This window comes from Rhodococcus sp. DMU2021, assembly GCF_019641445.1.
Taxonomy (GTDB): domain Bacteria; phylum Actinomycetota; class Actinomycetes; order Mycobacteriales; family Mycobacteriaceae; genus Rhodococcus; species Rhodococcus pyridinivorans.
The window spans coordinates 344794-402464 of the sequence record NZ_JAIFKB010000003.1; the positions used below are offsets into that span (position 1 = coordinate 344794).

54 protein-coding genes and 3 tRNA genes (2 of these 57 only partly in view) are annotated in these 57671 nt (G+C 68.6%); 18 read left to right on the plus strand and 39 right to left on the minus strand.

The annotated features are described in order from the left end of the window. Nucleotides 1–490: the 5' end (the start) of a radical SAM family heme chaperone HemW gene (gene hemW / locus K3M35_RS07625; RefSeq protein WP_208635833.1), read on the minus strand. The gene continues 734 nt to the left of window position 1, outside the view; the window shows 490 of its 1224 coding nt (coding positions 1–490); it begins with the start codon at nt 488–490; the stop codon falls past the left edge of the window. A 392-nt stretch (nt 491–882) separates the two neighbouring features. Between hemW and K3M35_RS07630 the strand changes: the two genes are divergently transcribed. The 7 genes from K3M35_RS07630 to K3M35_RS07660 all read left to right on the plus strand — a co-directional run bounded on the left by K3M35_RS07630 (nt 883) and on the right by K3M35_RS07660 (nt 8362). After that, a complete protein-coding gene (locus K3M35_RS07630; RefSeq protein WP_019288351.1) occupies nt 883–2598 on the plus strand; it encodes a nitrite/sulfite reductase in 1716 nt (571 codons plus the stop codon). Between the two features lie 49 nt (nt 2599–2647). Next, nucleotides 2648–3376 carry a phosphoadenylyl-sulfate reductase gene (locus K3M35_RS07635; RefSeq protein ID WP_006554488.1) on the plus strand — a complete coding sequence of 243 codons (729 nt, stop codon included), beginning with the start codon at nt 2648–2650 and terminating at the stop codon, nt 3374–3376. Then, entirely contained in the window at nt 3373–4317 is a 945-nt protein-coding gene (cysD, locus tag K3M35_RS07640; RefSeq protein WP_006554489.1) for a sulfate adenylyltransferase subunit CysD, read from the plus strand. The genes K3M35_RS07635 and cysD overlap by 4 nt, the downstream gene beginning before the upstream one ends. A 2-nt stretch (nt 4318–4319) precedes the next feature. After that, entirely contained in the window at nt 4320–5654 is a 1335-nt protein-coding gene (locus K3M35_RS07645; RefSeq protein ID WP_006554490.1) for a sulfate adenylyltransferase subunit 1, read from the plus strand. Further along, the gene (locus K3M35_RS07650) at nt 5651–6394 is read left to right on the plus strand and encodes a sirohydrochlorin chelatase (RefSeq protein ID WP_220666225.1); all 744 of its coding nucleotides are present in this window, start codon (nt 5651–5653) and stop codon (nt 6392–6394) included. Before K3M35_RS07645 ends, K3M35_RS07650 begins: the two co-directional genes overlap by 4 nt. A gap of 105 nt (nt 6395–6499) precedes the next feature. Next, nucleotides 6500–7390, plus strand: coding sequence for a polyphosphate kinase 2 (gene ppk2 / locus K3M35_RS07655; protein WP_006554492.1), 891 nt, complete (start codon nt 6500–6502; stop codon nt 7388–7390). Between the two features lie 96 nt (nt 7391–7486). Further along, nucleotides 7487–8362: a universal stress protein gene (locus tag K3M35_RS07660; RefSeq protein ID WP_019288353.1), complete on the plus strand. Its 876-nt coding sequence runs from the start codon at nt 7487–7489 to the stop codon at nt 8360–8362. Nucleotides 8363–8396: 34 nt separating this feature from the next. On the opposite strand, the gene K3M35_RS07665 is transcribed toward K3M35_RS07660, so the two are convergent. From K3M35_RS07665 to K3M35_RS07685, 6 genes are all read right to left on the minus strand, one after another. Continuing rightward, nucleotides 8397–9395: a sulfate/molybdate ABC transporter ATP-binding protein gene (locus K3M35_RS07665; RefSeq protein WP_033097758.1), complete on the minus strand. Its 999-nt coding sequence runs from the start codon at nt 9393–9395 to the stop codon at nt 8397–8399. Beyond that, nucleotides 9392–10198, minus strand: coding sequence for a sulfate ABC transporter permease subunit CysW (gene cysW / locus K3M35_RS07670; RefSeq protein WP_019288355.1), 807 nt, complete (start codon nt 10196–10198; stop codon nt 9392–9394). Before cysW ends, K3M35_RS07665 begins: the two co-directional genes overlap by 4 nt. Next, entirely contained in the window at nt 10195–10992 is a 798-nt protein-coding gene (gene cysT, locus K3M35_RS07675) for a sulfate ABC transporter permease subunit CysT (protein ID WP_220666267.1), read from the minus strand. The genes cysW and cysT overlap by 4 nt, the downstream gene beginning before the upstream one ends. 114 nt (nt 10993–11106) lie before the next feature. Beyond that, on the minus strand, nt 11107–12132 hold the full coding sequence (locus tag K3M35_RS07680) for a sulfate ABC transporter substrate-binding protein (protein ID WP_019288356.1): 1026 nt from the start codon (nt 12130–12132) through the stop codon (nt 11107–11109). 152 nt (nt 12133–12284) lie between these two features. Next, on the minus strand, nt 12285–12377 hold the full coding sequence (locus tag K3M35_RS26850) for an Ms4533A family Cys-rich leader peptide (RefSeq protein WP_309568822.1): 93 nt from the start codon (nt 12375–12377) through the stop codon (nt 12285–12287). A 171-nt stretch (nt 12378–12548) separates the two neighbouring features. After that, complete coding sequence (locus K3M35_RS07685) at nt 12549–12755, minus strand: hypothetical protein (RefSeq protein ID WP_019288357.1); 207 nt, start codon at nt 12753–12755, stop codon at nt 12549–12551. 66 nt (nt 12756–12821) lie between these two features. Between K3M35_RS07685 and K3M35_RS07690 the strand changes: the two genes are divergently transcribed. Then, nucleotides 12822–14768 (plus strand): glycoside hydrolase family 15 protein, encoded by a 1947-nt coding sequence (locus K3M35_RS07690; protein ID WP_220666226.1) that lies wholly within the window; start codon nt 12822–12824, stop codon nt 14766–14768. Between the two features lie 7 nt (nt 14769–14775). Here the strand turns inward: K3M35_RS07690 and K3M35_RS07695 are convergent, their stop codons facing one another. The 3 genes from K3M35_RS07695 to lepA form a co-directional block, all read right to left on the minus strand. Continuing rightward, complete coding sequence (locus K3M35_RS07695) at nt 14776–15348, minus strand: ABC transporter substrate-binding protein (RefSeq protein WP_259443694.1); 573 nt, start codon at nt 15346–15348, stop codon at nt 14776–14778. Between the two features lie 68 nt (nt 15349–15416). Beyond that, nucleotides 15417–16349, minus strand: coding sequence for a nitronate monooxygenase family protein (locus K3M35_RS07700; RefSeq protein ID WP_006554501.1), 933 nt, complete (start codon nt 16347–16349; stop codon nt 15417–15419). A gap of 35 nt (nt 16350–16384) precedes the next feature. After that, on the minus strand, nt 16385–18280 hold the full coding sequence (gene lepA, locus K3M35_RS07705) for a translation elongation factor 4 (RefSeq protein WP_259443777.1): 1896 nt from the start codon (nt 18278–18280) through the stop codon (nt 16385–16387). Between the two features lie 63 nt (nt 18281–18343). Here lepA and K3M35_RS07710 point away from each other — a divergent pair, with 63 nt between their 5' ends. Then, nucleotides 18344–19012 carry a type II toxin-antitoxin system PemK/MazF family toxin gene (locus tag K3M35_RS07710; protein WP_019288360.1) on the plus strand — a complete coding sequence of 223 codons (669 nt, stop codon included), beginning with the start codon at nt 18344–18346 and terminating at the stop codon, nt 19010–19012. A gap of 27 nt (nt 19013–19039) precedes the next feature. On the opposite strand, the gene K3M35_RS07715 is transcribed toward K3M35_RS07710, so the two are convergent. Continuing rightward, complete coding sequence (locus K3M35_RS07715; RefSeq protein ID WP_259443695.1) at nt 19040–19861, minus strand: aquaporin; 822 nt, start codon at nt 19859–19861, stop codon at nt 19040–19042. A gap of 363 nt (nt 19862–20224) precedes the next feature. Between K3M35_RS07715 and rpsT the strand changes: the two genes are divergently transcribed. After that, the gene (gene rpsT, locus K3M35_RS07720) at nt 20225–20485 is read left to right on the plus strand and encodes a 30S ribosomal protein S20 (RefSeq protein ID WP_006554505.1); all 261 of its coding nucleotides are present in this window, start codon (nt 20225–20227) and stop codon (nt 20483–20485) included. Between the two features lie 159 nt (nt 20486–20644). Here the strand turns inward: rpsT and holA are convergent, their stop codons facing one another. From holA to K3M35_RS07790, 14 genes are all read right to left on the minus strand, one after another. Beyond that, nucleotides 20645–21616, minus strand: a complete 972-nt coding sequence (gene holA / locus K3M35_RS07725) for a DNA polymerase III subunit delta (RefSeq protein WP_006554506.1) — start codon at nt 21614–21616, stop codon at nt 20645–20647. Beyond that, on the minus strand, nt 21613–23973 hold the full coding sequence (locus K3M35_RS07730; protein WP_220666227.1) for a DNA internalization-related competence protein ComEC/Rec2: 2361 nt from the start codon (nt 23971–23973) through the stop codon (nt 21613–21615). Before K3M35_RS07730 ends, holA begins: the two co-directional genes overlap by 4 nt. After that, a complete protein-coding gene (locus K3M35_RS07735; protein WP_006554507.1) occupies nt 23970–24809 on the minus strand; it encodes a ComEA family DNA-binding protein in 840 nt (279 codons plus the stop codon). The genes K3M35_RS07730 and K3M35_RS07735 overlap by 4 nt, the downstream gene beginning before the upstream one ends. A gap of 145 nt (nt 24810–24954) precedes the next feature. Beyond that, nucleotides 24955–25794: a DegV family protein gene (locus K3M35_RS07740; protein WP_006554508.1), complete on the minus strand. Its 840-nt coding sequence runs from the start codon at nt 25792–25794 to the stop codon at nt 24955–24957. A 5-nt stretch (nt 25795–25799) separates the two neighbouring features. Beyond that, nucleotides 25800–26582 (minus strand): diglucosylglycerate octanoyltransferase, encoded by a 783-nt coding sequence (octT, locus tag K3M35_RS07745; protein ID WP_006554509.1) that lies wholly within the window; start codon nt 26580–26582, stop codon nt 25800–25802. Continuing rightward, on the minus strand, nt 26569–27147 hold the full coding sequence (locus tag K3M35_RS07750) for a histidine phosphatase family protein (RefSeq protein WP_259443781.1): 579 nt from the start codon (nt 27145–27147) through the stop codon (nt 26569–26571). The genes octT and K3M35_RS07750 overlap by 14 nt, the downstream gene beginning before the upstream one ends. An 89-nt stretch (nt 27148–27236) precedes the next feature. Next, the gene (gene rsfS, locus K3M35_RS07755; protein WP_024101369.1) at nt 27237–27644 is read right to left on the minus strand and encodes a ribosome silencing factor; all 408 of its coding nucleotides are present in this window, start codon (nt 27642–27644) and stop codon (nt 27237–27239) included. Next, complete coding sequence (gene nadD / locus K3M35_RS07760) at nt 27641–28303, minus strand: nicotinate-nucleotide adenylyltransferase (RefSeq protein ID WP_019288365.1); 663 nt, start codon at nt 28301–28303, stop codon at nt 27641–27643. Before nadD ends, rsfS begins: the two co-directional genes overlap by 4 nt. A 70-nt stretch (nt 28304–28373) precedes the next feature. Further along, a complete protein-coding gene (locus K3M35_RS07765) occupies nt 28374–29819 on the minus strand; it encodes a VWA domain-containing protein (protein ID WP_024101370.1) in 1446 nt (481 codons plus the stop codon). A 1-nt stretch (nt 29820) separates the two neighbouring features. Beyond that, on the minus strand, nt 29821–30717 hold the full coding sequence (locus K3M35_RS07770; protein WP_006554514.1) for a MoxR family ATPase: 897 nt from the start codon (nt 30715–30717) through the stop codon (nt 29821–29823). A 29-nt stretch (nt 30718–30746) separates the two neighbouring features. After that, on the minus strand, nt 30747–32030 hold the full coding sequence (locus tag K3M35_RS07775) for a glutamate-5-semialdehyde dehydrogenase (protein ID WP_006554515.1): 1284 nt from the start codon (nt 32028–32030) through the stop codon (nt 30747–30749). 48 nt (nt 32031–32078) lie between these two features. Continuing rightward, on the minus strand, nt 32079–33185 hold the full coding sequence (locus K3M35_RS07780; RefSeq protein WP_039958672.1) for a D-alanine--D-alanine ligase family protein: 1107 nt from the start codon (nt 33183–33185) through the stop codon (nt 32079–32081). A 71-nt stretch (nt 33186–33256) separates the two neighbouring features. After that, entirely contained in the window at nt 33257–34417 is a 1161-nt protein-coding gene (locus tag K3M35_RS07785) for a cystathionine gamma-lyase (RefSeq protein WP_006554517.1), read from the minus strand. A gap of 5 nt (nt 34418–34422) precedes the next feature. Next, on the minus strand, nt 34423–35421 hold the full coding sequence (locus tag K3M35_RS07790; protein WP_121209069.1) for an NAD(P)H-dependent glycerol-3-phosphate dehydrogenase: 999 nt from the start codon (nt 35419–35421) through the stop codon (nt 34423–34425). A 239-nt stretch (nt 35422–35660) separates the two neighbouring features. Between K3M35_RS07790 and cofC the strand changes: the two genes are divergently transcribed. Genes cofC through K3M35_RS07805 form a run of 3 tightly spaced genes read left to right on the plus strand, consistent with a single transcriptional unit; the run spans nt 35661 to nt 39524 of the window. Beyond that, nucleotides 35661–36362: a 2-phospho-L-lactate guanylyltransferase gene (gene cofC / locus K3M35_RS07795; RefSeq protein ID WP_064061348.1), complete on the plus strand. Its 702-nt coding sequence runs from the start codon at nt 35661–35663 to the stop codon at nt 36360–36362. Beyond that, complete coding sequence (locus K3M35_RS07800; RefSeq protein ID WP_024101376.1) at nt 36359–38554, plus strand: RNA degradosome polyphosphate kinase; 2196 nt, start codon at nt 36359–36361, stop codon at nt 38552–38554. Before cofC ends, K3M35_RS07800 begins: the two co-directional genes overlap by 4 nt. 13 nt (nt 38555–38567) lie before the next feature. Next, on the plus strand, nt 38568–39524 hold the full coding sequence (locus tag K3M35_RS07805) for an NUDIX hydrolase (RefSeq protein WP_121209286.1): 957 nt from the start codon (nt 38568–38570) through the stop codon (nt 39522–39524). Between the two features lie 95 nt (nt 39525–39619). On the opposite strand, the gene K3M35_RS07810 is transcribed toward K3M35_RS07805, so the two are convergent. The 3 genes from K3M35_RS07810 to leuC all read right to left on the minus strand — a co-directional run bounded on the left by K3M35_RS07810 (nt 39620) and on the right by leuC (nt 42541). Further along, nucleotides 39620–40318 (minus strand): HU family DNA-binding protein, encoded by a 699-nt coding sequence (locus tag K3M35_RS07810; protein WP_220666229.1) that lies wholly within the window; start codon nt 40316–40318, stop codon nt 39620–39622. Nucleotides 40319–40488: 170 nt separating this feature from the next. Beyond that, the gene (gene leuD / locus K3M35_RS07815; protein ID WP_006554524.1) at nt 40489–41085 is read right to left on the minus strand and encodes a 3-isopropylmalate dehydratase small subunit; all 597 of its coding nucleotides are present in this window, start codon (nt 41083–41085) and stop codon (nt 40489–40491) included. Nucleotides 41086–41113: 28 nt separating this feature from the next. Further along, nucleotides 41114–42541 carry a 3-isopropylmalate dehydratase large subunit gene (gene leuC / locus K3M35_RS07820; RefSeq protein WP_019288377.1) on the minus strand — a complete coding sequence of 476 codons (1428 nt, stop codon included), beginning with the start codon at nt 42539–42541 and terminating at the stop codon, nt 41114–41116. Between the two features lie 116 nt (nt 42542–42657). Here leuC and K3M35_RS07825 point away from each other — a divergent pair, with 116 nt between their 5' ends. Then, nucleotides 42658–43359 carry an IclR family transcriptional regulator gene (locus tag K3M35_RS07825; RefSeq protein ID WP_006554526.1) on the plus strand — a complete coding sequence of 234 codons (702 nt, stop codon included), beginning with the start codon at nt 42658–42660 and terminating at the stop codon, nt 43357–43359. A gap of 105 nt (nt 43360–43464) precedes the next feature. Next, nucleotides 43465–43977 carry a pyridoxamine 5'-phosphate oxidase family protein gene (locus K3M35_RS07830; protein ID WP_121209066.1) on the plus strand — a complete coding sequence of 171 codons (513 nt, stop codon included), beginning with the start codon at nt 43465–43467 and terminating at the stop codon, nt 43975–43977. Between the two features lie 53 nt (nt 43978–44030). On the opposite strand, the gene K3M35_RS07835 is transcribed toward K3M35_RS07830, so the two are convergent. The 5 genes from K3M35_RS07835 to K3M35_RS07855 all read right to left on the minus strand — a co-directional run bounded on the left by K3M35_RS07835 (nt 44031) and on the right by K3M35_RS07855 (nt 46948). Continuing rightward, nucleotides 44031–44103, minus strand: a tRNA-Glu gene (locus K3M35_RS07835). Between the two features lie 83 nt (nt 44104–44186). Next, nucleotides 44187–44259 (minus strand) — tRNA-Glu (locus K3M35_RS07840). A gap of 86 nt (nt 44260–44345) precedes the next feature. Next, nucleotides 44346–44417, minus strand: a tRNA-Gln gene (locus tag K3M35_RS07845). Between the two features lie 215 nt (nt 44418–44632). Next, the gene (gene gltX / locus K3M35_RS07850; RefSeq protein WP_220666230.1) at nt 44633–46105 is read right to left on the minus strand and encodes a glutamate--tRNA ligase; all 1473 of its coding nucleotides are present in this window, start codon (nt 46103–46105) and stop codon (nt 44633–44635) included. Nucleotides 46106–46171: 66 nt separating this feature from the next. Beyond that, complete coding sequence (locus tag K3M35_RS07855) at nt 46172–46948, minus strand: fumarylacetoacetate hydrolase family protein (RefSeq protein ID WP_006554529.1); 777 nt, start codon at nt 46946–46948, stop codon at nt 46172–46174. Between the two features lie 110 nt (nt 46949–47058). Here K3M35_RS07855 and K3M35_RS07860 point away from each other — a divergent pair, with 110 nt between their 5' ends. Continuing rightward, a complete protein-coding gene (locus tag K3M35_RS07860) occupies nt 47059–48255 on the plus strand; it encodes an MFS transporter (protein WP_006554530.1) in 1197 nt (398 codons plus the stop codon). Nucleotides 48256–48354: 99 nt separating this feature from the next. On the opposite strand, the gene K3M35_RS07865 is transcribed toward K3M35_RS07860, so the two are convergent. The 6 genes from K3M35_RS07865 to K3M35_RS07890 all read right to left on the minus strand — a co-directional run bounded on the left by K3M35_RS07865 (nt 48355) and on the right by K3M35_RS07890 (nt 56550). Beyond that, the gene (locus tag K3M35_RS07865; protein WP_006554531.1) at nt 48355–49365 is read right to left on the minus strand and encodes a 3-isopropylmalate dehydrogenase; all 1011 of its coding nucleotides are present in this window, start codon (nt 49363–49365) and stop codon (nt 48355–48357) included. Nucleotides 49366–49445: 80 nt separating this feature from the next. After that, nucleotides 49446–51038: a phosphoglycerate dehydrogenase gene (gene serA / locus K3M35_RS07870; RefSeq protein ID WP_220666231.1), complete on the minus strand. Its 1593-nt coding sequence runs from the start codon at nt 51036–51038 to the stop codon at nt 49446–49448. Between the two features lie 128 nt (nt 51039–51166). Further along, entirely contained in the window at nt 51167–52939 is a 1773-nt protein-coding gene (locus tag K3M35_RS07875; RefSeq protein WP_220666269.1) for a SulP family inorganic anion transporter, read from the minus strand. Nucleotides 52940–53057: 118 nt separating this feature from the next. Beyond that, a complete protein-coding gene (ilvC, locus tag K3M35_RS07880; protein ID WP_170318577.1) occupies nt 53058–54059 on the minus strand; it encodes a ketol-acid reductoisomerase in 1002 nt (333 codons plus the stop codon). A 50-nt stretch (nt 54060–54109) separates the two neighbouring features. Beyond that, nucleotides 54110–54613, minus strand: coding sequence for an acetolactate synthase small subunit (gene ilvN, locus K3M35_RS07885; protein ID WP_006554535.1), 504 nt, complete (start codon nt 54611–54613; stop codon nt 54110–54112). Beyond that, nucleotides 54610–56550, minus strand: a complete 1941-nt coding sequence (locus K3M35_RS07890; protein ID WP_024101384.1) for an acetolactate synthase large subunit — start codon at nt 56548–56550, stop codon at nt 54610–54612. Before K3M35_RS07890 ends, ilvN begins: the two co-directional genes overlap by 4 nt. A gap of 266 nt (nt 56551–56816) precedes the next feature. Between K3M35_RS07890 and K3M35_RS07895 the strand changes: the two genes are divergently transcribed. Continuing rightward, nucleotides 56817–57338: a PH domain-containing protein gene (locus K3M35_RS07895; protein WP_006554537.1), complete on the plus strand. Its 522-nt coding sequence runs from the start codon at nt 56817–56819 to the stop codon at nt 57336–57338. A 139-nt stretch (nt 57339–57477) separates the two neighbouring features. Next, a protein-coding gene (ilvD, locus tag K3M35_RS07900) for a dihydroxy-acid dehydratase (RefSeq protein ID WP_024101385.1) crosses the window boundary here: on the plus strand, nt 57478–57671 show its beginning. 1648 nt of this gene lie beyond the right edge of the window; 194 of the gene's 1842 nt are visible here — the first part of the coding sequence; the start codon lies at nt 57478–57480; the stop codon falls past the right edge of the window.

Sequence of the window (57671 nt, forward strand, 5' to 3'; positions counted from 1 at the left end):
GGTCGAGGACCGCCAGCACGTGGGGCGCCGCGGACTGCATGCCGAGCGACACGCGGGTGTATCCGGCCTCGCGGATCGACGAGAAGAACTCCGTGGAGGTCGACTCCGGGTTCGATTCGGTGGTCACCTCGGCGCCGGGAGCGAGCCCGAACGAGTCGCGGATCGCGTCGAGCACCTGCGCGAGACCGTCCGCGCCGAGCAGCGAGGGTGTTCCGCCGCCGACGAAGACCGTCTCGGCAGCGGGAGTCCGTCGTCCGGATTCGGACAGCAGCCGGGCACCGGCGTCGAGTTCGCGGCGCAGACCCTCCAGCCAGGACTGCGGCGACGCCGCGCTGCCGAGTTCCCCGGCCGTGTAGGTGTTGAAGTCGCAGTAGCCGCAGCGGGTCGCGCAGAAGGGCACGTGCACGTACACACCGAACGGTCGCGTCCCCACTCCTGCGAGTGCCGAAGCGGGAAGTTCGAGACCGGCCGGACGACCCGCGATACCGATTTCCGTGCCGGTGCGTCGACCGATCTCAGTGCTGTTCACGCCCTCCAGTGTTCCAGAGACCTGAAGGGCGGCTCCGCGCGCGACGCCCCTACCTCGACATTTCCCGAAAATCGGGTGGAAATACCGCCCGCAATTCGGAATCGCCCCGGTGACATGGCACAATGGTCCGCATGACAGGACACGGAGTGCGACTCGTGGCGCGACGCCACGTCGACTTCAAGCGCGTCTGCGCATCCTGTTGTCTGCCTTGCGCCGCTTGTCTCTGCGCCGACTGTCTCTAGTCGGCACTCCCCGGCACATCCCAGATCCCGCCGGGTCGAAGCATGCGTGCACGAGGTCAGCTCCCTCCTGCGCTCGTCGATCCGGTTCCAGCGAGTATCAGGAGACCCTGTATGTCGTCGATCACCGACGTCACGCCCGCCGACGAGTCGGCCACTCCCGCCCGCCGCGCGCGTCCCGCCAAGCGTCGCGCCGAAGGCCAGTGGGCCCTCGGCTACCGGGAGCCGCTCAACGCCAACGAGCAGACGAAGAAGGACGACAACCCGCTCAACGTCCGCAAGCGTATCGAGAACATCTATGCGCAAACCGGTTTCGACGGAATCGACAAGAGCGATCTGCGCGGCCGCTTCCGCTGGTGGGGTCTGTACACCCAGCGCGAGCAGGGCTACGACGGCACCTACACCGGTGACGAGAACATCGACCTGCTCGAGGCGAAGTACTTCATGATGCGGGTGCGCTGCGACGCCGGCGCCCTGAATCTCGCGCAGCTGCGGACGATCGCCGGTATCTCCACCGAGTTCGGTCGCGACACCGCCGACCTGTCCGACCGCGAGAACGTCCAGTACCACTGGATCGAGGTCGAGAACGTCCCCGAGATCTGGCGTCGTCTCGAATCGGTCGGCCTGAAGACCACCGAGGCGTGCGGCGACTGCCCTCGCGTCGTGCTCGGTTCGCCGCTCGCCGGTGAGTCCCTCGACGAGATCATCGACGGCACCCCCGCGATCGACGAGATCGTGCGCCGCTACATCGGCAACCCCGAGTACTCGAACCTGCCGCGCAAGTTCAAGACCGCGATCTCCGGCCAGCAGGACGTCGTGCACGAGATCAACGACGTCGCCTTCATCGGCGTCGAGCATCCCGAGCACGGCCCCGGCTTCGACCTGTGGGTCGGCGGCGGCCTGTCCACCAACCCGATGCTCGCGCAGCGGGTCGGCGCCTGGGTGCCGCTCGAGGAGGTCGCCGATGTGTGGGAAGGCGTCGTCGCGATCTTCCGCGACTACGGCTACCGGCGGCTGCGGTCCAAGGCACGCCTGAAGTTCCTCATCAAGGACTGGGGCATCGAGAAGTTCCGCGAGGTGCTCGAGACCGAGTACCTGAAGCGTCCGCTCATCGACGGCCCGGCCCCGGCCGCACCGGAGCGTCCCATCGATCACGTCGGTATCCAGAAGCTACGCAACGGCCTCAACGCCGTGGGTGTCGCGCCGATCGCCGGTCGTGTCTCGGGCACGATCCTGTCGAAGGTCGCCGACGCCGCCGAACGTGCGGGTTCCGACCGGATCCGGTTCACCCCATACCAGAAGCTGATCGTGCTCGACGTGGCCGACGACAAGGTCGAGCAGCTCGTCACCGAGCTCGAGGCGCTGGGTCTGCCGGCCTCGCCGTCGCCGTGGCGCAAGAATCTCATGGCGTGCACGGGAATCGAGTTCTGCAAGCTGTCCTTCGTCGAGACGCGCAAGCGTTCGCAAGCCCTCGTGCCCGAGCTCGAGGAGCGTCTCGCCGACATCAACGCGCAGCTCGACGTCCCGGTGACGATCAACATCAACGGCTGCCCGAACTCGTGTGCGCGCTCCCAGATCGCCGACATCGGCTTCAAGGGTCAACTCGTCGACGACGGTGAGGGCAACCAGGTCGAAGGTTTCCAGGTGCACCTCGGCGGTGCGCTGGGCTTCGACGCGAAGTTCGGACGCAAGCTGCGCCAGCACAAGGTCACCAGTGCCGAGCTCGGCGACTACATCGAGCGGGTGGTGCGCACCTTCGTCAAGGAGCGCACGCCCGGCGAGCGCTTCGGCGAATGGGTCGTCCGCGCCGAGGAGGCAGACCTGCGATGACGGGCACTGCTGCAGCGGTCGACACGAAGACGGATCGGGAAGGGACGCGATGACGATCGATACGAACATCGACGAGCTCCGGAGTATTGCCGCGCAGGGGGCGGCAGAACTCGAAGGTGCGTCGGCGCAGGAACTCCTGCGGTGGACGGACGAGACCTTCGGTACCCCCACCACCGACGGTGGACGTAGCGGGTACATCGTCGCGTCCAACATGCAGGACGGTGTCCTGGTCCATCTGGCCGCGCAGCAGCGCCCCGGCGTGGACGTGCTGTTCCTCGACACCGGCTACCACTTCGCCGAGACGCTCGGCACGCGCGATGCGGTGGAGCAGGTGTACGGCGTGAACATCGTCAACGCCCGGGCGCAGCAGTCCGTCGCGGAGCAGGACGCCCTGCTCGGCAAGGATCTGTTCGCCCGCGACCCGAACGAGTGCTGCCGCCTGCGCAAGGTGGTGCCGCTGAAGGAGAGCCTGAAGGGCTACCGCGCCTGGGTGACCGGAATCCGCCGTGTCGAGGCGCCCACCCGCGCGAACTCACCGCTCATCTCGTTCGACGACGCGTTCGGACTGGTGAAGATCAATCCGATCGCGGCATGGTCCGACGAGGACATGCAGAACTACATCGACGAACACGGGATCCTCGTCAATCCGCTCGTCGACGAGGGCTACCCGTCCATCGGGTGCGCCCCGTGCACCACCAAACCACTTCCCGGAGCCGATCCGCGCAGCGGGCGCTGGGCCGGCCGAGCCAAGACCGAATGCGGGTTGCACGCCTCATGACACTCACCGATACGAATCCCACCGAGACCCGGACGCTGCTGGACGGCAACCGGTTCGACACCCTCGACGCCCTCGAGTCGGAAGCGATCCACGTCTTCCGCGAGGTCGCGGGCGAGTTCGAACGCCCCGTCATCCTGTTCTCGGGAGGCAAGGACTCCACCGTCCTGCTGCACCTCGCCATCAAAGCGTTCTGGCCCGCGCCGCTGCCCTTCGCGCTGTTGCACGTCGACACCGGCCACAACCTCCCCGAGGTCCTCGAGTTCCGCGACCACGTCGTCGAAAAGTACAACCTCCGACTGCACGTCGCGAGTGTCGAGGACTACCTCGCCGACGGCCGGCTCACCGAGCGTCCCGACGGCATCCGCAACCCGCTGCAGACCGTGCCGCTGCTCGACGCGATCTCGGAGAACCGGTTCGACGCCGTCTTCGGTGGCGGCCGCCGCGACGAGGAGCGTTCGCGCGCCAAGGAGCGGATCTTCTCGCTGCGCAACGCATTCGGCCAGTGGGATCCGAAGCGTCAGCGTCCGGAGTTGTGGAATCTGTACAACGGGCGGCACGCACCCGGGGAGCACGTGCGTGTCTTCCCGCTGAGCAACTTCACCGAGCTCGACATCTGGCGCTACATTGCCCGCGAGAACGTCGAACTGGCGAGCATCTACTACGCGCACGAGCGCCCCGTCTACCGCCGCGACGGCATGTGGATGACCCCGGGTGTCTGGGGCGGTCCGGCCGAGGGCGAAGAGCCCGAGACGCGTTCGGTGCGCTACCGCACCGTCGGCGACGGATCGACCACCGGCGCGATCCTGTCCGAGGCCTCCACGAACGAGGAGATCCTCGCCGAGGTCGCGGCATCACGACTGACCGAGCGCGGCGCCACCCGCGGCGACGACCGGGTTTCCGAAGCGGCGATGGAAGACCGCAAGCGAGAGGGCTATTTCTGATCATGAGCGACCTTCACGAGCAGAGCGTGCAGAGCGACACGCAGCTGCTGCGCCTCGCCACCGCCGGTTCGGTCGACGACGGCAAGTCCACCCTGGTGGGACGACTGCTCTACGACACCAAGTCCGTACTCGCCGACCAGATCGACGCCGTCACCCGCGCGTCGGTCGACCGCGGCCTCGACACCCCCGACCTCTCGCTGCTCGTCGACGGCCTTCGCGCCGAGCGTGAGCAGGGCATCACCATCGACGTGGCGTACCGCTACTTCGCGACGCCGAAGCGCAGCTTCGTCCTCGCGGACACCCCGGGTCACGTCCAGTACACCCGCAACACGGTGTCGGGTGCGTCCACCGCGCAGCTCGTCGTCCTGCTCGTCGACGCGCGCAAGGGTGTCGTCTCGCAGACCCGCAAGCACGCCGCCGTGCTGGCCCTGCTCGGTGTGCCGAAGCTCGTCCTCGCGGTCAACAAGATCGACCTCGTCGAGGATCCGGCCTCGGTGTTCGCGCAGATCTCCGCCGAGTTCGGGGAACTGACGAGTTCGCTCGGCTGGGCACCCGAGGACGTGCAGGAGATCCCGGTCTCCGCGCTGCACGGCGACAACGTGGCCGTGCGCAGCGAGAGCACCCCCTACTACGACGGCCCGACGCTCATCGAGCACCTCGAGTCGGTTCCCGTCGACGCCGATGTGCACGGCCGGCACGAGACCGGTCTGCGCTTCCCGGTGCAGTACGTGATCCGTCCCCGCACCGCCGAGTTCCCCGACTACCGCGGCTACGCCGGTCAGGTCGCGGCAGGGTCCGTGCGCCCCGGTGACGAGGTCGTCGTGCTGCCGTCCGGTGTCCGCACCACCGTCGAGCGCATCGACAGTGCCGACGGCGCATTCGATGTCGCGCACGCCGGCCGGTCGGTGACCCTCGTGCTCGCCGACGACGTCGACGTCTCCCGCGGCGACATCATCGCCACCCCGGAGGCGGCACCCGAGCCGCTGTCGGAGTTCGAGGCCACCGTGTGCTGGCTCGCCGAGAAGCCGTTGCGCCCGGGCGCCCGGTTGCTGCTCAAGCACGGCACCCGCATCACGCAGGCCATCGTCGGGACGATCGACGAGCGGTTCGACGAGCAGGATCTCTCCTCCGTCCCGAGCCCGGAGAGCATCGAGCTCAACGAGATCGCGCGCATCACGGTGCGTGTGGCCGAGCCGATCGCCGCGGACGACTACCGCATCAACCGCCGCAGCGGCAGCTTCCTGCTGATCGATCCGGCCGGGGGCAACACCCTCGCCGCGGGTCTCGTGGGCGACGGACTCGCCGACATCGAGCTCGGGGACCGCGTCCCGGCATGATGCCGCTCGTCGCCGTCGCGCACGGCAGTCGCGACCCGCGTTCGGCGCAGGCCGTGGCTGCCGCGCTCGACACCGTCCGGGCCGAGAACCCCGGTCTGGACGTGCGACTCGCGTTCCTCGACCTGAACACCCCGTCGGTCGGTCAGGCTCTCGACGCGCTCGCCGCGGACGGGCACCGGCAGGTCGCGGTGGTGCCGCTGCTGCTCGGCAGCGCCTTCCACGCGCGGGTCGATCTGCCGGCCCTGTTGCACGAAGCGCAGCAACGTCATCCGCTGCTCGAGGTGCTGTGCTCGCCGATCCTCGGCGACGACGATCTCCTCGTCGACGCGGCTCGCGATCTCATCACGGCCACGGGGGTGTCAGCCGACGATCCGTCCGTCGGTATCGCAGTGTGCGCGGTGGGATCGCGACGCCCCGAAGCGAACCGGGCGACCGGGCTGGTCGTGCCCCGCATTCTCGTCGGCACGGCGTGGACGCAGGCCGCGACGTGCTTCGCCACGACCGGTCCGTCCGTGGGGACGACCCTCGCCGACCTCACCTCCCGCGGTGCCCGCACCGTCGTGCTGACACCGTGGATCCTCGCCCCCGGGCTGCTGTGGGACCGTGCCTGCGCCGAGGCCGACAGCCTCGGGCACGTGCGGGTCGCGCAGACCCTCACCCGGCACGATGCCGTCGCGCGGGTGATCACCGAGCGCTACACCGAGGCCGTGCACCGGCGGCGCGGACTGGGCGTGGCCTGAGTCACTTCCGGATCTCCACCCGAGTTCACGCACGATTTGCATTCCTCCGCTACAACGGAGTCACGGTCGTCGTCCGACGACATCGGTGATCCGGGAGGGCCTCACGTGCAGAACGAACTTCGGCGCTACATCGATCGGCTCCGCACGGAGGGCTATTCGGTGCGCGACGACCACGGTGAGGACCCCGATCTGATCGACATCGAGGGCCGGGCCGTCGACACCTGGCGGGAGAACTATCCGTACGACACCCGGATGGACCGCGCCACCTACGAGGTCGAGAAGTATCTCCTGCAGATCGAACTGCTGAAGTTCCAGTCGTGGGCCAAGGACAACGGCTCCAAGCACATCATCGTGTTCGAAGGTCGCGACGCCGCCGGCAAGGGCGGCACGATCAAGCGGTTCCAGGAGTACATCAACGTCCGGCACGCCCGGACCGTCGCGCTGAACAAGCCGTCCGACCGTGAGCAGGGCCAGTGGTATATGCAGCGCTACATCCAGCACTTCCCCACCGCCGGTGAGCTCGTACTGTTCGACCGCTCCTGGTACAACCGAGCCGGCGTCGAACGGGTCATGGGTTTCTGCAGCGACGACGAGTACGAACGTTTCATGGAGCACGTCCCGTTGTTCGAGAAGCTCGTCGTGGACGCCGGCATCACCCTGACGAAGTTCTGGTTCTCCGTCACCCGGAGGGAGCAGCGCACGCGCTTCGCCATCCGCCAGCTCGATCCGGTGCGGCGGTGGAAGCTGTCGGAGATGGACCTCGAATCGCTCGACAAGTGGGACCAGTACACCGACGCGAAGGAAGAGATGTTCCGGCGCACCGACACCGACTGGGCGCCGTGGACGACCATCAAGTCCAACGACAAGAAGCGGGCCCGGGTCAACGCGATGCGGTTCTTCCTCAACCAGTTCGAGTACGACGACAAGGACCGTCAGATCGTCTTCCCGGCCGACCCGAGGATCGTGCAGCGCGGCAAGGACGCCGTCGGCGACTAGCTGCCGGGAGGTCGTGCTCCGGGCGTGCCGAGGTGCGCAGGACTGGCGCCCAGACTGCGATCCGTACCACACTGGATGGTGACGCGAGGAGGCAGCATGGGCACAGCCAATGTCGGTCACGGAATCGTCGTCGGCATCGACGGATCGGACAGCGCACTCGATGCGGCCCGGTGGGCCGCCTGCGTCGCCCGACGTCTCGGCGAACCGATCGACCTGGTCCACGTTCATCCCCCCACCTCCGGCGACGGGACCGACCCGTCGGAGGAAGCCGTTCTGACCGCCGCGGAAGCGGCAGTTCGGGGCGCGGTCGACCGGGTCGAGGTCCGGCGGTCCACTCCGTCGGGCAAGCCGGATCGAGTGCTCACCGACCTGTCGCGCGAGGCACGGATGATCGTCCTCGGCCACACGACCACCACGGAGTGGGAGTCGATGATCCGGCGCTCCGACGTCGTGTCGGTGGCCAACCACGCGGAATGCCCGGTGGTGACGTGGCGCAGCCGCGACGGATTCCAACCGCCCGACGGGCGCCCGGTCGTCGTCGGAGTGGACGGCACCGAGGTCAGCGAGTCCGCCGTCGAGCATGCGTTCGCGACCGCCGCGGCGCTCGAGGCACCCCTCGTCGCGATCCACACCTGGACGGAGCAGTCCACGCTCACCTACGGCGAGGGGTCACGGTTCACGGACTGGACGGCCTACGTCGAGCACCGGAGGGAGGAGATGAAGTCGCATACCTCCGGGCACACCGAACGGTTCCCCGACGTCGCGGTCTCCTACCGGGTCGAGCGGGGCAAGCCCGACATCGTCCTGCTCGAGGAATCCAAGAGTGCCCAGCTCGTGGTGGTCGGCAGCCACGGCCGGAGCCCGCTGGCCGCTGCGGTGGTCGGCTCGAGCAGTCAGGGACTCATCCATCACAGTTGCTGTCCGGTCATGATCTGCCGCGCCCACCACCGATCGGAAACCGAGGCCCACTGAGCCGACCCGCGTGACCCTCGAGTCCCCCGCTCGGTTACTGTGCGGCGGTACCGAGCGGGGCGGTCTCCGACGCGGCCGGAGCGTGCGCGTAGACGGTGTCGCCCGCGACGAGCCCCAGGTCGTGGGTTTCGCCGCGGGTGATCTGCGTCGTGAACTGCTCACCCGTCGCGTCGTTGCGCAGTTCGACGCGCACCTCGAAGCCCAGCCGGACCACACGCTCGACGGTCGCCCGCGTGACACCGACCGAGCCGCCGGAGGTGTCGGAGAGCGCAGGTTGCCGGGCGAGCCGGATGTCGTGCGGCCGCACCAGCACGCCGTTGAGCTTGGACACCGTCCCGAGGAACGACATCACGAAGCTGTTCGCCGGGCGATCGTAGAGTTCCTCCGGCGTTCCGACCTGTTCGATACGTCCGGCATTCATCACCGCGATGCGGTCGGCGACGTCGAGCGCCTCCTCCTGGTCGTGCGTGACGAGCACGGTGGTCACGTGCACCTCGTCGTGCAGGCGGCGCAGCCAGGTCCGCAGGTCGGCGCGCACCTTCGCGTCCAGGGCACCGAACGGCTCGTCGAGCAGCAGCACCTGCGGGTCGACGGCGAGAGCACGGGCGAGCGCCATGCGCTGACGCTGGCCACCGGACAACTGCGCCGGATAGCGTCGCTGGAACCCGCCGAGCCCGACGATATCGAGCAGGTCGTCGACCCGCTTCGTGATCTCGGCCTTGGGCCGCTTGCGGATCTTGAGTCCGAAGGCGACGTTCTCGCGCACGGTCATGTGCTTGAACGCGGCGTAGTGCTGGAAGACGAAACCGATGTCGCGCTTCTGCGGGGTGACGCCGGTGACGTCCTTACCGGCGATGTGGACGGTGCCCGCGTCGAGGGTCTCGAGGCCGGCGATCGAACGCAGCAGCGTCGACTTCCCCGAACCCGAGGGTCCGAGCAGGGCGGTGAGCGAGCCGGACGGGATGTCGATGTCGACGTCGGCGAGTGCGGCGAAATCTCCGTAGTTCTTGCGCGCCCCGGTAACAGTGATCATTCGGTGGTCCTCTTCCGGTCGAGCAGGGTCATCAGCAGCAGGACGATCACCGCGATGGCCATGAGCAGGGTCGCGGCGCTGTAGGCGCCGAAGGTGTTGTGGTCGTCGATGTACCGGGCGTGCACGAGCAGCGTCAGGGTCTGGGAGACGCCGGGGAAGCCGGACGAGACCATGATGACGGCGCCGAACTCGCCGAGGGCCCGCGCGACGGTGAGGACGATGCCGTAGGTCAGGCCCCAGCGGATCGCCGGCAACGTGATCCGCCAGAAGGTCTGCCAGGTGTTCGCGCCGAGGGTCGCGGCGGCCTGCTCCTGCTCCTCACCGATCTCGCGCAGCACCGGTTCGACCTCGCGCACGACGAACGGCAGCGTCACGAAGATCGTCGCGAGCACCATGCCCGGCAGGCCGAAGATCACCTTGAAGCCGAGATCCTCGACGGCACCGAACCAGCCGTTGGCGCCCCACAACATGATCAGGGCGACACCCACGACGATCGGCGAGACCGCGAAGGGCAGGTCGACGACGGCCTGCAACAGTCCCCTCCCCGGGAATCTGCCGCGGACGAGCGCCAGCGCGACGACGATGCCGAAGATCACGTTCACGGGCACGACGATCGCGACGATGAGCAGCGACAGGTTCAGAGCCGAGATCGCCGCCGGGGTGCTGATCGACTCGGCGAACGCCACGATGCCGTTCTCGAAGGTGCGGTAGAGGATCACCCCGATCGGGACGAGCAACAGTACGAACAGGTAGGCGAGCGCGACGAAGCGCAGCGACAGTCGGGATGCGAGGGACGGTTTCACCGGTCGTCCTCCTCTCGGCGCAGCCCCCGATTCGCGACCAGGCGCAGGACGAACAGCACGACGAAGGCGATCACCAGCAGCGCGACGGAGACCGCGGCGGCGTTGACCGGCCGGTCGATCTCGATCTGCTGCTGGATGTACTGCGACGCGACCTGGGTCTTGTACGGGATGTTGCCGCCGATGAGCACGATCGAGCCGTACTCGCCGATGGCGCGGGCGAATGCCAGGCCGGTGCCGCCGAGGACCGCCGGCGCGAGCACCGGCAGCACGACCGTGCGGAAGATCGTGAAGTTGCCGGCGCCGAGCGAGGCGGCGGCCTCCTCGACCTCACGGTCGGCCTCGATGAGCACCGGCTGCACCGAGCGCACCACGAACGGCAGCGTGACGAACGCCAGCGCCACCACCAGTCCCGGCTCGGTCGCGTTGAGCTGCACACCGATCGGGCTCTGCGGCCCGTACAGCGAGAGCAGCACGATGCTCGCGACGATCGTCGGTAGCGCGAAGGGCAGGTCGATCAGGGCATTGACGAACTTCCTGCCCGGGAACTCGTCGCGGACGAGCACCCAGGCGATCACCGTGCCCATCACCGCGTTGATCGCCGCGACGACCAGCGAGACGACGACGGTGATCCGTAGGGTCGCCAGGGCGGCCGGAGCGGTGATCGCATCGACGAACGTCCCGAGACCGTCCGAGACGGAGTGGAAGGCCAGGGCCGCGAGGGGAAGCAGGACGATCAGGCTCAACCACAGTGTGGCGATGCCGATACCGAGGGGCCCGACGGCGCCGGTGAACATCCGGCGTCGTGGTCGGGCGGGGGCCGTGGCGGACGGCCGGCGACGCGAACCCGCCGGGGCGGGAGACGAATCTCCCGACCCGGCGGTGTGTTCCGAAACGGTCACGCGCGTGCTCTACTTCGTTGCGTTGTCGTAGATCACCGCGATGGTGCCGGTGCTGTCGGCGAACAGCTCCTCGTTCACGGTCTCCCAGCCGCCGAGATCGGCGACGGTCCACAGCTTCTCCGGCTGCGGGAACTCATCGGCGAATTCCTCGGCGACGGTCGGATCGACGGGCCGGAAACCGGCTTCGGCCCACAGGCGCTGGGCCTCGGGGGTGTACAGGAAGTCGTTGAACGCCTGCGCGACCTCGACGTCCTTCGCGTTCTTCAGTACCGCCGCAGGGTTCTCGATCTTGAAAGTGACGGGCGGGGTGACGTGCTCGACGGGGTCGCCGTTGCGCTCGATGAACAGTGCCTCGTTCTCGTAGCTCAGCAGCACGTCGCCGGTGCCCTGCAGGAAGGTCTCGGTGGCCTCGCGACCGGACTTCGGCTGTACCTTCACATGGTCGGTGACCAGTGCGGTGACGTAGTCGATGCCGGCCTGCGGGTCGGCGCCGCCGTTGCTCTTCGCGGCGTACGGCGCAAGCAGGTTCCACTTCGCCGAACCCGAGCTGAACGGGTTGGGGGTGACGACCTCGACATCCGGCCGGAGCAGGTCGTCCCAGTCCCGAATGTTCTTCGGGTTGCCCTCACGGACGACGATGGTCACGACCGATCCGAACGGTATCCCGTTGTAGGCGTTGTCGTTCCAGTTCTCGTCGACGAGTCCCGCGTCGACGAGACGGGTGATGTCGGGCTCGACGGAGAAGTTCACGAAGTTCGCCTCGGCGCCGTCGCGCACCTTGCGGGACTGGTCTCCGGAGGCGCCGTAGGACTGCTGGAAGACGACGCCCTCGCCTTCCTCGGTCTCCTGGAAGGCGGGGATCAGCGAGTCGAATCCGACCTTGGGCACGGCGTAGGCGTAGAGGTTGACCGTGCCGCCGGATCCGTCGCCGCCGCTCTCGGCTCCGACGGTGTCGCTCGAACCACCGGAGCAGGCGGTGAGGGAGAGTGCGGTGACCGCGGCGAACGCCGCGACAACGAACCTGGAACGTTTCATGACGAGCCTCCTGAGGGGCTGTTTCGAGGGGGGATGAACGCGACCGGCACCGGACGAGGGGCTGCCGGAATCGGACCGGCCGGGATTCGCGAGGATGCGGCACCGACGGACGAGAGGATCCGGAAGACGGGGACCGCGGAGAGAAGGAGGATTCAGCGACAACAGTCGATGTCGGCGACCGATGGCATGCCCACAGCGATCAACGCCAACTCGTGGCGGAGGCGGGGCAGAGTGGTCGCGGACACGCGGCAGAGATTAGCAGAGGTCGAGGGTCGACCGAAATCGACGATTCGGACACCGGACGTCGAGCACCGAACCGGATGCGCGAGCGGCGTGCTCACATGGAGACGAGCCATGCGACGACGACGATGATCAGCAGCGCGATCAGCGCCAGGGTTACGCGCGAACGCGGCATGTCAGCAATCCTCCGTCGTCGTGGCGGGCGAGTCCGTCTCTCCGCGGCCGAGCAGTCCGAAGACACCGGCCATCGCCCGATCGAGCAGCCATGCGACCCCTGAGCAGGCCGGCACCAGCACTGCGAGCACCAGGGCCACCTGGGGGACGAAGGACAGGCCCGCGAGCCACAGCTCGAAGCCGTCCCACCACGAAGCCACCCGATCCATTGCCTACACCCTAGTAGGTTCGGCAACCGCGCTGCGATCCGCCCGGCCCGCGGTGATCATGGAGGGATGGACCACTACCACTCCTCCTCACCGCTGTCGGGGGCACCCTTCCAACGGAGTCCGTTCCCGCCGATCGACGACTACGCATTCCTCTCGGATTGCGAGAGCACCTGCCTGATCGCACGTGACGGCACCGTGGAGTGGATGTGCGTGCCCCGTCCGGACTCGCCGAGTGTGTTCGGGTCGCTGCTGGACCGCAGCGCGGGACATTTCCGGTTGTCGCCGCACGACCGCACCGTTCCTGCGGCACGCCGGTACCTGCCGGGCGGTCTGGTGCTCGAGACGACCTGGCAGACCGACACGGGTTGGATGATCGTGCGGGACGCGCTGGTCATGTCACCCTGGTACGACGTCGAGGAACGCTCCACCACGCATCGCCGGACCCCGTCCGACTGGGAGGCCGAGCACATGCTGTTGCGCACGGTGCGCTGCGTGAACGGGACGGTCGACCTGTACGTCAGCTGCGAACCCGCCTTCGACTACCACCGCGGCCGCACCGAATGGAGCTATACCGGCAAGGTCTACGAGGAGGCCACCGCGGTGTGCCAGAACGCGCCGGACGAACATCCGACGCTGCGCATGACGACGGATCTGCGCCTCGGAATCGAGGACCGCGAGGTCCGCGCGCGACGTCGACTCCACAAGGGCGACACGGCCTTCGTCGCATTGTCGTGGTCGGACTGCCCGATGCCGCACACCTTCGACGAGGCCGCCGTCAAGATGACCGCCACCCAGGACTACTGGCGCGAGTGGATCACGACGGGCCGCTTCCCGGATCACCCGTGGCGCACCTACCTGCAGAGCAGCGCTCTGACGCTCAAGGGACTGACCTACAGCCCGACCGGGGCGCTGCTCGCAGCGTCGACGACCTCACTCCCCGAAACACCTGGCGGAGAACGTAACTGGGACTACCGTTACGCGTGGGTACGCGATTCGACCTTCGCACTGTGGGGTCTGTACACCCTCGGGTTCGACCGGGAGGCCGACGACTTCTTCTCGTTCATCCTCGACGTCTCGCGCGACGCGGACGGCGTCCGCTATCCGCTCCAGGTGATGTACGGGGTAGGCGGTGAGCGCGAGTTGCCGGAGTCGACCCTCGATCATCTGAGCGGCTACGACGGCGCCACCCCGGTCCGCATCGGCAACGACGCCTATCACCAACAGCAACACGACATCTGGGGCACACTGCTCGACTCGGTGTACCTGCACGTCAAGTCCCGCGGGCACTTCCCCCAGACGCTGTTGCACACCCTGCGCCGGCAGGTCGAGGAGGCAGCGGCCAACTGGCGCAAGCCCGATCGCGGCATCTGGGAGGTGCGCGGCGAACCCCAGCACTTCGTGTCGTCGAAGGTCATGTGCTGGGTGGCACTCGATCGCGGCGCGAAACTCGCCGAACTGCAGGGTCGTCCCGACTACGCCCGGAAGTGGGCGGCGATGGCCGACGAGATCAAGGCCGACGTCCTCGAACACGGCGTCGACGAACGCGGCGTCTTCACCCAGCGGTACGGCCACCCGTCACTCGACGCGTCGGCTCTGCTGATCCCCTTGTTGCGCTTCCTGCCCGCAGACGACCCCCGGGTGCGGGCCACGGTGCTGGCGATCGCCGACGAACTCACCGAGGACGGGCTGGTGCTGCGCTACCGGGTGGAGACCACCGACGACGGGCTCGCGGGCAAGGAGGGCTCGTTCACCATCTGCTCGTTCTGGCTGGTCTCGGCGCTCGTCGAGATCGGCGAGGTCGAGCGGGCCGCCGCACTGTGCCAGCGCCTGCTCGACTACGCGAGCCCCCTGAAGCTCTATGCCGAGGAGATCGACACCGAGAGCGGACGTCATCTGGGGAACTTCCCGCAGGCGTTCACCCACCTGGCGCTCATCAATGCCGTCGTCCATGTCATCCGCGCAGAGCGGGAGATCGGAGCGGGCAACTTCCGGCCCGCGCATCTCGGACCGTGAGCCGGTCTCAGGCGTTCGCGACCGCCTCGATCTCGGCGTTGCGGTCGGCGATGATCCTCTCGGCGTCGTCGGTGCGGCCGAGGACCTCACCGAGCACCCGCACCTGTTCGTCCCAGCGGTCCACGCCGGTGTCGCCGAGAGGCCCGATCGTCGGCGACACCGCGGAGATCGTGTCGTAGTCGTTCTGCGAGGCGATCTGCCAGGCGCCGAGGATCAGGTCGGGTTCGAGAGCGGCCACCTCCTCGACGGGCACCGACGTCTCCGCCGCCGCACTCAGCGCCACCGCATCCGGGGAGACGTCGGTCTGCCACGGATAGAGGCCGCGCTCGTCGCCGTACGAGCCGGCGCTGTAGTACGCGATGGGCTGCACCCCGAGTTCGACGAGAGCGTCGAGCCATTGGCTGGAGGTCGCGACGATCCGCTCGGGTGTGCCCTCGATCGTCGTCGTGCCGTAGGAGTGCTCGACGGTGACGGTCTCGCCGCCGGCGGTCGCGGTGTCATCGGTGTCCGACGAACACGCCACGAGGGTCGGGGCGACGAACAGTACGAGCGCTACCGCGGAGAGAACGACTCGGCGCATGGGCGACCTCCACCTCAGGTGAGGCTCACCTCAGCTCGAATGTGGACGTCCGTGTGCCGGCGCAGTGCTCAACGGAAGCGGGACAGCAGGGTCTCCGCCTGTTCGGCGATACCCCGGATCACCTCGCCCGCGGGTCGCTCGGAGCGCACCAGACCGGCGGCCTCCCCCGCGTAGACCACCCCGATGTCGGGATCGTCACCGGTGTACGCCGCGGCGAGGGTGTCCTCGTCGGCGCCCCGGCCGTGCCACTCCTCGGTGAACGCATTGCGCAGGGCGCGTCCGCCCCAGCGCGCCGGCCACGGCTGGTGCCGGGCCTTGTCGAAGACGTCGGTGTAGACGGTGTCGGCGCTGCCGGCCTCCACGAGCCGGCCACGGGCGTAGTCGGGGCCGACGGTCTCCGGGCTGGCGAGCAGCGCCGTCCCGACCAGGGCGCCCTGCCCACCGGCTGCGAGCACCGCTGCCAGACCGCGACCCGTGGCGATGCCACCTGCGGCGAGCACGGGCAGCGACGTCGACTCGAGCACCTCCTGCAGCAACGGGAGGGTACCGATCCTGCCCGTGTGCCCACCGGCCTCATGGCCCTGCGCGATCACCGCGTCGACACCCGCTGCCTCGACCACGCGCAGATCGTCGACCGTGTTGATCTGCGAGAGGACGACGGCCCCGGCCTCGTGGACGCGCTCGATGTAGGGAGCGGGATCGCCGAACGAGAGCGTGACCAGTTGCGGGCGGTACTCGAGCACCGCGGTGAGGAGGCTGTCGTCGTCGGCAAGCGCCCAAGTCATCAGACCGAATCCCACGGCCCCACCACCGATCTCGCGGGCGGTGCGCACCTCGCCCTCGATCCACTCGGCGGTGTTGTACCGGGCGGCACCGATCAGGCCGAGTCCGCCGGCCCGCGTCACCTCGCCGGCGAGCCGCCCACCGGCCCGGCCACCCATGGGCGCACCCAGCAGAGGAACGGAGATTCCGAGTTCACGGGTGAGCCAGGTGTCGAGCACGCGAATCCTTCCGGTGGGCGTCGCAGCAGGAGCGACTACTTCTTCGGCTTGTCGGACGAGGCCTCGGACGACAACGCGGCGACGAACGCCTCCTGCGGAACGTCGACGCGGCCGATGGTCTTCATCCGCTTCTTGCCTTCCTTCTGCTTCTCGAGCAGCTTGCGCTTACGGCTGATGTCGCCGCCGTAGCACTTGGCGAGAACGTCCTTGCGGATCGCCCGGATGTTCTCGCGGGCGATGATCTTCGAGCCGATCGCGGCCTGGACGGGCACCTCGAACTGCTGCCGCGGGATGAGTTCCTTGAGCTTGGTCGTCATCTTGTTGCCGTAGGCGGCCGCGGCGTCCTTGTGGACGATCGCGCTGAATGCGTCGACGGCCTCGCCCTGCAACAGGATGTCGACCTTGACCAGCGCGGCCTCCTGCTCTCCGGCCTCCTCGTAGTCCATCGAGGCGTAGCCGCGGGTGCGCGACTTCAGCGAGTCGAAGAAGTCGAAGATGATCTCGGCCATCGGCAGCGTGTACCGCAGCTCGACGCGGGTCTCGGACAGGTAGTCCATACCGCCGAGCTCACCGCGCCGCGACTGGCACAGCTCCATGATCGAACCGATGAACTCGCTCGGCGCGATGATGGTGCACTTGACGATCGGTTCGTAGATCTCGCGAGCCTTGCCCTCGGGCCAGTCGGACGGGTTCGTCACGACGACTTCCTGGCCGCCTTCGAGCACGACGCGGTAGACGACGTTGGGAGCCGTGGAGATCAGGTCGAGGCCGAACTCGCGCTCGAGGCGCTCGCGGGTGATCTCCATGTGCAGCAGACCGAGGAAGCCGCAGCGGAAACCGAACCCGAGAGCGACGGACGTCTCGGGCTCGTAGGTGAGCGCGGCGTCGTTGAGCTGGAGCTTGTCGAGCGCGTCGCGCAGCACCGGGTAGTCGGAGCCGTCGACCGGGTACAGACCGGAGTAGACCATCGGGCGCGGTTCGCGGTAGCCGGTGAGCGGCTCCTCCGCACCGTGGCGGGCGGTGGTGACGGTGTCGCCGACCTTCGACTGGCGCACGTCCTTCACGCCGGTGATGAGATAGCCCACCTCGCCGACGCCGAGACCGGCGGTGGCCTTGGGTTCGGGCGAGACGATGCCGACCTCGAGCAGTTCGTGGGTCGTGCCCGTCGACATCATCTTGATCTTCTCGCGGGGCACGATCTTGCCGTCGACCACACGCACGTACGTCACGACGCCGCGGTAGGTGTCGTAGACGGAGTCGAAGATCATGGCGCGGGCGGGCGCGTCGGCGTCACCGACCGGCGGCGGCACCTGGCGGATCACGGCGTCGATGAGTTCGGGGACGCCCTCGCCGGTCTTGCCGGAGACCCGGAGCACGTCGGACGGCTCACAGCCGATGATGTTCGCGATCTCACCGGCATAGCGGTCGGGATCGGCCGCGGGCAGGTCGATCTTGTTGAGGACCGGGATGATCGTCAGGTCCTTGTCGAGCGCAAGGTAGAGATTGGCGAGGGTCTGCGCCTCGATGCCCTGCGCGGCGTCGACGAGCAGGACCGCGCCCTCGCACGCCTCGAGCGCGCGGGAGACCTCGTAGGTGAAGTCGACGTGGCCCGGGGTGTCGATCAGGTGCATCACATAGTCTTCGCCGTCGAGCTTCCACGGCAGACGTACGTTCTGCGCCTTGATCGTGATGCCACGCTCGCGCTCGATGTCCATGCGGTCGAGGTACTGGGCGCGCATCTGCCGCTCCTCGACCACCCCGGTGAGCTGCAGCATCCGGTCCGCGAGCGTCGACTTTCCGTGGTCGATGTGCGCGATGATGCAGAAGTTCCGGATCTTTGCGGGGTCCGTGAACGTGGTGTCGGCGAAGGTGCTGATGTCGTGCTCCTGACTCGGACTGGCAGCGGCCAGCAGACCGCGGTCACCCTGCAGAATATCCAAGTCGGGCGACGGCCGGGATTTCGCCCGGGTCAGGTCCGGTTAAGCTCGGTTCCCGTGGCCGGTACATGGAAGAAGTTGGGCAGGCAGCTGGGGCGTCTCGCCGTCGACCAGGGTCCGAAGATCTACCAGCAGTTGCAGCAGTCCGGGGCGCTCGACAAGGCGCGCGCCGCGTTGAACGCGGCCGGCCGGACCGGCGCAGCGAGCGGAACCTCGGGGAGCGGTACCACTGCGGCACCGAAGCCGGGCGCGTCCGGGACCACGGCGCCGAAGCCAGGTGCCGCGAAGACCCAGTCCGGCACGAAGCGTCCGGCCCCCGGTCGCCCGGTGGCGTCGCGCACCACGCCCACGGCGCAGCGTGCCCGCCGCCTCGAGTACTCCCCCGACCTCGACGGTCGCGCCGATCCGGGCGAGATCGTGTGGACCTGGGTGGCCTATGAAGAAGATCCGACGGAGGGCAAGGACCGCCCGGTGCTCGTCGTGGGCCGCGACGACAGGACGCTGCTCGGGCTGATGCTCTCGTCGAACTCCGACCGCGACGGTCACCGCGACTGGCTCGGAATCGGCTCCGGACCGTGGGACGCGGAGAACCGCCCGAGCTGGGTGCGCCTCGATCGCGTGCTCGACGTCCCCGAGGACGGCATCCGCCGCGAAGGCGCGATCCTCCCCCGCGCACGATTCGATCAGGTCGCGACCCGGCTCCGTACCGATTTCGGCTGGAGCTGAATCGGGCCGCGCCCTGACCGCAGGCCCTCAGGAGGCCTGGAGCCCGTACCGCCGCCCGAAGAGGAAGGTGTAGACGAGCGCTCCGAGCGCTCCGCCGATGAGCGGGAACACGATGAATGCCCACAGCTGCCCGAGCGCACCGTCCTGGTAGAAGGCGACGGCGAGGCTACGGGCGGGATTGACCGACGTGTTGTCGATCGGGATCGAGATCAGGTGGATCACCGCGAGAGTGAAGCCGATGGCGATGCCGGCGATCGGCGCGTCGGCCACCTGATCGGTCGCACCCAGCACCACGAAGACGAGCACGGCCGTGAGCAGGACCTCGACGACGATCATCGCGCCGATGCCGTAGCCGTTCTCGAGCACGCCGCCGAGCGGACCGTGCACCGCCGAGGGGCTGTGCGCGCCCCAGCCGTTCGCCCCGAGGCCGTCGGCGGCACGGTCGTAGCTCGGCAACGACGACGCCACCGCGTAGAGCGTCAGACCGGCGACCAGACCGCCGACGACCTGCGCGATCCAGTAACCCACGGCGCGCACCGGCGTCACGTGACCGACGATGAGCTGCCCGAGCGTCACCGCCGGGTTCACGTGACACCCGGAGATCGGGCCGATGGTGTACACGAGGAACAGCAGGGTCAGGCCGAACGCCAGTGCGACGCCGAGCTGACCGACATAGGTTCCGGCGAACACCGCGGTACCCACCGCGGAGAACACCAGGAGGAAGGTTCCGATCGCCTCCGCCACGTACTTCCGCAGGTCGGAGAACTCACCGGGGTCTCTGATTTCCAGGGAGGTCTGGCGTGCGAGATCTTCGTCGATTCGGGACTCGGGATCGCGTGGGGGTTCCATGGGTCACCTCGATGTTCGTGGTCCCGCTCGCAGGCGGAACCTGGTGGTAGAACACTTCGAGTCGATGCACCGCAGCCGCGAACTCGTCGTTCGCGCTGTGAGGGAGATTACGCATGCGCCGTGACCTCGACAACGACATCGTGCACCGTGGCGTGTCCGCCCATGTAGATGCCCTCCCGCGGCGGCACGCAACAACAACAGTCAGGTGCGCGTAGTCCTGGCCGAAACGATCAGGCCGGTGAGAAGGGTGATTCGACCGCCGGTTTGGGCTTTGCGATCCGTTCTTGGTAACCTTGTCCATCGGTGCTCAGATGCACCCAGAGCTTTCCTACCAGCTACCAGCAAGACGACAGGATTTTACGCGTGGCCAACATCAAGTCCCAGGTGAAGCGGATTCGCACCAACGAGCGCAACCGACTCCGGAATCAGTCGGTGAAGTCGTCGCTTCGTACGGCGATCCGTTCGTTCCGCGAGGCTGCGGCCGCTGGCGACAAGGACAAGGTCAACGAGCTCCTCGTCGCCACGAGCCGTCAGCTCGACAAGGCTGCCAGCAAGGGTGTCATCCACCCCAACCAGGCTGCCAACAAGAAGTCTGCTCTCGCGAAGCTTGCCAACAAGCTCTGAGTTCATCGCTCCGAGGTAGTAGACGCAGGCTCTGCTTCACGAAGGCCGTCCCCCGCCGGGGACGGCCTTCGTGGCGTTGAACGACAGAAATGATGCCGCCCGCCCGGAATCGGCCGCGGGCACGAGCACGGGCACGGGCACGGGCACGGCGGAGAAGCCTCAGGCCGCCAGCTCGGAGATGACCCGCACGGCGTGCTCGAGGGCGTAGTCCGGATCGGCCGCGGCTCCCTTGACGTCGGCGTTGAGCGCAGCGACCACCGTGAGTGCGGTCCCGATCGACGCCGGCGCCCACGTGCGCGCCTGCGCCTGCGCCTTCTTCACCTTCCACGGCGGCATACCCAGCGACGACGCGAGGGAGAACGGGTCGCCGCGACCGGCCGAGCCGACCCGGGCGATCGTGTGCACGGCGTCGGCGAGAGCATCGGCGAGCAGCACGTGGGCGACACCGCGGTGCATCGCCCACCGTAGCGCTTCGAGCGCACCGGCCGTATCGCCGGCCACGGCCTTCTCGGCTACGTCGAATCCCGACACCTCGGCCTTGCCCGAGTAGTAGCGTCGCACGGCCGCAGCATCGATCTTGCCGCCGGTGTCGGCCACGAGCTGGCTGCACGCCGCAGCGAGTTCGCGCAGGTCGGAACCCACCGCCTCGATGACGAGCTGTTCGACATCGCCCGAGACTCGCACCCCCGCAGCCTGGAACTCCTTGTGGACGAACGTCCGCACCCACGCCGCCTTCTCCCCCGCCTTCGCGGGAGCGGCACACATGTGCTCCTCGGCGCCGCGCTTGCGCAGCGCGGGCACCATCGCCTTGGTGCGTCCCCCGCCGCTGTGGAGGATCACCAGTGTCACGCCCGGAGGCGGATCGCCCGCGACATCGAGGATCAGCGCCGCGGCGTCCTTCCCGGCGTCGGCGGTGGATTCGAGGATCACGATGCGTTCTTCCGCGAACAGCGACGGACTCAGCAGCTCGGCGAGTTCGGGTACGCCCGCGTCGCCGGCGCGGAGCCTGGAGACGGGGAGATCGCCGGGAGTTTCGCTGCGCGTGCGGACATCGGACACGATCTTCGCGACGGCACGGTCGACGAGCAGTTCTTCCTCACCGAGGATCAGATGCAGGGACGCGTCGCTCACGGTTCGATCGTGCCACGCACGTCCGACACCACCGCGAGCGCCCCGGAGGCGGCACGGAGCACTGCAACGTCGCCGTGCAGGTCGGTCCGCAGGACCCGCGCCCCGATTCCGGTCAGGGTGGAGACGATCTCGGGATGGGGATGCCCGAACAGGTTGTCTCGCCCGGCGCTGACGAGGGCGACGCTCGGCCGCACAGCGGTGAGGAAGCGTGCGGGTGTGGTGCGCGAGCCGTGGTGCGGCACCTTCAACACGTCCGCACGCACGTCGGTGCCCGACCGCACGAGTGCGTCGAGCGCGGCCTCCTCCGCGTCTCCCGGCAACAGGACCCGGCCCACGACGGTGTCGACCGCCAGGACGAGCGAGTTGTCGTTCTCGGAACCGCCTGTCCGTCGCCCGGCCGGGCCCAGCACCCGGATGTCGAGATCGCCCGCACGCAGGGTCGCACCGGCACCCGCTTCCCGCACCACGACACCGGTCCCGGTCGCCGCGTCGAGCACACCCGCCGCGTCGTCACCGGCAGCACCCGGCCCGACCACGACCATCTCGACCGAGCGCCCGGTGAGGACACCGCGGATCCCACCCGCGTGGTCGGCGTGCAGGTGTGACACGACGAGCAGTGCGATACGGCGAATCCTCAACCGGCGCAGGCACCGATCGACGGGTTCCGGTTCGGGTCCGGTGTCGACGACGACCGCGCGCCCGTCCCCCGTCGCCAGCACCAGCGCATCGCCCTGACCGACATCGCATGCGACGAGTACCCATTCGGCTCCGGGCCAGCCCGGTCGCAGCATCCGCACCGGCAGCCACACCGCCGCGACGGCCACCGCAATCACGAGAGCCGTGATCCGCACCCGCCGGTGACGAGCCACCGACCACGCCACCGCGACCAGCACCGCCGCGACCACTGCCCCCACCGGCCCGTCCGGCACCTCGAGTTCGGCCGACGGCAACGATGCCGCCCGGTCGGCCACCGTGATCAGCCACCACAGGAACGGCCCGGTGCCGCGCGCGAGCACCTCCCCAACCCACGGGACGACGGAGGCGCCCAGCGCGACCAGCGAACCGAGGACCGTCAGCGGCGCAAGTACCGGGGCGACGAGGACATTGGCCGCGACCGACACGACACTCACGGTCCCGCTCACCGCCGCGACGAGAGGTGCGGTCGCTACGAACGCGACCAGCGACATTGCCGCGACCTCCGCGATGGGACGCGGCCACCCGCGATCCACGAGCCGGGTCACGACAGGTGGCGCGGCGACGATCAGTGCCGCCGTCGCGGACACCGACAGCGCGAACCCGACGTCGACGGCGAGGTCGGGCAGGAGTACGAGCAGTACGCCCACCGCGGTGCACAGGGCGGGAAGTGCCTGTCGCTCACGACCCGTCACGAATGCCAGCAACCCGATCGATCCCATCGCGGCCGCGCGCACCACACTCGCCGACGGACGGACCACGACGACGAAGGCGACGAGAGCCGTCGCGGCGAGGATGGTCCCGGAACGCGGTCCGAGTCCTACCGCGCGCACGAGGAGCAGTACCGCTCCGAGGACGATGCTGACGTTGGCTCCGGACACGGCCGTCAAATGCGTCAGTCCGGCCACCCGGAAGTCCTCCCGCACCTCGTCGGTCAGCGCCGTGGTGTCGCCCACCACGAGACCGGGCAGCAGGCCGGCCCGATCGGCGGGAAGCACCGCGGAACCCACCTGCGCGAGCCGGTCGCGTACCGTGCCAGCCCATCGCTGCCACACCGGGGGCGGGCCGACGACCGTGGGTGCGTTCTCCGCGTGGAGCACCGCCACCGTGGTGCCCGGCCCGGTGTGCGGCGCCGCCCGCACGCGTGCGGTGACGGACTGCCCGGGCAGGAGATCTCCCCACGAGTCGGCCGGTGCGAACACCACCACCGATCCCCCGGTGTCCATGGATCGCCCACCGACCATCACGTGCTCGAGCCGGGCCGGGATGCGTACCCGGGGTGTGTCGTCGAAGGCCGCAGCCCGGATGTGCCGCGGGTCGTCGGTGGGGAGGAGGACGACGCCGGCCCAGGATCCCTTCTCCGCTGCGGAGGCGATCGGGTGCTGGTCGGCGGCCCACATCCGGAGGCCGGCGGCCGGTCCGAATCCCGCGACGACGGCCAGTGCGGCGAGGAGGATCCGCGCACCTCCGCGTGGGATGCGACCGGTCGCGACGAGACGGACCGTCACGGAGCACCCGACGACGGCCGCGACCGCCACGACGATCACGATCCGCCATCCCGTGTACAACCCGAGAAGCGTCACGGCCCACGCGGCCAGCGCGCACGGCACCAACCGGGCATCGAGAACCGTTGCGGCGTCGGACCCGTCGTTCCGTCCGGTCACACCGTCACCAGTTCACGCAGCCTCGCGAGTCGCGCCGGTCCGATCCCGTCGACCTCACCGAGTTGTTCGACGTCCGTGAACGGTCCGTTGGTGTCGCGCCACGAGACGATCGCCGCTGCCGTGACGGGACCGACGCCCGGCAGCGCGTCGAGCGCGGTCTCGTCGGCGGTGTTGAGATCCACCGGTCCGCCTGCCTCCGGTGGAGCATCGCCCGGTGTCTGCGCCCCGACGATTCCACTGGCCTGCGGAACAGGTTGGGGCGGGGCGATTCCCACGACGATCTGGTCACCGTCGGCGACCCGCCGGGCCAGATTCAGGCCGATGAGGTCGGCGCCGTCGACGGCACCGCCGGCAGCGTCGAGCGCGTCGGCCACACGGGATCCCGCCGGCAGCCGCACGAGCCCGGGGCGTATCACCGCACCCACGACGCTGACGACGAAATCGGCGGAATCCGGTTGTGCCGTGTCCGTCTCCCTCGCGGCGGACGGCTCTGCAGTGTCCACGACTTCGACTCTCGGCAGCGGCGGTACCGGTTCGGGGACCGGCCGGTCGCGCCACACGACGACGAGTGCCACTGCGGCGGCGAGTACTCCGATCGCGGCGAGTGCAGCGGTTCCCCGTCGTCCGGTGTCCCATCGCGCTGCGGTCAGCCGATCGACGAATCGTTCCCGGCCGGGACCGCTGTGGAGGGGTTCGTCGCCGTCGTCCGGATCCGCCCAGGGGTGGTCGTTCGCCGACCTGTCGTCGGTCCAGGGCGGTTCCGCGGGCATCGCCGAGGAACGCGTGATCGCGCCGAGGCGGGTGCGCGCGAGATCACGGTGGTCACTGCTCGCCATGCCGCGACGCTAGCCGCGGCCGCGACCGCCGGATTCGGTGTCGGCGCCGATTCGGCCGGGGTTGTGGATGACCCGCACCCCTGTGGATGAATGCCCGGAGGGGGCCTCCACCGGCATCATCCGGGCCGGGAGGTGGTGTAGGTGGTCAGTCCTCGGAGACACCGGTCGCCGCGGAGGCGACGACCACACCGACCGCACCCGGCCCGACGTGCGCGCCGAGAACCGCGTCGAGTTCGGACACGACGATCTCGGTGCCTTCCGGAAGGCGCTGTGCGAGCTGATCGACGAGGCTGCGCGCCCGCTCGGGTGCCCCACGGTGGTGCACCGCGACGAGCGGTTCGTCGCCCACGTCGGTCGCGGCTCCGTCGACGAGCTTGGCCATCGCCTTGGTCATCGTGCGGGTCTTCTCCCGCAGGACGAGCTTGCCGTCGGAGATGTGCAGCACGGGCTTCATCGCGAGCGCGGTACCCAACAGCGCTGTGGCCGTGCCGATCCGGCCACCGCGACGGAGGTGGTCGAGCCGGTCGACGACGAGCAGGGTCCGGGCGGACGCCGCGACCTCCACGGCCCGCTCGTACACCCGGGCCAGGTCTTCTCCGGCCCGTGCGGCGCGCACCGCTTCGAGGACGGCGAAACCCGAACCCATGGCGGTGTTCCGCGAATCGACGAGCCGGATCCGGTCGCCCAGCGATTCGGCGGCGTGCCGGGCTGCGTCCCATGTCCCGGACAGCACCCGCGAGAGGTGCACGGCTACGACGCCGTCTCCTCCACTGTCCTCGAGCGCCTCGGTATAGGCGTCGGTCAGTTCTGCGGGAGACGGACCGGAGGTCGTCACGGTCGACAGGTCCTCCGGTAACTCGTCGACGCCCTCGCGGAGGTCGCGTCCGCCCGCGATGATGTGCAGTGGCACAACACGGATGTCGTACCGACGGACCAGTTCAGGGTCGATACAACTCGACGAATCTGTGACGACGACGACGGACACGACGCCTACCGTAGGCCCTCCACCGGGACTTCCGCATCCCGATGCACGATCCGGACCGCGTCGCCGACAGCGGCGGCGACACGGCGGTGTCCTTCCCAACCCCAGTGGATCCCGTCGGGATTGGCGTCGTCGGAGAAGACGTTCTCCCGCACCGCTTCGGCGAGATCGACGAGGGGAACCGACTTCTCGGCCGCCCAGCGGGTGATCGCGCGTGCCGCGGGGAGCCGGCCGGCATGCACCGACCGGTACTGCTCGCTGCGGTGCACCGACGGCATGGTGCCGATGACGGGCAGATCAGGGCGCATGTATGCCAATGCGTCCCTGATCGTTTCGAGGTACTCGACGCTGACCCGGGGTGGGAGCGCCACCGGTCGCCCGAGCGGTGACAGTCGCGGCTGCAACCACCCGTAGGCGTTACGCGCCGCGCGACGCAGGGCCGGCGGGCGGATGTAGCGCAGGCCCTCCCGCAGTGCGGTGGGCAGCGGGGACGGGAGGGTGTCCATCCCGCCCACGGCCAGGACGACGGCTCCGGCGTGCGGGATCGCGGCCCACACCCGCGGGTCCTGGGTCATGGCCCACCACGCGTCGCGTGTGGTCCACCCGATCCGGGCGACGAGTTCGACGTCCCATCCGAGTTCGGCCGCGACCAGGTTGGGCCAGATCTGCGGATGGTCGGCGGGCAGGCCGCCCTTCGGGCCGTAGTAGCTCAGGGAGTCACCGATCACCAGCAGGACCGGGCGCTGCGGGGCGGCGTCGGTTCCGATCGGCGTGGGTTCAGAGGACGTCATCGGGCGCCATTGTGGCCGACGCGTTCCAGACGTCGAGGCGCCAGGACGGCACCTCGCCGTATCCGCTGAGCTGCACCCAGCCGGTGTTCCCGAGACCGCCGAGGACGGACCACCGATCGACGGGCAGGTCGAGCAGGGCGGCGGTGAGCGCGGCGATCAGACCCCCGTGTGCGACCAGCACGATGGGCCGATCGCTCCAGTCCTCGTACTTGTCGAGCAGTTCGCCGACGACGGCCATGCTGCGCCGCGCGACGTCGATCCGGTTCTCGCCACCCGGCGGTGCCCAGGTCGCGTCGGCGCGCCACGCGCTGCGCGCGCCCGGGGCCACGGCGTCGACCTCGGTGTGGGTCAGGCCCTGCCATTCGCCGAGATGCGTCTCGCGCAGCCGCGTGTCGATCGCGACCGGCAGCCCGATGCGATCGCCGAGCGCGGTCGCCGTGTCGTAGGCGCGGCGCAGATCGGACGAGACGACGGCGAGCGGATCGAACCGGGCGATCGCGTCGGCGACGGCGAGCGCCTGCTGCCGGCCGAGCTCGGAGAGGTCGGTGTCGAGCTGGCCCTGCATCCGCCGCGTGGCGTTGTACTCGGTCTGGCCGTGGCGCAGCAGCACCAGCTGCCGCACCCGCGGGCTCTGCGAACCCTCCTCCGGACGACTCACACGTCCTCCGGCGAGTCGGCGGCGTCGATCGCCGAACGGGGGCCACCCACACCGTCGACCTCGATGGTCGGGCAGTCCTTCCACAGGCGGTCGAGGGCATAGAAGTTGCGCTCGTCCTCGTGCTGGATGTGCACCACAACGTCGACGTAGTCGAGCAACGTCCACCGTCCCTCGCGGGTGCCCTCGCGGCGGACGGGCTTGTGGCCGGCCTCGCGCAGCTTCTCCTCGACGTTGTCGACGATGGCGTTGACCTGACGCTCGTTGGGTGCGGACGCGATGACGAAGCAATCGGTGATCACCAGTTGCTCGGACACGTCGAGCACCACGACGTCGGTGGCGAGTTTCTCGTCGGCGGCCAGGGCTGCGATTCGGGCCATCTCCGTGGCTTCTGCCGTTGCGCTCACTGCGTGCTCTTTCTCTCGATGGTGCCGGGGGTGTTTCCGTCGAACACCGGGACGGGATCTCCGTCGGGGTGCGTATTCGTGCGGTAGAGCCGGCGTTTGCTGATGTACTGCACCACTCCGTCGGGGACCAGATACCAGACGGGACGGTTCTCGCGGGCCCTCCTGCGGCAGTCCGTGGAGGAGATCGCCAGTGCCGGGATCTCCACCAGGCTCACCGCCTCGGCCGGGAGTTCGTCCAGATGCGGTGCCAGGTGTTCGGCGTGAAGGTCGTATCCGGGCCGGGACACCCCGACGAAGCGGGCGAGGTCGAACAGGGTCTGCCAGTCCTGCCAGGACAGGATCGATCCCAGTGCGTCCGCGCCGGTGATGAAGTACAGATCCGCGTCGGGATACTGCTCGCTGAGATCGCGCAGGGTGTCGACGGTGTAGGTGGGTTTGCGTCGATCGATGTCGACGCGGCTGACGGAGAACCGCGGGTTGGATGCGGTCGCGATCACCGTCATCAGGTAACGGTCCTCGGCGGGGCTGACGTCGCGTCCGGTCTTCTGCCAGGGTTGCCCGGTGGGCACGAAGATCACTTCGTCCAGGTCGAAGCTCGCGGCGACCTCGCTGGCCGCCACGAGGTGTCCGTGGTGGATCGGGTCGAACGTTCCACCCATGACGCCCAGGCGGCGCCTGGGGGCCGAGGGCCGATCCGTTGGCTGATGCACGGTTGTCCAGCTTACGGGTTCACACGGGGAGCAGACTCGCCACCACCGTTGCGAGCTGCTGCGCCGACCGGCACTCGTGCATCGTGACGACCTCGCTGTAGACCCTGGCGGCCGAATCCCCCGAACCCCATTGTCCCTTCGGCTCGGGATTGAGCCAGTGCGCGTGCCGTGCGACGGACACGAGATGTTCGAGGACTTCGAGGTTCGGATTGCGGTAGTTCGTGCGGCCGTCGCCGAGGATCAGCAGCGAGCTGCGGCTGGTGAGGGCGTGGGCGTGGTTCTCGGCGAAGCCGCCGAGGGCGTGTCCGTAGTCGGAGTGACCGTCGTAGGTGATCAGCTCCGCTTCCTTCAGCATCCGCGACATGGACTCGCCCAGATCGGACCCTGCGGCGAAATGATGGGTGACCTCGTCGGCGGTGTCGATGAACGCGAACACGCGCACGCGGGAGAACTGTTCGCGCAGGGCGTGCACGAGCAGCAACGTGAAGTGCGAGAAGCCGGCGACGGAGCCGGAGACGTCGCAGAGCACGACGAGCTCGGGACGCGCCGGACGGGGCTTGCGGTTGACCAGGTCGATGGGCACGCCACCGGTCGACATGGACTTGCGCAGTGTGCGCCGCAGGTCGATGGCGCCGGCACGAGCGCGCCGGCGGCGCGCCGCGAGACGGCTCGCGAGCAGACGCGCGAGCGGCATGACGCTGCGGCGCAGGGCGACGAGTTCCGCGTCGGACGCGCGCAGGAAGTCGACCTCCTCGGCAAGCTTGGGCACCCCGTACTTCTCGACGCGTTCGCGGCCGAGCTGCTCGGCGGTGCGTCGCCGGGTCTCCCGTTCGACCATCGCCCGGAAATCGGCGATGCGCTGGGCGGCGGTGCGCCGCGCGACCTCGCTCTCGTAGGCGGCGTCGTCGCGTTCCTCGCGGGTGCTGTTGCCGAGCAGTCCCTCGAGGATCTTCGTGAGCAGGGTGTCCGGGGAGACGTCGCGAAGCGCCTGATAGGCCGAGAAGGACGGGCCGTTCGACGACGCATACTGGCCGAGTTCCTCGACGATGGCGGAGACGAGCATCTCGGAGGCCTCGAGTGCCTCCGGCGACTCGTCGGACAGCAGCTCGGCGATGAGATCGCGTAGGGCCTCGAAGTCGACCTCCCCCGTGGGGGTGCGTGGGATGCTCGCCTGAGGGTCGGTGGCCTCGCGGCGTCCGATCGCGGGCGGGAACCACAGGTCGAACAGGGCGTCGAAGGTCGGCCGGTGTGTGGACCGGCGGAGCAGGGTGCACGCGAGGCCTTCGCGGAGGGCCTCCCGATCGAGGAGATCGAGCACCGTCATGACCCGTCCGGCGTCGACCGTCTCGGACGGCCCGACCGCGATGCCGCGACGGCGCAGCGCCTCGACGAATCCGACCAGGTGCCCGGGCAGTCCGTGGGGTGCCGGGGGCGCCTCGGATCCGGGAAGGTGCGCGGCGGCCATGTCAGTTCAACCGGAGCTCGGCGGCAGCGCGGATCTGGTCGGACTGGTGCTTGAGGATCACGCCGAGCGTGCTGCGCAGCGCGGTGTCGTCGAGGGTGTCGAGTCCTAGTGCGAGCAGGGTGCGACCCCAGTCGATCGTCTCGGCCACCGACGGCACCTTCTTGAGCTGCATGCCGCGGAGCACGCGGACCGTGCGTACGAGTTGGTCGGCGAGCGCGTCGGGCAGATCGGGGACCCGGCTGGCGAGGATGCGTCGTTCGAGGTCGGCGTCGGGGAAGTCCAGGTGCAGGAACAGGCACCGGCGCTTGAGCGCTTCGGACAACTCGCGGGTGGCGTTCGAGGTGAGCACCGCGAACGGCTTGCGGGTGGCCCGGATGGTGCCGAGTTCGGGCACCGTGACCGCGAAGTCACTGAGCACCTCGAGCAGCAGGCCTTCGATCTCCACGTCGGCCTTGTCGACCTCGTCGACGAGCAGCACGGTCGGATCCTCGCGGCGGATCGCGGTGAGCAGCGGCCGCGACAGCAGGAACTCCTCGGAGAAGACGTCTTCCTTGGTGCGGTCCCACGACTCGCCCGCCGCGGCGGTCGCCCCTGCCGACTGGATGCGCAGGATCTGCTTGGCGTGGTTCCACTCGTACAGTGCGCGGGACTCGTCGACGCCCTCGTAGCACTGCAAGCGCACGAGTTCGGCCTCGGAGGTCTCGGCGACGGCGCGGGCAAGTTCGGTCTTGCCCACGCCCGCGGGTCCCTCGATCAGCAACGGCTTGCCGAGGCGATCGGCGAGGAACACCGCGGTCGCGGTGGACTTGTCGGCGAGATAACCGGTACCGGCCAGACGATCGACGACGTCCTGGACGTCCGCGAAGATCGGCGGGGTGGTGGGCAGCGCACGATCCACACTGGTTCCTTTCGTCGGGCCGGTCTCGATCAGGCGGGACGGGTGTGGCCGTCGCCCCACACCACCCACTTCGTCGACGTCAGTTCGGGCAGACCCATCGGGCCGCGAGCGTGCAGCTTCTGGGTGGAGATGCCGATCTCCGCGCCGAATCCGAACTGCTCGCCGTCCGTGAACGCCGTCGAAGCGTTGACCATAACGGCTGCGGCGTCCACGCGCGTCGTGAACTCCCGAGCAGCGGCGAGGTCCGAGGTGACGATCGCCTCGGTGTGGCCGGTGCCGTAACGGTCGATGTGGTCGACGGCCGCGTCGAGGTCGTCGACCACCGCGAGGGCGACGTCGAGCGAGAGGTACTCGTCGGACCAGTCCTGGTCGGTCGCGGGCACGAGGCCGGGCAGGTCGCCGTGGACCGTCACGCTGTGTTGCTGGAATGCCTGCAGGAGCTTCGGGACGGCGGTGTCGGCGATCGCCTTGTCGACGAGGATCGTCTCGGCGGTGTTGCACACGCTGGGCCGGCGGGTCTTCGCGTTGATCACGATCTTCTCCGCCATCTCCAGATCGGCCGCCGAGTGGACGTAGACGTGGCAGTTGCCGGTGCCCGTCTCGATCGTGGGGACGGTCGCGTCGCGCACCACCGCGGCGATCAGACCGGCGCCACCGCGCGGGATCACGACGTCGACCAGGCCTCGGGCCTGGATCAGATGCGTGACCGACGAGCGGTCGGCGCTCGGCAGCAGCTGCACGGCATCGGCGGGGATGCCCCGGCTCTCGAGCGAGGCGCGCAGCACCTCGACGAGCGCGGCGTTGGAGCGGGCCGCGGACGACGAGCCGCGCAGCAGCGCGGCGTTGCCGGACTTCAGAGCGAGACCGAATGCGTCGACCGTGACGTTGGGCCGTGCTTCGTAGACCATGCCGACCACGCCGAGCGGGACGCGCACCTGGCGCAGCTCGAGACCGTTCGGCAGCGTCGAGCCGCGGACGACGCCGCCGATCGGGTCGGGCAGTCCGGCCACCTGGCGCAGGCCGGCGGCGATCCCGTCGATCCGGGCAGAGGTCAGGCGCAGGCGGTCGAGGATGGCCTCTTCGGTGCCACCGGCGCGGGCGGCCTCGATGTCCTCCGCGTTCGCGGCGAGGACGGTGTCGGCGGCGGCGAGCAGAGCGTCGGCCGCGGCGTGCAGAGCCGCGTCCTTCTCGGTGGTGGTGAGCAACGCGAGACGACGGGAGGCCACGCGGGCGCGACGCGCAGCTTCGTGGACGGCCTCACGGGTGTCCGTGCCGGCGTCGGTCGCAGCTGAGTCGGGGGTCACGGCAGTCATGTATCCAGCCTAGTCGGGTCCTCGCGGAAGCCGACAGGCCGTGTGCCGTCAGCGCAGGCCGGTGCCCCGCGCCAGCGCCGTCTCCACCAGGATCGACAGCAGCTCGGCGTACTCCACTCCGGTGGCGTCCCACATCCTCGGATACATCGAGATGGAGGTGAATCCGGGCATCGTGTTGATCTCGTTGATCACCGGTCCGTCCTCGGTGACGAAGAAGTCGACGCGGGACAGGCCGTGGCAGTCGAGGGCGCGGAACGCCCGGACCGCGAGTTCGCGGATCCGGTCGGAGGTCTCCTCGTCGAGCTTGGCCGGGACGTCGAACTCGCAGACGTCGTCGAGGTACTTCGTGTCGAAGTCGTAGAACGCCTCGTGGTCGTCGGAGGTGTCGGGCATGCGGATCTCGGCGACGACACTCGCGCGGACGTCGCCGTCCGGGAACTCGAGCACGCCGCACTCCACCTCGCGGCCGATGATCGCGGACTCGACGATGACCTTGGGGTCGTGCTGCCGGGCCTTCGCGACGGCGTCGTCGAAGGCGGCCCAGTCGGCCACGCGACTGATGCCGATGGACGATCCGCCGCGGGCGGGCTTGACGAAGACGGGCAGGCCGAGGCGGGTCTTCTGCTCCTCGGTGAGGGTCGCGGTGCCGGGACGCAGGACGATCTGGAAGCCGACGGGCAGGCCTTCGGCCGCGAGCAGTTTCTTGGTGAACTCCTTGTCCATCCCGGCGGCGCTGGCAAGAACCCCGGGACCGACGTACGGGATGTCCGCGAGTTCGAGCAGACCCTGGATGGTGCCGTCCTCGCCGTAGGCGCCGTGCAGGACGGGGAACACCACGTCGACCGAGGCGAGCACCCGGCCGTAGGAGCCCTCGTCGAGGGCGACGATGTCGCCACCGCGGGTCGGATCCGCGGTGAGGACGAGATCGGAGCCGTCGCCTGCGACGACGGGCAGTTCGCGACCGGCCGCGGCGAGGCCGGCCGGGTCCGCGTCGCCGAGGACCCATGCGCCCTCGGGAGTGATGCCGATGGGCACGACCTCGTACTTCTCCGGATCCAGGTTGCGCAGGATGCTCCCTGCCGAGATGCAGGAGACGGAATGTTCGTTGCTGCGACCACCGAAGACGACGGCCACCCGGGTTCGGGGCATACTCACGTGTCGAACCGTACCGGGTGGCGATCTCCGCGTGTCGAGCGAGTCCTAGGCGGGTGGGGCCGGACACCCTGCTATGTCTCCGCGGGCTCCGGTCTCCCTCGGTGGAGGGTCGTCTCCTTCAGCGCCGCGTCGAGATCGGCGAGCAGATCCGCGGTGTCCTCGATTCCGCACGACAACCGGACGAATCCCTCCGGCACCGCATCGCCCCATCGTGCGCGACGATCCGCTGTCGTGTGGATACCGCCGAAGCTGGTGGCGGGTGCGACGAGCGTGGCCGCGCGGACGAAGCGGTGCACCTCGTCGCGGCCGGGTAGCCGGAAGGTGACGAGGGGGCCGAAGCGGCTCATCTGGCCGGCCGCCACGGCGTGGGCGGGGTCGCCGGCGAGTCCGGGATAGCGGACGTCCGTGACAGCGGCGTGCTCGAGCAGCATCCCGGCGACGGCGAGCGCGTTGGCGCACTGCCGTTCGAAGCGCAGTCCGGCGGTGCCGAGGCTGCGGTGCGCGAGCCAGGTCTCGAAGGGTCCCAGCACGGTTCCCGACAACAGTCGTTCCCGGTCGATCGCGGGCAGCAGTTCGGGATCGGCGACGGCGATGTATCCGAACAGCAGGTCACTGTGTCCGCTGAGCGATTTCGTCCCGCTGGCCACCACGACGTCGGCGCCGAGGTCGAGGGGCAGCTGGCCCAGGGGTGTGGCGGTGGTGTTGTCGACGAGCAGGAGCGCGTCGGAGACGTGGCACGCGGTCGCGATCGCGCGCAGGTCGACAGTGTCGAGGCCTGGATTCGACGGGGTCTCGACCAGTACGACGGAATTGTCGGGAGCGGTCACCAGAACGTCGGTCAGGGTGCCGTCACCGAACTCCGCGACCGACATCTCGACGACCTTCACTCCGTGCGGCGCCAGGAATTCCTGCGCGTACGCGCGCACCTGGTAGTAACCGTCGGAGGGGACGACGACCGTGCCGCCCGGGGCCACGAGGGATCGCAGGGCGACCGTGATCGCCGACATTCCCGAGCCGACGACGCGGGCGGCCGAGGCGTGCTCGAGGTCGGCGAGCGCTGATTCGAGTGCGCGCCAGCCGGGATTCGAGGCCCGCGCATAGGTGTCGACGTCGTCGCGCTCGTCCTCCCCGAGGAGATACGGCGCCGCGAAGACCGGTCCCGCCTGCAGCGGGGAGCCCGGAACACCCTCGTGTGCAACTGCCTTCACACAGCGAGTCGAATCGCCCGTCATGCCACTCATTCCGGCTTGATCCGGCGTCCGAGCAGCTGCCCGATCGCGTCCTGCACCGACATGCCTTCGTGGCACACGCGGTGCACGGCGTCGGTGAGCGGCATCTCGACGTCGTAACTCGCTGCGAGGGCGCGGACCGAGGTGCACGACTTGACCCCTTCGGCCACCTGACCGTGGGTGGCCTCCTGCGCGCTCTCGAGGGACTCACCGCGGCCGAGTCGTTCGCCGAACGAACGGTTGCGGGACAACGGGGACGTACATGTGGCGACGAGATCGCCGACACCGGCGAGACCGGCGAGCGTGGCCGGCTTGGCCCCGAGGGCGGTTCCGAGCCGGGTGATCTCGGCGAGACCGCGGGTGATAATGCTCGCGACGGTGTTCTCACCGAGCCCGACCCCGGCGGCCATGCCGCACGCGAGGGCAATGACGTTCTTGCAGGCGCCGCCGACCTCGCAGCCGATGACGTCGGAGTTCGTGTACGGACGGAAATATTTTGTGGCGCAGGATTTCTGGATCTCCATGGCGCGGGTGGAATCGGGGCACGCGATGACGGTCGCGGCCGGTTGCCCCTCGGCGATCTCACGGGCGAGGTTGGGGCCGGACAGCACGGCGATGCGATTCTGCTCGGCGCCGGTGACCTGACCGATCACCTGACTCATGCGCATCAGGGTGCCGCTCTCGATTCCCTTGGCGAGACTGAGAAGTGTCGCGTCCGGTCCGATATCTGCCTTCCACTCCTCGAGATTGGTACGCAGGGTCTGACTCGGGACGGCGAGGACCACGAAATCGGCGCCCTCGAGGGCCACCCGATGATCGGCCGTCGCCTTCAGCGAGTGCGGCAGTTTCACACCGGGTAGATAGTCGGAGTTCTCGTGCCGCTCGGCGATGCCACGCGCCACCTCCTCGCGCCGCGCCCAGATCGTCACGTCCGTTCCGGCGTCGGCCAGCACCTTGGCGTACGCCGTCCCCCACGAACCCGCGCCCAGAACTGCTGCTGTGGTCACGCCATCCTCACTCTCATCCGATGCCCGGCACTCACGCTCGCGATCGGCCTGGAGCGGGCGGTCGCGACCGGTTCGGTCCGGGCGGTCACCACCCACGGTCGCACCCAGTATCGCGCAGGCTCCACCGACACCGCGCCGGGTCGGAGGACGGACCGCACACGACCCGGTCGCACCGGGCGGTCGTGCGGTTCGTCACCTGGCGCGACCGTGCGATTCGATACTGATGGCACAATCGGGCAATGCCCGCGACGCACGTGCTCGTTCCCGTCAAGGCCCTCGGCCTGGCGAAGTCGCGGCTCTCGCACGTCCTCGACCCGGCAGCACGGGAATCACTGGTGCTTGCGATGCTGCAGGACACCGTGACGGCGGCGCTGTCCGCCGGAGACGTGACGGTCACCGTCGTCACCGCCGACGAGCGGGTCGCGGCCGCGGCGCTGGACTGCGGCGCGGACGTCCTCCCCGATCCGGTGCGTCCCGACTCCCCCGACCCACTGAACTCCGCACTGCTCGCAGCGGCCCGCCGGGCGCGGGAGCACGCACCCGGCGCCGAACTCGTGGCGTTGCAGGCCGACCTTCCGTCCCTGCGGCCCGAGGATTTCGTGCTCGCACGCGAGACTGCGCGGCGGACCGGAACGGCCGTGGTCGTCGACCACACGGCGAGCGGTACGACGGCGTTGCTGCACTGCGTGAGCGGCACCCTGCCGCCACTGTCGTTCGGTCCGGGATCGGCCGGTCGCCACATCGATGCCGGTGCGTACCCGGTACCGGACGCCCTCCCCGGACTGCGACTCGATGTGGACACACCGGACGATCTTGCCGCCGCACTGCAACTCGGCGTCGGACCGGCCACCGCGGCCGTGCTCGACACGGTCGAGTTCCCCCTGTGCCACCCGTGCGACAGCGCTGCAGGGAGCCGTCGCTCTGCAACAATGAACTCGTGACCAACGGCGATTCCCCCGATCCCACGAGTTCCGAGCACGCGGCACCATCCGGTGCCGCACGACCCGCCGGTCGCGTAGCGACCGCCACCAGCGCCCCTCCGGCCGCGACGGGACTGCAGTCGAGGACCGATCACGACAACACGCTTCCCGTCGACCGCTATCTCAACCGCGAACAGAGCTGGCTCGATTTCAACGCCCGCGTTCTCGCGCTCGCGGAGGACACCTCGCAGCCGTTGCTCGAACGCGCCAAGTTCCTCGCGATCTTCGCGTCGAATCTCGACGAGTTCTACATGGTGCGGGTCGCCGGGCTGAAACGTCGCGCCGAGACGGGGTTGTCGGTCCGGTCCGCGGACGGACTGACCCCGCGCGCCCAGCTCGCGCTCATCGCGTCGAGCACGCGCGAACTCGCCGGTCGCCAGGCGCAGGTCTTCCTCGACTCGGTCATGCCCGCCCTGGCGGCCGAAGGCATCTCGATCATCCGATGGGCGGATCTGACGGAGGACGAACGCCGACGACTGACACAGTATTTCGCCGACCAGGTCTTCCCGGTCCTGACGCCGCTCGCGGTCGATCCCGCACACCCCTTCCCGTACATCAGCGGCCTGTCCCTGAACCTCGCTGTCACGGTCAAGGATTCGCAGTCGTCCGGTGAACACTTCGCGCGCGTGAAGGTGCCCGACAACGTCGATCGGTTCGTCCGGGTCGATCGCGCGGGTTCGTCGCACGGACTGCCGGCCTTCCTCCCGCTCGAGGAGCTGATCGCCGCCCATCTCGACGTGTTGTTCCCGGGCATGGAGATCGTCGAGCACCACGCATTCCGCGTCACCCGCAACGCCGACTTCGAGGTCGAGGAGGACCGCGACGAGGATCTCCTTCAAGCCCTCGAACGCGAACTCGCCCGGCGGCGCTTCGGATCTCCCGTGCGGCTCGAGGTGTCGGACGACATGACCGAGCACATGCTCGACCTCCTGTTGCGCGAACTCGACGTCGATCGGGTGGACGTCGTCCAGTTGCCCGGGCTGCTCGATCTGTCGTCGCTGTGGCAGGTGCACGCCGTCGACCGACCGGATCTGAAGGACGCCCCCTTCGTGCCGGCGACCCATCCCGCCTTCGGCGAGCGAGAGACACCGAAGAGCGTGTTTTCCACCCTGCGCGAGGGCGACATCCTCGTCCACCACCCGTACGACTCGTTCTCCACGAGCGTGCAACGGTTCATCGAACAGGCCGCCGCCGACAGCCAGGTCCTCGCGATCAAGCAGACGCTGTACCGGACGTCGGGCGACTCCCCCATCGTCAACGCCCTGATCGCCGCTGCCGAAGCGGGCAAGCAGGTCGTCGCGCTCGTGGAGATCAAGGCACGCTTCGACGAGCAGGCCAACATCAAGTGGGCGCGCAAGCTCGAACAGGCCGGTGTCCACGTCGTATACGGACTCGTAGGTCTGAAGACACACTGCAAGACCTGTCTGGTCGTGCGGCGCGAGGGTTCGACGATCCGCCGCTACTGCCACATCGGCACCGGCAACTACAACCCGAAGACCGCTCGTCTCTACGAGGACGTCGGCCTGCTCACGTCGTCACCCGAGATCGGCGCCGACCTCACCGACCTGTTCAACACCCTCACCGGATACTCCCGGAAGGCGCAGTACCGCAATCTGCTCGTCGCACCGCACGGAGTCCGCAAGGGCATCATCGAACGCGTCGAGCGTGAGATCGAGCACCACGCGGCCGGTCGCCCCAGCGGGATCCGGCTCAAGGCCAACGCCCTCGTCGACGAGCAGGTGATCGACGCGCTCTACCGCGCGTCGCGGGCGGGGGTGCGGACCGAGGTGGTCGTGCGCGGGATCTGTGCCCTCAAGCCGGGCGTGCCCGGCCTGAGCGAGAACATCACGGTGCGCTCGATTCTGGGGCGGTTCCTCGAACATTCGCGGTTGTTCCATTTCCGGGGCAGCGACGAGTACTGGATCGGTAGCGCCGACATGATGCACCGGAACCTCGACCGTCGCGTCGAGGTGATGGTGCAGGTGAAGAACACCCGGCTCGCAGCGCAGTTGGACGGCATCTTCGATTCCGCGCTCGACCCGGTCACCCGCTGCTGGATTCTCGAGGGCGACGGCACCTGGACGGCGTCCCCCGAGCCGGGAACCGCTGCCCGCGACCACCAGGTCGAACTCATGCGTAGTCGTGCGTCCTGAGGTGGAGGGAACGTTGACCGAATCACGCGACAAGCCCGTGAAGGCCAACATCTTCGCGGCGGGCGCGGTCCTGTGGCGTCCTGTCGACGAGAACGCTCCGGACGATGTGCAGGTCGCGCTCGTGCATCGCCCGCGCTACAACGACTGGTCCTTTCCGAAGGGCAAGCTCGACGCGGGTGAGACGGCCGTGGTTGCCGCGGTGCGGGAGATCGAGGAGGAGACCGGATTCCGCTCCGCGCTCGGCATTAGTCTCGGGAAGGTCGTCTACCCCGTTCCGGGTCACCGCAAGCTCAAGCGGGTGGACTACTGGGCTGCGCGGTGCCTCGACGGGCAGTTCGCGCCCAATGACGAGGTTGACGAATTGCGTTGGGTGTCCCCCGAAGAGGCATTCGATCTGTTGTCCTATCCGATGGACCGCAGTGTCCTGCGCCGGTTCCGCCGGGTGCCGTTGGACACGACCATGGCGCTGATCGTGCGGCACGCCAAGGCGGGTAGTCGGAAGAAGTACAAGGGCGACGACCGTTACCGGCCCCTCGATGCGTCCGGACGGGCGCAGGCCGAGGCTCTCGTTCCGCAGTTGACGGCATTCGGCGGCGACAGCGTGGTGTCCGCCGACCGCACGCGGTGCATCGCGACGGTCGAACCCTTCGCCTCCCGGCACGGACTCGAGATCGCGATCGAGCCGTCCCTGTCGGAGGAGGAGTACCGCGCCGATCCGGACCGCGGCCGCAAGCGGGCGCTGGAGATCGCGTCCGGTCCCGGCACTCCCGTGATCTGCAGTCAGGGCAAGGTGATCCCGCCGCTGCTGGAGTGGTGGGCCGAGCGCGACGGTCTCGCGCTGCCTCCGGCGCGGAACCGGAAGGCGAGCATGTGGGTGTTGTCGCTGCGCGGCGATCGTCTCGTCGCAGCCGACCACCTCGACAGCCCTCTTCCCACGGGCCGTCCACCGGCGGACGACGAGAGCATCTGACCGAGTACACACGACGGCGGCCACCGGATGTCCGGTGGCCGCCGTCGTCTCACCTGTGCGGCTCGCACGTGTGCGAGCCGCATCGCGGGTGGGTGTTACTTCTTGGTGCTCTTGCGGGCCGTGGTCTTCTTGGCCGGGCTCTTCTTGGCCGCGGTCGACTTGGTGGCGGTGGTCTTCTTCGCCGGAGTCGACTTGGCCGCCGTGGTCTTCTTCGCCGCGGTGGTCTTCTTCGCCGCGGTCGACTTGGTGGCGGTGGTCTTCTTCGCCGGAGTCGACTTGGTGGCGGTGGTCTTCTTCGCCGCGGTGGTCTTCTTCGCCGGAGTCGACTTGGTGGCGGTGGTCTTCTTCGCCGCCGTGGTCTTCTTCGCTGCGGTGGTCTTCTTCGCCGCGGTCGACTTGGTCGCCGTGGTCTTCTTCGCCGCCGTGGTCTTCTTCGCCGCCTTCTTCGCTGCCGCGGTCTTCTTGGCCGCTGCAGCTGCACCGCGCTTCACGGCCGGACCCGAAGCCGGGAGCTTCTGGGTGCCCGCGATGATGTTCTTGAAGGACTGGCCGGGACGGAAGGCCGGCACCGAGGTCGGCTTGACCTTGACCGTCTCACCCGTGCGCGGGTTCCGCGCGACACGCGCGGCCCGACGACGCTTCTCGAAGACACCGAATCCGGTGATGGTGACGCTCTTACCGTCGTGCACGGCGCGAACGATCGCGTCCACGATGTGCTCGACGGCCGCGGTGGCGGTGCGCCTGTCCGAACCGAGTTTCTCGGTCAGAACGTCGATCAGTTCTGCCTTGTTCATTGATTTCCTCCGCACATACACGGTCCACCGTCAGACCGACTCCAGTCCACGGTAGACCCGCAAACGGGCAAGAGTCTATGTGCCACGCGGATTCTCATGCAAATAACCTCCGGGCCCGGCCCGACGGGAGCGTCGGACCGGACCCGGAGAAGGCGCGTTCGGGGGTGTTTTCAGGGCGCCGGAAGGGTACTCGGTTTCCATGACGGCCTTGACTTTTCGTACTCGGAAATCGCGTCTACCTGGCGCAATGTCAATCCGATGTCGTCGAGACCCTCCAGCAGACGCCACCGCGTGTAGTCGTCAATGGTGAACGGCACCACGGTGGTTCCGGCGGTCACCGTCCGGTTCTCGAGATCCACTTCCAGTTCGAGTCCGGGCTGCTGCTCGATGAGCTTCCACAGCAGTTCGACGTCGTCCTGCGAGACCTGAGCGGCGAGCAGACCGGCCTTTCCGGCGTTGCCCCGGAAGATGTCGGCGAAGCGGGACGAGATCACGACCCGGAATCCGTAATCCGACAACGCCCACACGGCATGCTCACGCGAGGAGCCGGTGCCGAAATCCGGTCCGGCGACGAGAACGCTGCCGCGGTCGAAGGGCGGGGTGTTGAGGACGAAGGACGGGTCGTTGCGCCATGCGGCGAACAGACCGTCCTCGAATCCCGTACGGGTGACGCGCTTCAGGTACACGGCCGGGATGATCTGATCCGTGTCGACATTGGAGCGGCGCAGCGGGACGCCGATGCCCCTGTGGGTGGTGAAGGCTTCCATCGAAAATTCTCCTCGTCGGTCCTGTGGTCTAGTCCAGATCCGCCGGTGCGGAAAGCGTTCCCCGCACCGCGGTTGCGGCGGCCACGGCCGGCGAGACGAGATGCGTCCGTCCGCCCTTGCCCTGCCGTCCTTCGAAATTCCGGTTCGAGGTCGACGCGGAACGCTCGCCCGGCGCCAACTGGTCGGGGTTCATGCCCAGGCACATCGAGCACCCGGCCTGACGCCACTCGGCCCCTGCGGCGGTGAAGATCTCGCCGAGACCCTCCTCCTCCGCCTGCGCGCGCACCCGCATCGAACCCGGCACGACGAGCATCCGGACGCCGTCGGCGACCTTGCGGCCCTGCAGGACATCCGCCACGGCACGCAGATCCTCGATGCGGCCGTTGGTGCACGAGCCGACGAAGACGGTGTCGATCTTCACGTCGCGCAGCGGCATGCCCGGTTCGAGATCCATGTAGCGCAACGCCTTTTCCGCTGCAGACCGCTCGGTTTCGTCGGCGATCTCCTCGGGTACCGGAACGCTGGACCCGAGCGCAGCGCCCTGGCCCGGGTTGGTGCCCCACGTGACGAAGGGGGTCAGAGCGCTGCCGTCGATGTGGACCTCGGCGTCGAAAACCGCGTCGTCGTCGGTCTTCAGCTGCTCCCACGCCTCCACGGCAGCATCCCAGTCGGCGCCCTTCGGGGCGTGCGGGCGGCCCTTGATGAACTCGTAGGTGGTCTCGTCGGGGGCGATCATGCCGGCGCGGGCGCCCGCCTCGATCGACATGTTGCAGATGGTCATCCGCGCTTCCATCGACAGTGCGCGGATCGCCTCGCCGCGGTACTCGAGGACGTAGCCCTGTCCGCCGCCGGTGCCGATCTTCGCGATGATCGCGAGGATGAGGTCCTTGCTCGTCACTCCCGGCGCGAGGGTGCCGCCGACGTTGATGGCCATCGTCTTGAACGGCCGCAGCGACAACGTCTGTGTCGCCATGACGTGTTCGACCTCACTGGTGCCGATGCCCATCGCCAGTGCGCCGAAGGCGCCGTGGGTGGAGGTGTGGCTGTCGCCGCACACCACCGTCATGCCGGGCTGCGTGAGACCGAGCTGCGGGCCGACCACGTGGACGATGCCCTGATCGAGGTCGCCCATGGGGTGCAGACGGACACCGAACTCCTCGCAGTTGCGGCGCAGGGTCTCGACCTGTGTGCGCGAGACCGGGTCGGCGATCGGCTTGTCGATGTCCACCGTGGGGACGTTGTGGTCCTCGGTGGCGATCGTGAGGTCGGGACGCCGCAGCGGGCGTCCTGCCAGCCGCAGACCGTCGAAGGCCTGCGGGCTGGTCACCTCGTGTACGAGATGCAGGTCGATGTAGATCAGGTCCGGCTGTCGCGCCGATCCCTCTCCTTCACCGCGCACGACCACGTGCTGGTCCCACACCTTTTCCGCCAGAGTCTTTCCAGCCATCTTCTCCACCTTGTCGTACGTGACGAACGCGGGATCCCGGGGGCTGTCCGGCCGCGTATGGTGTCGTCCCCACCGTTCTCGGCATGCGATATGCTTCCCATTATGCGAGACGGAGGTATCGACCTATGAGACAGCATAGCGGGATCGGAGTGCTGGACAAAGCGATGACAGTCCTCCATGCGGTTGCCGAACAGCCGTGCAACCTCAACGAGTTGTGCGCGCGGACCGGCCTGCCCCGTGCCACGGCGCACCGTCTCGCCGTGGGCCTCGAGGTCCACCGCCTCCTCATGCGCGACAGCGACGGACAGTGGCGTCCCGGCCCCGGACTGGCCGAATTGTCCGCGGGCGCAGGCGACACGCTCGTCGAGGCCGCCTCGCTCGTCCTCCCCCGTCTGCGCGAGATCACCGGCGAGAGCGTGCAGTTGTACCGCCGCGAGGGCACCCAGCGGGTCTGCGTCGCCGCTCTCGAACCGCCGACCGGTCTGCGCGACACGGTCCTCGTCGGCGCACGCCTTCCGATGACGGCCGGCTCCGGCGCGAAAGTTCTGCTCGCGTGGGCCGATACGGCGACCCAGCGCGCCATCCTCCCCGACGCGGCCTTCGGTGAACGCGTGCTCGTCGAGGTCCGCCGCCGCGGCTGGGCGCAGAGCGCCGCCGAACGCGAACCCGGTGTGGCGTCGGTCGCCGCACCCGTGCGCGACAGCAGCGGTGGCGTGATCGCCGCGATCTCCGTATCGGGCCCCATCGACCGCATGGGCCGCCGACCGGGCGCCCGCTGGGCCGCCGACCTCCTCGCCGCCGCAGAAGCGCTCCAGAAGCGTCTCTGAGGCCGACCGCATGCCCGTGTCCCTCCCGGGTGGAGCCCAGGAGGGACACGGGCGGGGCGGGAGGAAGACAGCCGTGCGGCCCCACGCTCTGCCAGAGTGCTTCGCATGGGAACCAACCGCCGCGCAGGCATCACGATGACGGAGTCGGAGATCGACGAGTTCCTCCACCGCAGCCGGGTCGCGAACCTGGCGACCCTCGGACCGACGGGCACCCCGCACCTCGTCGCCATGTGGTACGCGGTGCTCGACGGGGAGATCTGGTTCGAGACGAAGGTGAAATCGCAGAAGGTGGTCAACCTCCGGCGCGACGATCGCGTGACCGTCCTCGTCGAGGCCGGCGACACCTACGACCAGTTGCGTGGCGTCTCGATCGAGGGGCGGGCGGAGATCGTGGACGACCACGACCGCCTGTTCGAGGTCTGCCGCGACGTGTGGGAGCGGTACACCGCCCCGTACACGGAGGAGGCGCGCCCCGCGGTGGAGCAGATGATGCACAAACGGGTGGCCGTCCGTGTGGTGCCCGCGCGGGTGCGTTCGTGGGATCACTGCAAGCTCGGGATGCCTGCCATGGAGATCGGCGGCACGACGGCCGCCTATCTTCCGTCCGCCGCGCACTGACCGCCCATACGCGAAAGGCTCTCCGATCGATGATCGGAGAGCCTTCGTGGTTGTACCCCCGATGGGATTCGAACCCACGCTACCGCCGTGAGAGGGCGGCGTCCTAGGCCGCTAGACGACGGGGGCCTGGAACTTTCCGAGGAATCGACGAGTCGACGCCTCCGAGAGAAGAACACCCACCGACCCGGAGATCGGTGGGTAGTCCGTTGTACCCCCGATGGGATTCGAACCCACGCTACCGCCGTGAGAGGGCGGCGTCCTAGGCCGCTAGACGACGGGGGCCTATGGAACTTCTTCTCTTCGCTTCCCGAAGGAAGCTCAGCCAGCATAGCTGGCTGAGACGTTGCGGGCAAACCGCCGCGTCTCAGCTGGGGTACCAGGACTCGAACCTAGAATGGCTGAACCAGAATCAGCTGTGTTGCCAATTACACCATACCCCAATGGTTTGTTCCTTCGGCCTGCCCTGCGGGCGTTGTGGCCTCCGTTCCGAACCGAGAAGAAGATTAGCACCAACCCCGCCACCAACTACAAATCGGCTGGTCAGAGGAGTGCAATCGAGCTCAGGACGAGCTCGGTGGCATGAAATCGAGCCCGGAGGGAGTTCGGCCCGTCGCCGGCGGGTGCCGACGACGGGCCGAGAGCGACCATGCAGGGGTCAGGCGATGCGCGCCCGCCCGGCACGCAGTCGTGCAAGGGTGCGCTCACGGCCGAGCAGTTCCATCGACTCGTAGAGCGGCGGGCTGACGTGCGAGCCCGTCACCGCGACCCGCACGGGAGCGAAGGCCTTCCTCGGCTTCAGTTCGAGCCCCTCGATCAGTGCGCTCTTGAGCGCCTCCTCGATCGCCGGCGTGGTCCACTCGGTCAGGCCCTCGAGGGCGGCGACGGAGGCGTCGAGCACGGGCGCGGCATCCTCCTTGAGATTCTTCGCCGCGGAGACCTCGTCGAGCGTGAAGTCGGCGTCGTCGACGAACAGGAACTTCAGCAGGTCCCACGCGTCCCCGAGAACGACGATACGGGTCTGTACGAGGTCGGCGGCCGTCCGGAAGAGCGCGTCGTCGACGTCGGCCCCGATCCGGCCGTGCTCGACGAGGTACGCCTTCAGCCGGATCGCGAACTCCTCCGGCTCGAGCAGGCGGATGTGCTCGGCGTTGATGGCGTCGGCCTTCTTCTGGTCGAACCGGGCGGGGTTCGAGTTGACCTTGGAGATCTCGAAGGCCGCGACCATCTCGTCGAGGGAGAACACGTCGCGGTCGTCGGCGAGACCCCAGCCGAGCAGAGCGAGGTAGTTGAGCAGGCCCTCGGGGATGAACCCGCGATCGCGGTGCAGGAAGAGGTTGGACTCCGGGTCGCGCTTGGAGAGCTTCTTGTTGCCCTGCCCCATCACGAACGGCAGGTGGCCGAACTCGGGCATGAAATCGGTGACGCCGATGCGCTGCAGCGCCGCGTACAGCGCAAGCTGACGCGGGGTGGACGACAGCAGGTCCTCGCCGCGCAGGACGTGTGTGATCTTCATCAGCGCGTCGTCGACGGGATTGACGAGCGTGTAGAGCGGGATGCCGTTGCCGCGGGTCAGCGCGAAGTCGGGCACCGAGCCCGCCTTGAAAGTGGTCTCGCCGCGGACCAGGTCGTTCCACGTGAGGTCCTCTTCGGGCATGCGCAGTCGCACGACCGGCTTGCGCCCCTCGTCGAGGAATGCCTGCCGCTGCTCCGGGGTGAGGTCGCGGTCGAAGTTGTCGTAGCCGAGCTTCGGGTCGCGGCCGGCGGCCTTGTGCCGCTCCTCGACCTCTTCCGGCGTCGAGAACGACTCGTAGGCCTCACCGGAGTCGACGAGCTTCCGCACGATCTCGAGGTGAAGGTCGCGTCGCTGCGACTGCCGGTACGGCTCGTACGGTCCGCCGACCTCCGGACCCTCGTCCCATTCGAGACCAAGCCACCGGAGGGCGTCGAGGATCGCCTGGTACGACTCCTCGGTGTCGCGTGCGGCGTCGGTGTCTTCGATGCGGAACACGAAGGTGCCGCCGTGATGACGCGCGAAAGCCCAATTGAACAGGGCGGTGCGCACCAGACCCACATGCGGGGTTCCGGTCGGTGACGGGCAGAAACGTACGCGTACTTCGCTGGTGGTCATGACTCGCTCAGGGTTGAGGATCGACGGGAGACCTTCCCAGGCTATCCGCCCCGCAGCGAGCTCCGGTCAGGATCCCTTGGCGACGACCGGATTCGTGAGCGTTCCGATGCCCTCGACGGTGATCGAGACTGTGTTGCCCGGCTCGATCGGTCCGACACCTTCGGGAGTGCCGGTGAGGATGACGTCGCCCGGCAGCAGGGTCATGACACCGGAGATCCATTCGATGAGCTTCGGGATGTCGTGCACCATCTTCGAGGTGCGGCTGCGTTGGCGGATCTGCCCGTCGACCTCCGCCGAGATCTCGAGATCGGAAGGGTCGATGTCGGTTTCGATCCACGGACCGAGCGGGCAGAAGGTGTCGTGGCCCTTGGCTCGGCCCCACTGGCCGTCCTTGCGCTGATGGTCGCGCGCGGACACGTCGTTGGCGATCGTGTAGCCGAGGATCGCCTCCCGGGCCTTCGCGGCGGGGACGTCCTTGCAGGGACGCCCGATGACCACGGCGAGTTCGGCCTCGTGATGGACGAGCGAGGTGGTGGGCGGAATCACGATGGGCGCGCCCGGGCCCACGATCGACGTGTTGGGCTTGAGGAAGATCATCGGCTCGTCGGGGACCTCGTTGCCCGACTCGGCGGCGTGGGCGGCGTAGTTGCGACCGACCGCGATCACCTTGGTGGCGAGGATCGGGGCGAGAATCCGCACGTCGGCGAGGGGCCAGCTCCGGCCCGTGAAGGTGGGGTTCCCGAAAGGATGCTCGGCGATCTCCTTCGCCGTCGCGGACTTCCCCTCCCCTTCGATGCTCACGAACGCGACACCATCCGGGCTGGCAATTCGACCAAGGCGCATGTCCGGAGTCTAACGGTGCGCGCACACTGCGATCGACGCCCGGGTGCCGCGGGTATAGAGTCCGACCAAGATTTCATATAACGGTACGACTTTCTCGGATAGTGGGACTCATGGACACTCCGGACATCGGTCGGCGCCGATGGCTGATCCTGGCCCTCGGCGTCCTCGCCCAGGCCTCCCAGGCCACCGTCATCAACGGCGTCGCCTTCCTCATCCCAATCCTGAACCAGGAGGGTGGCTTCACCCTCGCCCAGGCCGGAACCCTCGCCGGCGCACCGATCCTCGGCGGCGTGTTCACGCTCGTCGTGTGGGGCGCGATCGCCGACCGGTTCGGCGAACGTCTCGCGCTGGCCGCCGGACTCGGGATCGCGGCCGTCTCGATGGGACTCGCGAGCGCGACCACCTCACTGGACCTGTCCCGCACCACCTCCGCAGCACTGCTCGGCCTATTGCTGATGTGTGCGGGAGCCGGCGCCGTGAGCGCCAATTCGGCGAGCGGTCGCGTGGTGGTCGGATGGTTCCCGCCGCACCAGCGCGGCCTCGCGATGGGCATCCGGCAGATGTCGGTGCCGCTGGGTGTCGCCGCGGGCGCACTCGTCATCCCCACTCTCGCGGGCGACCACGGGATCGCCTGGGCGCTCTCGTTTCCCATGCTCGCGTGCGGGCTCGCAGCCGTCGTCTGCGCGGTCGGCGTGGTGGATCCGCCCCGACCCGGACGGGTGGAGGCCGAGCGCGCAGGCGTGCTCGGCAATCCCTACCGGAGTTCCATGTCCCTCACGCGGATCCATCTCGCGTCGATCCTGCTCGTCGTTCCGCAGTACGTCGTGTGGACCTACGCCCTGGTCTGGCTCATCGCCGACCGCGGCTGGGACGAGGTCGGCGCCGGTCTCGTCATCACCGCCGCCCAGATCCTCGGCGCCCTCGGACGTGTCGTCACCGGGGCCTGGTCCGATCGGGTGGGCAGCAGGCTGGGACCGATGCGCCTCGTCGCCGCATCGGTCGTCGTGTCGATGGTCGCGCTCTCCGTCACGGCGTGGACGGATTCGGCGATCGCGGTGGGCGTCCTGCTCGTCGCGTCGATCCTGACCTCGGCGCCGAACGGGTTGGCATTCACTGCCGTCGCGGAGATCGCCGGCCCGTTCTGGGGCGGCCGCGCACTCGGGATCCAGAACACCGGGCAGTTCGTGTTCGCCGCGGCCGTCGGACCGGTCTTCGGTGGGCTCATTGCCGCGGTCGGATTCCCCGCGGCCTTCGCCCTGGCCGCCATCGCTCCCGCAGCGGCGGTCCCGGTGATACCGAAGGACTGATACGCGAAACGCGCGTGGCGCCGGACGGGACGTACCCGCCGGCGCCACGCGCGTTTGTGCCGAAGAACTCGGTGCCCGGAGAGAATCCGCGCTCAGAGATCAAAGAGAAGCAGCGATCCGATCGCCGATCTCGGTGGTCACGATCGGACCGGTGCCACGATTCGCGAGGTCGGCCTCGACGGCCCGCTCGACGCGTGCAGCATCCTCCTCGCGCCCGAGATGGCGCAGCAGCAAGGCGGTGGACAGGATCGCCGCGGTGGGATCGGCGATGCCCTTGCCGGCGATGTCCGGTGCCGAGCCGTGGACCGGTTCGAACATCGACGGGTTGGTGCCCGAGGCGTCGATGTTGCCGCTCGCGGCAAGGCCGATACCGCCGGTTACGGCGCCGGCGAGGTCGGTGATGATGTCGCCGAACAGGTTGTCGGTGACGATGACGTCGAAGCGCGACGGGTCGTCGACCATGTAGATGGTCGCGGCGTCGATGTGACAGTAGGCCGTGGTGACCTCAGGGAACTCCTTGCCGACGGTCTCGACGGCGCGGGTCCAGATGGCGCCGGCGTTCGACAGCACGTTCGTCTTGTGGATGAGCGTGACGTGCTTGCGGCGGGTCTGCGCGAGCTCGAAGGCGTAGCGGACCACGCGCTCGGCTCCGAACCAGGTGTTCACCGAGACCTCGGTGGCGATCTCGTGCGGGGTGCCGACGCGGATCGCTCCCCCGTTGCCGGTGTACGGGCCCTCGGTGCCCTCGCGGACGACGACGAAGTCGATCTCGTGGTCGGCGGCGAGCGGCGACTTCGAACCCGGGTACAGGCGCGACGGCCGCAGGTTGACGTGGTGGTCGAGTGCGAACCGCATGTTCAGGAGGAGACCGCGTTCGAGGATGCCCGGCGTGACCGACGGATCGCCGATGGCACCGAGGAGGATCGCGTCGTGCTCGCGGATCGCGGCGAGATCGGCATCGGGCAGGAGTTCGCCGGTCGCGTTGTACCGGCGGGCACCGAGGTCGTACTCGGTCGTCTCGAGATCCGGGACGAGGGCGCGGAGCACCTTGAGAGCTTCCGCCGTGACCTCGACACCGATGCCGTCACCGGGGATGACCGCAAGTTTCATGAGCACTACTCACTTCCTGTGCGACGGTGGCCGCGACCGTGCAGACGGTCGCGGCCACCGGATGATGGAGAACCGAAGGATCAGGACAGGTCGACCTGGGCGACGCGCGCGTCGAGCGCCTCGGTGATCTGTCCGACCTCGGCGTCGCCGACGACGCGGTCGACACGGAGGATCACGGTGGCGCCGGGGCCCTCCGCGTCCTGGCTCAGCGCCGCGGCCTGGATGTCGATGCTCGCGTTGCCGAGCACGGTGCCCAGCGTTCCGAGGACACCCGGACGGTCCTGGTAGTGGACGATCAGGTTGTGGCCCTCGGCGCGGAGGTCGAAGCTGCGGCTGTTGATGTTGACGATCTTCTCGACCTGCTGCAGGCCGGTGAGCGCACCCGCGACGGACGTGACGTGTCCGTCCGGCGCCACGGCGCGGACCTCGACGGCGCTGCGGTGCGTGGTGGCCTCGCTGACCTTCTCGACCTCGACCGTCACGCCGCGCTGCTCCGCGAGCTTGGGGGCGTTGACGAAGGTGACGGGCTCGTCGCTGCTCGCCGAGAACAGGCCGCGGAGGGCGGCCAGGCCGAGAATGTCGGTGTTCTCGGCCGAGAGCTCACCGCTGACGACGACCTGCACGTTCTGCACGGCCTCGGGCGAGAGGGTGCCGGCGAGCAGACCGAGCTTGCGAACGAGCTCGAGCCACGGCGCGACCTCCTCGCCCACGGGGCCACCGGAGACGTTGACGGCATCGGGCACGAACTCGCCGGCGAGGGCGAGCAGCACGCTCTTGGCAACGTCGGTACCGGCGCGGTCCTGGGCCTCGGCGGTGGATGCACCGAGGTGCGGGGTGACGACGACGTTGTCGAGGTCGAACAGCTTCGAATCGGTGCACGGCTCGGTCTCGAAGACGTCGAGGCCGGCAGCGCGGACCTTGCCTTCGACGAGCGCGTCGTACAGCGCGTCCTCGTCGATCAGGCCACCGCGGGCGGCGTTGACGATGATGACGCCGTCCTTGGCCTTGGACAGACGCTCGGCGTTGATCAGGCCGGCGGTCTCCTTGGTCTTGGGCAGGTGCACCGAGATGAAGTCGGCGCGGGCGACCAGCTCGTCGATGTCGACGAGCTCGATGCCGAGCTGTGCGGCGCGGGCGGCCGGCAAGTAGGGGTCGTACGCGATGACGTGGGTTTCGAACGCCGCGAGACGCTGGGCGAACAGCTGGCCGATGCGGCCGAGGCCGACGACGCCGACCGTCTTGCCGAGGATTTCGGTGCCGTTGAAGCTCGACCGCTTCCAGGTGTGCTCACGCAGGGTGCGGTCGGCGGCGGGAACCTGCCGCGCCGCGGACATGAGGAGCGCGACCGCGTGCTCGGCGGCGGAGTGGATGTTGGAGGTGGGCGCGTTGACGACCATCACACCGCGCTCGGTGGCAGCAGCGATGTCGACGTTGTCGAGGCCGACACCGGCGCGACCGACGATCTTGAGGTTGGGCGCCGCAGCGAGCACCTCGGCGTCGACGGTGGTCGCGGAGCGGACCAGCAGCGCCTGGGCCTCGGGCACGGCCGCGAGCAGGGCGGGGCGGTCGGGGCCGTCGACCCAGCGCACCTCGACACCGTCACCGAGCGCATCGACGGTCGACTGCGCAAGCTTGTCGGCGATCAGGACTACTGGACGGCCATTCTGGCTCACGTGCGGACTCCCTGTGTCGTGAATGTGTGAGTGGTCGACGGCGCTCGCGCCCGACAGCATGCGTGGGCACCCGCGACCGCCCACAGTTTAGTGCCCCGGCCCCTCCCACGGGGCCACCGGGACCGGGATCACGGTGGTGCGGGCCGATCCTTCCGCGGGGGCGGGACGATGTCCTGCGGGGGCGCGTCGAGCACACTGCGCTCGATGCCGGGCTGGTTCCGGTGCCGGAAGGCCACCACGGCAGTGCGGACGGTCGGATGGAATCGACCGGCCCCGAAGCGATTCCCCGATTGCATCCGGTGCAACTTGTCCTTGACCGGCCCCTTCATCGCGGCGAAGGCGAGCCGTATCCCCCTGTGGGCGAGGTAGTCGTCGAGACGTTCGATCTCCTCGACGGCGCTGATGTCTAGATCCGTGATCGGTTCGGCCGCGAGTACCACCCACTCGATAGGGTCCTCGCGTTCGCGGACGAGTTCACGGACGAACTTCGTGAGGATCACACCGTTCGCGAAGAACAGCGGAGCGTCGAATCGCACGAGCACGAGACCCGGGATGCGGTGGCCCTCGGGATGCCGCTCCCGGTCGTGATATCCGGCGATGTTCTCGAGTTCGACGAGTTCGGTCCGGTGGGGTTGCCAGGCACGCACGATCACGACCGCCAACGACAATGCGATCGCGACGAGTACACCCCTCAACACACCGGCGAGACCGACCGCCACGAATGCGGCGAAGGACAAACAGAATTCGATCTTGTTGACCCGCCACAGGCGACCGAGCCCCTTCGCATCGACGAGCGCACTCGCCGCGGCGATCACGACGGCAGCGAGCGCGGCCTGCGGCAGGTACGCCGTCGCCCCCGGCGCGGCGAGCAGGAAGATCGCGACCGTCACCGCTCCGACGGCACCCGCGAGCTGGGTACGCGCTCCGGCCTGTTCGAGGACGGGAGTGCGACTGCCGCTGCCGCAGATGGGGAATCCGCCCGTCGCACCGGCTGCGATGTTCACCACACCGAGGGCGCGCATCTCGGAACTGCCGTCCACGTCCTCGCCCCGTCGGAGCGCGAACGAGCGCGACAGCACCGCGGTGTCGGCGAACGCGATGACGGCGACCGCGACCGCGGGTGCGAGCAGTTCGATCACGTCTCCCCGTTCGATACCGCCCAGAACGGGCGCGGGGATCCCGGAGGGCAGCGCCCCCACCATCTCCACCCGATCGGTGAGCCCGAACACCTCGACCGCCGCGGAGGCGGCGACCACCGCGACGAGCACCGCGGGTATGCGGGGAACGACCTTCTGCAGCACGAGGATCACAGCGAGGGTGCCGGCGCCGAGGAGAAGTCCGACCGGTTCGACACCGTCCTCGAAGACGTCGTCGACGACGTCGAGAACCTCGGCGACGACACCGGATTCGTCGGCCGAGGTGCCCAGCAGGAGCGGGAGCTGCCCGACGATGACGATGATCGCGATCGCGTTGAGGAAACCGACCCGGATCGGTGTGGAGAGCAGATAGGTCAGGAATCCGAAGCGGAGTATCCCCCCGACGAGGAGGATCGCCCCGACGAGGAGGGCGAGCACACCGGCGAGGGCGACCGCACGCTGCGGGTCACCGTCGGCGGCGAGCGGGATCACCGCGGCCGCGATGAGCGGGGCGAGCGCGGAATCCGGTCCGAGCACGAGGATCCGGGACGGACCGACCACCGCGTACACGAGCATCGGCACCACTGTCGCGTAGAGACCGGTGTAGGGCGGCAGTCCCGCCGCCTGGGCATATCCCATGCCGGTGGGGACGAGCAGGGCGCTGAGCGCGAGACCCGCCGTGACGTCGCCCCGCAGCCACCCCCGCCGGTAGGACCGTGCGGTGGCGACACCCGGGAGCCGCCCGAACGCGGCGAGGAGCCACATCAGCCAAGTATCCTCCGCGGCCTCGGCCCGTGGCTGCGACATCGCTCACGCGCACCGACGACGGCGGCCCGGCACCCCCGTAGGGGTACCGGGCCGCCGTGACCGGATCAGGTGGCTGTCACGCCGTCTCGGTGATGGGGCGATCGACCCAGCTCATCAGGTCGCGCAGCTGCTTGCCGACAACCTCGATGCCGTGCTCGGCGTTCTGCTTGCGCAGACCTTCGAGCTCCTTGTTGCCGCCCTCGACGTTGGCGACGAGACGCTTGACGAAGGTGCCGTCCTGGATGTCCTTCAGGATCTCCTTCATGCGCTCCTTGGTGCCGGCGTCGATGACGCGCGGGCCGGAGAGGTAGCCGCCGAACTCCGCGGTGTCGGACACCGAGTAGTTCATGCGGGCGATGCCCCCCTCGTACATGAGGTCGACGATGAGCTTGAGCTCGTGGAGAACCTCGAAGTAGGCCATCTCGGGGGCGTAGCCCGCCTCGACCATGACGTCGAAGCCGGTCTTGACGAGCTCCTCGGTGCCACCGCAGAGCACGGCCTGCTCGCCGAAGAGGTCGGTCTCGGTCTCTTCCTTGAAGGTGGTCTTGATGACGCCGGCCCGGGTGCCGCCGATGCCCTTGGCGTAGGACAGCGCGAGCGCCTGGCCCTCACCCTTGGGGTCCTGATGGACGGCGATGAGCGCGGGAACCCCCTTGCCGTCGACGAACTGACGACGCACGAGGTGGCCGGGACCCTTGGGGGCGACCATCGCGACGGTCACGTTCTCCGGAGCGGTGATGAGACCGAAGTGGATGTTGAGGCCGTGGCCGAAGAACAGCGCGTCGCCGTCCTTCAGGTTGGGCTCGATGTCGTTGGTGAAGATCGACGCCTGGGCGGTGTCGGGCGCGAGGATCATGATGACGTCGGCCCACTCGGAGACCTCGGCGGGGGTGCCGACGGTGAGACCGGCTTCCTCGGCCTTGGCCCGCGACTTCGAGCCCTCCTTCAGACCGATGCGAACGTCGACGCCCGAGTCGCGCAGGCTCAGCGAGTGCGCGTGTCCCTGACTGCCGTAGCCGATGACGGCGACCTTACGACCCTGGATGATCGACAGGTCGGCATCGTCGTCGTAGAACATCTCGACTGCCACAGTGATTACCTCTTTCAGCAAGTATGGGTGTGTTAAGGCTAACGGGTAGCCGTGATGGACTTCGGACCGCGTCCGACGGCGACGACACCGGACTGGACGATCTCGCGGATTCCGTACGGTTCGAGCATGCGCAACAGCGCGTCGAGCTTGGACCGCGTACCGGTCGCCTCGATGGTCAGCGACTCGGGCGAGACGTCGATCACCTTGGCGCGGAACAGATTCACCGTCTCGATGACCTGGGTGCGTACACTCGCGTCGGCGCGCACCTTGATGAGCACGAGTTCGCGGGCGACGGACGCCTCGTCCTCCTGCTCGACGATCTTGATGACGTTGACGAGCTTGTTGAGCTGCTTGGTGACCTGCTCGAGCGGGAACTCGTCGACGGTCACCACGATCGTCATCCGCGAGATGTCGGGCACCTCGGTGCCACCGACGGCAAGGGATTCGATGTTGAAGCCGCGTCGCGAGAACAGCGATGCGACTCGGGCGAGCACGCCCGGCTTGTCCTCGACGAGAACACTGAGGGTGTGACTCGTGCTCACTTGGTCTCCTCCTGGGCCGCAGCGTTCTCGCTGCGGGTTTCGAGCGCGTCGATGGTCTCGTGGATGACGGCGGGATCGTCGGCAGCGGCGTCGTCGTCGAACAGCGGCCGGATGTCGCGAGCCGCCATGATCTCGTCGTTGCTCGTGCCGGCGGCGACCATCGGCCACACCTGCGCGTCCTTGCCGACGATGAAGTCGATCACGACGGGACGATCGTTGACCTCCTGCGCCCGGCGGATCGCAGGCTCGACGTCTTCCTCGCGCTCGACGCGGATGCCCACGCAGCCGAGGGCCTCGGCGAGCTTGACGAAGTCGGGGATGCGTAGCGAGTGCGTCGCCAGGTCGGTGTTCGAGTATCGCTCCTCGTAGAAGAGGGTCTGCCACTGCCGGACCATGCCGAGATTGCCGTTGTTGATGAGCGCGACCTTGATCGGCACACCCTCGACGGCGCACGTCGCGAGTTCCTGGTTGGTCATCTGGAAGCAGCCGTCGCCGTCGATGGCCCACACCTCGGTGTCGGGGCAACCCATCTTGGCGCCCATCGCGGCGGGCACCGCGTAGCCCATGGTGCCGAGACCACCGGAGTTGAGCCAGGTGCGCGGCTTCTCGTAGTCGACGAACTGCGCCGCCCACATCTGGTGCTGACCGACGCCTGCGCAGTAGATCGCGTCGGGACCGGCGAGCTTACCGACGGCCTGGATGACGTACTGCGGCGACAGGGTGTCGTCGGTGGGACGGTCGTAGCTCAGCGGGTAGGTGCGACGGATGTCGTCGAGGTAGGCCCACCATGCCGTGTAGTCGAGCTTCGTGCCGGTCGCCAGGTCGGCGCGGATCGCCTCGAGCAGTTCGACGATGACCTCCTTGCAGTCACCGACGATCGGCACGTCGGCGTGCCGGTTCTTGCCGATCTCCGCCGGGTCGATGTCGGCGTGGATGACCTTGGCGTCGGGCGCGAAGGAGTCCAGCTGACCGGTGACGCGGTCGTCGAAGCGGGCACCGAGGGTGATGAGCAGGTCACTCTTCTGCAGTGCGGCCACCGCGGCGACGTTGCCGTGCATGCCGGGCATGCCGCAGTGCAGGTTGTGGCTGTCGGGGAACGCACCGCGGGCCATGAGCGTCGTAACGACCGGGATGCCGGTCAGCTCGGCGAGCTCGAGCAGCTCGGCCGACGCCTCGGCCTTGATGACACCGCCGCCGACGTACAGCACCGGGTTCTTCGCGTCGGCGATCAGTCGCGCGGCCTCGCGGACCTGCTTGCCGTGCGGCTTCGTCACCGGGCGGTAGCCGGGCAGGTGCATCTCCGGCGGCCAGCTGAAGGTGGTCTGTGCCTGGAGGATGTCCTTGGGGATGTCGACGAGGACCGCGCCCGGTCGGCCCGAGGAGGCGAGGTAGAACGCCTCGGCCAGGATGCGCGGGATGTCGGCGCCGTCGGTGACCAGGAAGTTGTGCTTCGTGATCGGCATCGTGATGCCGGAGATGTCGGCTTCCTGGAAGGCGTCGGTGCCGATGAGCGGGCGACCGACCTGGCCGGTGATCGCGACGAGGGGCACGGAGTCCATCTGCGCGTCGGCGAGCGGGGTGACGAGGTTCGTCGCGCCCGGACCGGAAGTGGCCATGCACACGCCGACCTTGCCGGTGGCCTGGGCGTAACCGGTGGCAGCGTGCCCGGCGCCCTGCTCGTGACGGACGAGCACGTGGCGCACGCGCCGCGAATCGAAGATCGGGTCGTAGACGGGCAGGATCGCGCCGCCGGGAATGCCGAATACCGTGTCGACCTCGAGTTCCTCGAGTGCGCGGACCACCGACTGGGCGCCGGTGACCCGCTCGGGGGCGACCTGGCGTCGATTGGCGGGCTGCGTCGCGGCAGCTGCGGGAGTCGGGGTGGCGGACCCCGGCTTTCGCGGCGAGGGTTGAGGCCGTGCGGTTGGTGCGCTCACTGCGAATTCCTCTGATTCTGGCTCCGGGCAACAAAAAACCCTCGTCAGCAAGTCTGCTGTACGAGGGTGGCGCGTCGTGGGCGAGTTGCGAAATGCGGCTCAGGCGACGACGCGCCGGCCGATTACGAGCAACCCATTCTGATTCACGCGCTCGACGGTAGGCGCATGGTGTCCAGACAGTCAACTTGGTGCGGTCCACTGTCCCAGAATGTGAGATGCCGCGGCTGCAGTGCGAAGATGTAGAGGTGTCATCTTCCCAGCAGCCCGTGCCACCGCCCCCATCATCCCACACGCCCGATTCGACGACGCAGGTCATCCAGATCTCGCGACTGTCCTTCCTCGCGTGCGCTCTGCTGTTCCTCGCCCTCGCCTCCCCCGCGCTGGCGTGGCCGGAGGCCTTCGCATGGACGCTGATCATCCCGTTCCTCGTCGCCGCCTGGGTCGTGCGGGTACGCACCGTCGTCGGCCCCGAGGGCATCGTCGCGCGAGCGACCTTCAAGACGACGAACCTGAAGTGGGACGAACTCGACGGCCTCCGGTTCCCGAAGCGGGGCTGGGCCCGCGCACGGCTCACCGACGGCAGCGAGGTCGCACTGCCGGTCGTCACCTTCGGCCGGCTGCCGCAGCTGTCGGAGGCCAGCGGAGGCCGCATCACCGATCCGTACGCGGCCGCACAGCTCGCCGAGGAGAAGGCATACCGCGAGAAGGCGGCCGCCGAAGCCGGTCCGGATGCCGAAACCACCGACGACGCAGTCACCGTCGAGAAGAAGGGGGACCGCTCCTCCTGATCCTCGCGACCGGGTGCGAATAGAGGCATCCGGAAGCACGCGAGTAGATTCGTCGGTGCCGTTGCCCGGATCCGCCCAGCCCGGCGCCCGGACGCGGCCCGGCCGATTGCGCACCAGCCACCGTCAAGGAAGTCAGCCCATGCCCCCGTTGAGGTCACGCACCACCACCGTCGGACGAAACGCCGCGGGAGCGCGCTCCCTGTGGCGCGCCACCGGCCTGACCGATTCCGACTTCGGCAAGCCGATCGTCGCCATCGCGAACTCCTACACGCAGTTCGTACCCGGTCACGTCCACCTCAAGGACGTCGGTGAGATCGTCGCGAAGGCCGTGCG

Bases quoted from the DNA above. Each gene is read 5' to 3' on its own strand.
- K3M35_RS07630 (WP_019288351.1), top strand. From the start codon at position 883: ATGTCGTCGATCACCGACGTCACGCCCGCCGACGAGTCGGCCACTCCC.
- K3M35_RS07635 (WP_006554488.1), top strand. From the start codon at position 2,648: ATGACGATCGATACGAACATCGACGAGCTCCGGAGTATTGCCGCGCAG.
- cysD (WP_006554489.1), top strand. From the start codon at position 3,373: ATGACACTCACCGATACGAATCCCACCGAGACCCGGACGCTGCTGGAC.
- K3M35_RS07645 (WP_006554490.1), top strand. From the start codon at position 4,320: ATGAGCGACCTTCACGAGCAGAGCGTGCAGAGCGACACGCAGCTGCTG.
- K3M35_RS07650 (WP_220666225.1), top strand. From the start codon at position 5,651: ATGATGCCGCTCGTCGCCGTCGCGCACGGCAGTCGCGACCCGCGTTCG.
- K3M35_RS07660 (WP_019288353.1), top strand. From the start codon at position 7,487: ATGGGCACAGCCAATGTCGGTCACGGAATCGTCGTCGGCATCGACGGA.
- K3M35_RS07665 (WP_033097758.1), bottom strand. From the start codon at position 9,395: ATGATCACTGTTACCGGGGCGCGCAAGAACTACGGAGATTTCGCCGCA.
- cysT (WP_220666267.1), bottom strand. From the start codon at position 10,992: ATGTTCACCGGCGCCGTCGGGCCCCTCGGTATCGGCATCGCCACACTG.
- K3M35_RS07680 (WP_019288356.1), bottom strand. From the start codon at position 12,132: ATGAAACGTTCCAGGTTCGTTGTCGCGGCGTTCGCCGCGGTCACCGCA.
- K3M35_RS07685 (WP_019288357.1), bottom strand. From the start codon at position 12,755: ATGGATCGGGTGGCTTCGTGGTGGGACGGCTTCGAGCTGTGGCTCGCG.
- K3M35_RS07690 (WP_220666226.1), top strand. From the start codon at position 12,822: ATGGACCACTACCACTCCTCCTCACCGCTGTCGGGGGCACCCTTCCAA.
- K3M35_RS07695 (WP_259443694.1), bottom strand. From the start codon at position 15,348: ATGCGCCGAGTCGTTCTCTCCGCGGTAGCGCTCGTACTGTTCGTCGCC.
- K3M35_RS07715 (WP_259443695.1), bottom strand. From the start codon at position 19,861: ATGGAACCCCCACGCGATCCCGAGTCCCGAATCGACGAAGATCTCGCA.
- K3M35_RS07735 (WP_006554507.1), bottom strand. From the start codon at position 24,809: ATGGCGAGCAGTGACCACCGTGATCTCGCGCGCACCCGCCTCGGCGCG.
- octT (WP_006554509.1), bottom strand. From the start codon at position 26,582: ATGACGTCCTCTGAACCCACGCCGATCGGAACCGACGCCGCCCCGCAG.
- K3M35_RS07750 (WP_259443781.1), bottom strand. From the start codon at position 27,147: ATGCAGGGCCAGCTCGACACCGACCTCTCCGAGCTCGGCCGGCAGCAG.
- nadD (WP_019288365.1), bottom strand. From the start codon at position 28,303: ATGGGTGGAACGTTCGACCCGATCCACCACGGACACCTCGTGGCGGCC.
- K3M35_RS07765 (WP_024101370.1), bottom strand. From the start codon at position 29,819: ATGGCCGCCGCGCACCTTCCCGGATCCGAGGCGCCCCCGGCACCCCAC.
- K3M35_RS07775 (WP_006554515.1), bottom strand. From the start codon at position 32,030: ATGACTGCCGTGACCCCCGACTCAGCTGCGACCGACGCCGGCACGGAC.
- K3M35_RS07785 (WP_006554517.1), bottom strand. From the start codon at position 34,417: ATGACGGGCGATTCGACTCGCTGTGTGAAGGCAGTTGCACACGAGGGT.
- cofC (WP_064061348.1), top strand. From the start codon at position 35,661: ATGCCCGCGACGCACGTGCTCGTTCCCGTCAAGGCCCTCGGCCTGGCG.
- K3M35_RS07810 (WP_220666229.1), bottom strand. From the start codon at position 40,318: ATGAACAAGGCAGAACTGATCGACGTTCTGACCGAGAAACTCGGTTCG.
- leuD (WP_006554524.1), bottom strand. From the start codon at position 41,085: ATGGAAGCCTTCACCACCCACAGGGGCATCGGCGTCCCGCTGCGCCGC.
- K3M35_RS07825 (WP_006554526.1), top strand. From the start codon at position 42,658: ATGAGACAGCATAGCGGGATCGGAGTGCTGGACAAAGCGATGACAGTC.
- K3M35_RS07830 (WP_121209066.1), top strand. From the start codon at position 43,465: ATGGGAACCAACCGCCGCGCAGGCATCACGATGACGGAGTCGGAGATC.
- gltX (WP_220666230.1), bottom strand. From the start codon at position 46,105: ATGACCACCAGCGAAGTACGCGTACGTTTCTGCCCGTCACCGACCGGA.
- K3M35_RS07855 (WP_006554529.1), bottom strand. From the start codon at position 46,948: ATGCGCCTTGGTCGAATTGCCAGCCCGGATGGTGTCGCGTTCGTGAGC.
- K3M35_RS07860 (WP_006554530.1), top strand. From the start codon at position 47,059: ATGGACACTCCGGACATCGGTCGGCGCCGATGGCTGATCCTGGCCCTC.
- K3M35_RS07865 (WP_006554531.1), bottom strand. From the start codon at position 49,365: ATGAAACTTGCGGTCATCCCCGGTGACGGCATCGGTGTCGAGGTCACG.
- K3M35_RS07875 (WP_220666269.1), bottom strand. From the start codon at position 52,939: ATGTGGCTCCTCGCCGCGTTCGGGCGGCTCCCGGGTGTCGCCACCGCA.
- ilvC (WP_170318577.1), bottom strand. From the start codon at position 54,059: ATGTTCTACGACGACGATGCCGACCTGTCGATCATCCAGGGTCGTAAG.